General features: G+C 58.0%; 51 protein-coding genes, 2 tRNA genes and 1 pseudogene (2 of these 54 running past the window's edge). 27 read left to right on the top strand and 27 right to left on the bottom strand.

Annotation, left to right across the window (positions count from 1 at the left end; genetic code table 11):
* Positions 1-246 carry the end of a LysR family transcriptional regulator gene (locus ACIOWL_RS12420; protein ID WP_400385395.1) on the top strand. The gene continues 708 nt to the left of window position 1, outside the view, so only the last 246 of its 954 coding nucleotides appear in the window; the start codon falls outside the window, past its left edge; the stop codon is at positions 244-246.
* On the opposite strand, the gene ACIOWL_RS12415 is transcribed toward ACIOWL_RS12420, so the two are convergent.
* From ACIOWL_RS12415 to ACIOWL_RS12405, 3 genes are all read right to left on the bottom strand, one after another.
* A complete protein-coding gene (locus ACIOWL_RS12415) occupies positions 230-865 on the bottom strand; it encodes a pentapeptide repeat-containing protein (RefSeq protein ID WP_400385393.1) in 636 nt (211 codons plus the stop codon). The two genes, ACIOWL_RS12420 and ACIOWL_RS12415, sit on opposite strands and share 17 nt — an antisense overlap.
* Before the next feature lie 57 nt (positions 866-922).
* On the bottom strand, positions 923-1,825 hold the full coding sequence (locus tag ACIOWL_RS12410) for a VOC family protein (RefSeq protein WP_400385390.1): 903 nt from the start codon (positions 1,823-1,825) through the stop codon (positions 923-925).
* Positions 1,826-1,985: 160 nt separating this feature from the next.
* The gene (locus tag ACIOWL_RS12405; RefSeq protein ID WP_400385387.1) at positions 1,986-2,873 is read right to left on the bottom strand and encodes an SDR family NAD(P)-dependent oxidoreductase; all 888 of its coding nucleotides are present in this window, start codon (positions 2,871-2,873) and stop codon (positions 1,986-1,988) included.
* 154 nt (positions 2,874-3,027) lie between these two features.
* On the opposite strand from ACIOWL_RS12405, the gene ACIOWL_RS12400 reads away from it, so the two are divergent.
* The 5 genes from ACIOWL_RS12400 (at position 3,028) to ACIOWL_RS12380 (ending at position 7,135) form a co-directional block, all read left to right on the top strand.
* A complete protein-coding gene (locus tag ACIOWL_RS12400) occupies positions 3,028-3,528 on the top strand; it encodes an Lrp/AsnC family transcriptional regulator (protein WP_400385384.1) in 501 nt (166 codons plus the stop codon).
* 171 nt (positions 3,529-3,699) lie between these two features.
* Entirely contained in the window at positions 3,700-4,782 is a 1,083-nt protein-coding gene (gene hisC / locus ACIOWL_RS12395; protein WP_400385381.1) for a histidinol-phosphate transaminase, read from the top strand.
* The gene (locus ACIOWL_RS12390; protein ID WP_400385378.1) at positions 4,779-6,182 is read left to right on the top strand and encodes an amino acid permease; all 1,404 of its coding nucleotides are present in this window, start codon (positions 4,779-4,781) and stop codon (positions 6,180-6,182) included. Before hisC ends, ACIOWL_RS12390 begins: the two co-directional genes overlap by 4 nt.
* 164 nt (positions 6,183-6,346) lie before the next feature.
* Positions 6,347-6,419 (top strand) — tRNA-Ala (locus tag ACIOWL_RS12385).
* A gap of 218 nt (positions 6,420-6,637) precedes the next feature.
* Positions 6,638-7,135, top strand: coding sequence for an SRPBCC domain-containing protein (locus ACIOWL_RS12380; RefSeq protein WP_400385375.1), 498 nt, complete (start codon positions 6,638-6,640; stop codon positions 7,133-7,135).
* Between the two features lie 815 nt (positions 7,136-7,950).
* Here ACIOWL_RS12380 and ACIOWL_RS12375 read toward each other — a convergent pair.
* The gene (locus ACIOWL_RS12375; RefSeq protein WP_400385372.1) at positions 7,951-9,552 is read right to left on the bottom strand and encodes a helix-turn-helix domain-containing protein; all 1,602 of its coding nucleotides are present in this window, start codon (positions 9,550-9,552) and stop codon (positions 7,951-7,953) included.
* 180 nt (positions 9,553-9,732) lie between these two features.
* On the opposite strand from ACIOWL_RS12375, the gene ACIOWL_RS12370 reads away from it, so the two are divergent.
* Positions 9,733-10,020 carry a hypothetical protein gene (locus tag ACIOWL_RS12370; RefSeq protein ID WP_400385369.1) on the top strand — a complete coding sequence of 96 codons (288 nt, stop codon included), beginning with the start codon at positions 9,733-9,735 and terminating at the stop codon, positions 10,018-10,020.
* Positions 10,021-10,482: 462 nt separating this feature from the next.
* Complete coding sequence (locus ACIOWL_RS12365; protein ID WP_400385367.1) at positions 10,483-11,652, top strand: hypothetical protein; 1,170 nt, start codon at positions 10,483-10,485, stop codon at positions 11,650-11,652.
* A gap of 121 nt (positions 11,653-11,773) precedes the next feature.
* Here ACIOWL_RS12365 and ACIOWL_RS12360 read toward each other — a convergent pair whose 3' ends face one another.
* The gene (locus tag ACIOWL_RS12360; RefSeq protein ID WP_400385365.1) at positions 11,774-12,574 is read right to left on the bottom strand and encodes a hypothetical protein; all 801 of its coding nucleotides are present in this window, start codon (positions 12,572-12,574) and stop codon (positions 11,774-11,776) included.
* A 615-nt stretch (positions 12,575-13,189) separates the two neighbouring features.
* Between ACIOWL_RS12360 and ACIOWL_RS12355 the strand changes: the two genes are divergently transcribed.
* Together ACIOWL_RS12355 and ACIOWL_RS12350 are read left to right on the top strand one after the other, a co-directional pair.
* The gene (locus ACIOWL_RS12355; protein WP_400385363.1) at positions 13,190-13,864 is read left to right on the top strand and encodes a hypothetical protein; all 675 of its coding nucleotides are present in this window, start codon (positions 13,190-13,192) and stop codon (positions 13,862-13,864) included.
* A gap of 189 nt (positions 13,865-14,053) precedes the next feature.
* A complete protein-coding gene (locus ACIOWL_RS12350) occupies positions 14,054-15,433 on the top strand; it encodes a DDE-type integrase/transposase/recombinase (RefSeq protein ID WP_400385360.1) in 1,380 nt (459 codons plus the stop codon).
* A 168-nt stretch (positions 15,434-15,601) separates the two neighbouring features.
* On the opposite strand, the pseudogene ACIOWL_RS12345 reads toward ACIOWL_RS12350, so the two are convergent.
* Positions 15,602-16,903 (bottom strand): annotated as a pseudogene (locus ACIOWL_RS12345) (ISL3 family transposase).
* 422 nt (positions 16,904-17,325) lie between these two features.
* Here ACIOWL_RS12345 and ACIOWL_RS12340 point away from each other — a divergent pair.
* From ACIOWL_RS12340 to ACIOWL_RS12320, 5 genes are all read left to right on the top strand, one after another.
* Complete coding sequence (locus ACIOWL_RS12340) at positions 17,326-18,555, top strand: MBL fold metallo-hydrolase (RefSeq protein WP_400385358.1); 1,230 nt, start codon at positions 17,326-17,328, stop codon at positions 18,553-18,555.
* 146 nt (positions 18,556-18,701) lie between these two features.
* Positions 18,702-19,409, top strand: a complete 708-nt coding sequence (locus tag ACIOWL_RS12335; protein ID WP_400385356.1) for a transposase — start codon at positions 18,702-18,704, stop codon at positions 19,407-19,409.
* A gap of 789 nt (positions 19,410-20,198) precedes the next feature.
* Entirely contained in the window at positions 20,199-20,405 is a 207-nt protein-coding gene (locus ACIOWL_RS12330; RefSeq protein WP_400385354.1) for a helix-turn-helix domain-containing protein, read from the top strand.
* A gap of 1 nt (position 20,406) precedes the next feature.
* Complete coding sequence (locus ACIOWL_RS12325; protein WP_400385352.1) at positions 20,407-20,652, top strand: hypothetical protein; 246 nt, start codon at positions 20,407-20,409, stop codon at positions 20,650-20,652.
* Positions 20,653-20,794: 142 nt separating this feature from the next.
* On the top strand, positions 20,795-21,628 hold the full coding sequence (locus tag ACIOWL_RS12320) for a tyrosine-type recombinase/integrase (protein WP_400385350.1): 834 nt from the start codon (positions 20,795-20,797) through the stop codon (positions 21,626-21,628).
* Between the two features lie 182 nt (positions 21,629-21,810).
* Here ACIOWL_RS12320 and ACIOWL_RS12315 read toward each other — a convergent pair whose 3' ends face one another.
* Positions 21,811-22,812: a nucleotidyl transferase AbiEii/AbiGii toxin family protein gene (locus tag ACIOWL_RS12315; RefSeq protein WP_400385349.1), complete on the bottom strand. Its 1,002-nt coding sequence runs from the start codon at positions 22,810-22,812 to the stop codon at positions 21,811-21,813.
* Between the two features lie 1,178 nt (positions 22,813-23,990).
* Here ACIOWL_RS12315 and ACIOWL_RS12310 point away from each other — a divergent pair.
* Positions 23,991-24,914: a class I SAM-dependent DNA methyltransferase gene (locus ACIOWL_RS12310; RefSeq protein WP_400385346.1), complete on the top strand. Its 924-nt coding sequence runs from the start codon at positions 23,991-23,993 to the stop codon at positions 24,912-24,914.
* 362 nt (positions 24,915-25,276) lie between these two features.
* Here ACIOWL_RS12310 and ACIOWL_RS12305 read toward each other — a convergent pair whose 3' ends face one another.
* Complete coding sequence (locus tag ACIOWL_RS12305) at positions 25,277-25,648, bottom strand: hypothetical protein (protein ID WP_400385344.1); 372 nt, start codon at positions 25,646-25,648, stop codon at positions 25,277-25,279.
* Positions 25,649-26,183: 535 nt separating this feature from the next.
* Positions 26,184-26,804: a hypothetical protein gene (locus tag ACIOWL_RS12300; RefSeq protein ID WP_400385342.1), complete on the bottom strand. Its 621-nt coding sequence runs from the start codon at positions 26,802-26,804 to the stop codon at positions 26,184-26,186.
* Between the two features lie 396 nt (positions 26,805-27,200).
* Between ACIOWL_RS12300 and ACIOWL_RS12295 the strand changes: the two genes are divergently transcribed.
* Positions 27,201-27,809 (top strand): hypothetical protein, encoded by a 609-nt coding sequence (locus tag ACIOWL_RS12295; RefSeq protein WP_400385339.1) that lies wholly within the window; start codon positions 27,201-27,203, stop codon positions 27,807-27,809.
* On the top strand, positions 27,791-28,438 hold the full coding sequence (locus tag ACIOWL_RS12290) for an RES family NAD+ phosphorylase (protein WP_400385337.1): 648 nt from the start codon (positions 27,791-27,793) through the stop codon (positions 28,436-28,438). Before ACIOWL_RS12295 ends, ACIOWL_RS12290 begins: the two co-directional genes overlap by 19 nt.
* 450 nt (positions 28,439-28,888) lie before the next feature.
* Here ACIOWL_RS12290 and ACIOWL_RS12285 read toward each other — a convergent pair whose 3' ends face one another.
* Both ACIOWL_RS12285 and ACIOWL_RS12280 read right to left on the bottom strand, forming a co-directional pair.
* On the bottom strand, positions 28,889-30,412 hold the full coding sequence (locus ACIOWL_RS12285; protein ID WP_400385335.1) for a nicotinate phosphoribosyltransferase: 1,524 nt from the start codon (positions 30,410-30,412) through the stop codon (positions 28,889-28,891).
* A gap of 8 nt (positions 30,413-30,420) precedes the next feature.
* Complete coding sequence (locus ACIOWL_RS12280; RefSeq protein WP_400385333.1) at positions 30,421-31,239, bottom strand: phosphoribosyltransferase family protein; 819 nt, start codon at positions 31,237-31,239, stop codon at positions 30,421-30,423.
* Positions 31,240-31,813: 574 nt separating this feature from the next.
* Here ACIOWL_RS12280 and ACIOWL_RS12275 point away from each other — a divergent pair.
* The 3 genes from ACIOWL_RS12275 to ACIOWL_RS12265 are packed head-to-tail and all read left to right on the top strand — an operon-like array spanning position 31,814 to position 34,094.
* Positions 31,814-32,767, top strand: coding sequence for a magnesium and cobalt transport protein CorA (locus ACIOWL_RS12275; protein WP_400385330.1), 954 nt, complete (start codon positions 31,814-31,816; stop codon positions 32,765-32,767).
* A complete protein-coding gene (locus ACIOWL_RS12270; protein WP_400385327.1) occupies positions 32,767-33,375 on the top strand; it encodes a GyrI-like domain-containing protein in 609 nt (202 codons plus the stop codon). The genes ACIOWL_RS12275 and ACIOWL_RS12270 overlap by 1 nt, the downstream gene beginning before the upstream one ends.
* A gap of 32 nt (positions 33,376-33,407) precedes the next feature.
* On the top strand, positions 33,408-34,094 hold the full coding sequence (locus tag ACIOWL_RS12265; RefSeq protein ID WP_400385325.1) for a DNA alkylation repair protein: 687 nt from the start codon (positions 33,408-33,410) through the stop codon (positions 34,092-34,094).
* A 263-nt stretch (positions 34,095-34,357) separates the two neighbouring features.
* Here ACIOWL_RS12265 and ACIOWL_RS12260 read toward each other — a convergent pair.
* The 11 genes from ACIOWL_RS12260 to ACIOWL_RS12210 form a co-directional block, all read right to left on the bottom strand.
* Positions 34,358-34,430, bottom strand: a tRNA-Ala gene (locus ACIOWL_RS12260).
* 77 nt (positions 34,431-34,507) lie between these two features.
* On the bottom strand, positions 34,508-34,882 hold the full coding sequence (gene rsfS / locus ACIOWL_RS12255) for a ribosome silencing factor (protein WP_400385322.1): 375 nt from the start codon (positions 34,880-34,882) through the stop codon (positions 34,508-34,510).
* A 58-nt stretch (positions 34,883-34,940) separates the two neighbouring features.
* On the bottom strand, positions 34,941-36,539 hold the full coding sequence (locus ACIOWL_RS12250; RefSeq protein ID WP_400385319.1) for a hypothetical protein: 1,599 nt from the start codon (positions 36,537-36,539) through the stop codon (positions 34,941-34,943).
* 77 nt (positions 36,540-36,616) lie between these two features.
* Positions 36,617-37,222: a nicotinate-nucleotide adenylyltransferase gene (nadD, locus tag ACIOWL_RS12245; RefSeq protein ID WP_400385316.1), complete on the bottom strand. Its 606-nt coding sequence runs from the start codon at positions 37,220-37,222 to the stop codon at positions 36,617-36,619.
* Positions 37,223-37,224: 2 nt separating this feature from the next.
* Positions 37,225-37,437, bottom strand: coding sequence for a hypothetical protein (locus ACIOWL_RS12240; protein ID WP_400385313.1), 213 nt, complete (start codon positions 37,435-37,437; stop codon positions 37,225-37,227).
* A gap of 115 nt (positions 37,438-37,552) precedes the next feature.
* A complete protein-coding gene (locus ACIOWL_RS12235; protein ID WP_400385310.1) occupies positions 37,553-38,824 on the bottom strand; it encodes a glutamate-5-semialdehyde dehydrogenase in 1,272 nt (423 codons plus the stop codon).
* A gap of 23 nt (positions 38,825-38,847) precedes the next feature.
* Positions 38,848-39,984 (bottom strand): glutamate 5-kinase, encoded by a 1,137-nt coding sequence (proB, locus tag ACIOWL_RS12230; protein WP_400385307.1) that lies wholly within the window; start codon positions 39,982-39,984, stop codon positions 38,848-38,850.
* The gene (obgE, locus tag ACIOWL_RS12225; protein WP_400385304.1) at positions 39,981-41,564 is read right to left on the bottom strand and encodes a GTPase ObgE; all 1,584 of its coding nucleotides are present in this window, start codon (positions 41,562-41,564) and stop codon (positions 39,981-39,983) included. The genes proB and obgE overlap by 4 nt, the downstream gene beginning before the upstream one ends.
* Positions 41,565-41,689: 125 nt before the next feature.
* Positions 41,690-41,944, bottom strand: a complete 255-nt coding sequence (gene rpmA, locus ACIOWL_RS12220) for a 50S ribosomal protein L27 (protein WP_022875303.1) — start codon at positions 41,942-41,944, stop codon at positions 41,690-41,692.
* 46 nt (positions 41,945-41,990) lie between these two features.
* On the bottom strand, positions 41,991-42,299 hold the full coding sequence (rplU, locus tag ACIOWL_RS12215) for a 50S ribosomal protein L21 (RefSeq protein ID WP_047119274.1): 309 nt from the start codon (positions 42,297-42,299) through the stop codon (positions 41,991-41,993).
* Positions 42,300-42,525: 226 nt separating this feature from the next.
* Positions 42,526-45,498 carry an Rne/Rng family ribonuclease gene (locus tag ACIOWL_RS12210; RefSeq protein ID WP_400385300.1) on the bottom strand — a complete coding sequence of 991 codons (2,973 nt, stop codon included), beginning with the start codon at positions 45,496-45,498 and terminating at the stop codon, positions 42,526-42,528.
* Between the two features lie 494 nt (positions 45,499-45,992).
* Between ACIOWL_RS12210 and ACIOWL_RS12205 the strand changes: the two genes are divergently transcribed.
* The 6 genes from ACIOWL_RS12205 (at position 45,993) to ACIOWL_RS12180 (ending at position 50,374) form a co-directional block, all read left to right on the top strand.
* Positions 45,993-46,616 (top strand): vitamin K epoxide reductase family protein, encoded by a 624-nt coding sequence (locus tag ACIOWL_RS12205; protein ID WP_400385297.1) that lies wholly within the window; start codon positions 45,993-45,995, stop codon positions 46,614-46,616.
* A gap of 11 nt (positions 46,617-46,627) precedes the next feature.
* Positions 46,628-47,023 (top strand): DUF2809 domain-containing protein, encoded by a 396-nt coding sequence (locus tag ACIOWL_RS12200; RefSeq protein ID WP_400385294.1) that lies wholly within the window; start codon positions 46,628-46,630, stop codon positions 47,021-47,023.
* A gap of 142 nt (positions 47,024-47,165) precedes the next feature.
* Complete coding sequence (locus ACIOWL_RS12195) at positions 47,166-47,756, top strand: GNAT family N-acetyltransferase (protein ID WP_400385291.1); 591 nt, start codon at positions 47,166-47,168, stop codon at positions 47,754-47,756.
* Between the two features lie 137 nt (positions 47,757-47,893).
* Positions 47,894-49,228 carry an AI-2E family transporter gene (locus tag ACIOWL_RS12190; protein WP_400385289.1) on the top strand — a complete coding sequence of 445 codons (1,335 nt, stop codon included), beginning with the start codon at positions 47,894-47,896 and terminating at the stop codon, positions 49,226-49,228.
* Positions 49,229-49,359: 131 nt separating this feature from the next.
* Entirely contained in the window at positions 49,360-49,890 is a 531-nt protein-coding gene (locus ACIOWL_RS12185) for a GNAT family N-acetyltransferase (RefSeq protein WP_400385286.1), read from the top strand.
* A gap of 265 nt (positions 49,891-50,155) precedes the next feature.
* Positions 50,156-50,374, top strand: a complete 219-nt coding sequence (locus ACIOWL_RS12180; RefSeq protein ID WP_400385283.1) for a type II toxin-antitoxin system Phd/YefM family antitoxin — start codon at positions 50,156-50,158, stop codon at positions 50,372-50,374.
* A 64-nt stretch (positions 50,375-50,438) separates the two neighbouring features.
* On the opposite strand, the gene ndk is transcribed toward ACIOWL_RS12180, so the two are convergent.
* The 5 genes from ndk to ACIOWL_RS12155 form a co-directional block, all read right to left on the bottom strand.
* Positions 50,439-50,855 carry a nucleoside-diphosphate kinase gene (gene ndk, locus ACIOWL_RS12175; protein WP_400385280.1) on the bottom strand — a complete coding sequence of 139 codons (417 nt, stop codon included), beginning with the start codon at positions 50,853-50,855 and terminating at the stop codon, positions 50,439-50,441.
* A gap of 48 nt (positions 50,856-50,903) precedes the next feature.
* Positions 50,904-51,335 (bottom strand): DUF4233 domain-containing protein, encoded by a 432-nt coding sequence (locus tag ACIOWL_RS12170; RefSeq protein WP_400385278.1) that lies wholly within the window; start codon positions 51,333-51,335, stop codon positions 50,904-50,906.
* Positions 51,335-52,684, bottom strand: a complete 1,350-nt coding sequence (locus ACIOWL_RS12165; RefSeq protein WP_400385276.1) for a bifunctional folylpolyglutamate synthase/dihydrofolate synthase — start codon at positions 52,682-52,684, stop codon at positions 51,335-51,337. The genes ACIOWL_RS12170 and ACIOWL_RS12165 overlap by 1 nt, the downstream gene beginning before the upstream one ends.
* The gene (gene ileS / locus ACIOWL_RS12160) at positions 52,681-55,932 is read right to left on the bottom strand and encodes an isoleucine--tRNA ligase (protein ID WP_400385273.1); all 3,252 of its coding nucleotides are present in this window, start codon (positions 55,930-55,932) and stop codon (positions 52,681-52,683) included. Before ileS ends, ACIOWL_RS12165 begins: the two co-directional genes overlap by 4 nt.
* A gap of 1,366 nt (positions 55,933-57,298) precedes the next feature.
* Positions 57,299-57,671, bottom strand: partial view of a Gfo/Idh/MocA family protein gene (locus ACIOWL_RS12155; protein WP_400385271.1) — the end only. The gene runs 776 nt beyond the window's last position; 373 of the gene's 1,149 nt are visible here — the last part of the coding sequence; the start codon falls outside the window, past its right edge; it ends in the stop codon at positions 57,299-57,301.

Below are 57,671 nucleotides of genomic sequence, written 5' to 3'. Positions count from 1 at the left end.
GGATTGGGCGCCGCCATCGTTCCGGCCACCGCGCTGGTGGGCCGTCCGGAGGTGCAGGCCAAGGAACTTCGCGCCTCACCTGCCAAGGACCCGCGGCAAGTGCAGCCAAGCCTGGAGCGCACCATCGGCCTGGCCCACCGTCGCGATACCCCTCCCGGGGCCGCGGCCAGCGCAATGCACCAGCTGCTGGTGCAAACCGCGGGCCAGCTGGCCCAACGGCACGCACAAATCAGTTTGAGATCTTAAGCCCCACATGCTCGGCCAGCTGCGGCGCCAGGTTAAGCAACTGCAGCTCGGAAATCTGCGCGCCGCGTAATCCGCTCACCCCGTCAACCGAATCGAACTCCAGTCCTTTGAGATCCACCGAGCTGAGCTTGGCTTGGTGAGTTGCCAAAACCTTGGTCCGCGAGTCGGAAAACCGCACCCGCTGCAGGGTTCCCAAATCCAGCTCGTCAAACTGGCAGTTGCGGAACTCCACGTCGCGCAGTGTCGCGCCGCGCAGATTCAGCCAACCGAATTTGCAGTTTTCTATCAGCAGCGAATCCACGCTTGACTCCGCGAGGTCTGCCGAGCCGAAGCGGCTATGCGAAATGCGGACCTCGTCCAGGCGTGCGCCAGCGGCCGCGAACACCGGGGCGGAGATTTGCGTCAATTCGCATTGCAAGAGCCGTGCGTTGCGCACACTGAACCGATCGGCCGCAAACCCGGTGAATTCGCATTGTTCGAAACGCACCTCTTCGGCACCGAAATCCCCGTCAATCCCGGTAAATCGCAGCTGATCCAGGTAGCCTCCGGCATCCAGATCCCCCACAAATCCTTCGGCGAGCTCGGGCAGGACAAAGTGGCGAATTTTGGGTGCGGACATGGCGCTCCTGTCGTGTGGCATGGTGGGGTTCTGCCACCCAACTCTACCGGTTGACCCCTAAAATTCGTCGATGACCAGCTTCTTCATGGCGAGCAGGTTCTCGAATGCATTGGGCCGCAACATCAGTTCAGCCAAATTCGAGGGCACAATCTGCCAGCTCACACCGAACTTATCCGTCAGCCACCCGCACTGCTCGGCTTCCGGCACCGCGCTGAGTACATCCCATACCCGGTCAAGCTCAGCCTGCCCCTCGCACGGCCATTCAAGTGACACCCCAGGGTTGAAGGTGAAGTCCTGGGGAACCCCCGAATCCATGGCCGTCACCCAGTCATCCCCCAGCGCGAAGTCGGCAAACATCACCGAATCCGTCGTGGCCGGGCCGGTTGGCTCGGGGTAGGTGACCAGCATGCCCTCTCGTGCCCCAAAAACCTGGTTGTAGTACTCAATCGCTTCCGCCGCACGGTTTTGCGCCGCACCGCCGAAGAGCAGGCTCGGCATCATGAACGGACGCGGGTCCCCTTCTTGATCGGTGAGGATCAGCTGCCAGGAAACGTTGTATTTGTCTTGCACCCAGCCGTAGCGGGAGCTGTAGGGATACTCTCCCAATTCCATGAGCACCTGGCCGCCAAGCGAAAGTTTTTCCCAGGTCCGATCCAGCTCGGCCCGGGCGGCATCGATGCTTCCTCCGTAGTCCAAGGGATCGAAGTTCAGCATCAGGGAAATTGAAGGGTTTGGGGTGAAATCGGGGCCGGCATTGATCAAGGTGAAACGCTGATCACGCACCCGTACCGTCACGGTCAGCGCCTTGCCTGCGAGCGGCTTTTGGAATTCAAGCAGTCCCTCGGTGGGATATCGTGATTCGACCTCCATCGAGCCGCCGGGCAGGGCTTGAGCATAAAACTCGCCCGCTTCGTCTCCGGTTCCCTGCATCCATAGATTGACGTTGAGCTTTTGCATCATTGATCCTCACCGGTGTGCACTACGACGGTACCGATCTGGCCCTAAGGCTTCAGGGGCTCTCAGGTCGTACGGCCCGTTTTGGATACCGGCCGCGCCACTGATGCTACCCGCTGCGCATCGCGCACGGAATAGTATTCAGGGAATCAGTAGAGCGCTTTTTCTAGTTGTTCTCAGCTCCCTCTCCAGGCAGTCGCCGGGCAGCAGTATTCACCGGCGCATGCCCAGAAAAGTCGTCCATGGAATGGTAGATTCCAAGGACCTTCTCCGCCAGCAGGTCCCAGACCGCGCGCGGCAGCACCCCGCGCAGGGCCTGCCCCAATTTGCTGGTCCACGGCAACAACACCATGGGTGTCGCGCGGAGCATCGCATCCCACGCACGGTCGGCCACCTGCTGTTTTGGGAGCATCGGGGTCAGCAGCATGCGCCGGGCCCCGGCAAACATCCCGGTATCCACGTAGGTTGGGCAGAAGGTGGTCACCGCGAGATCCCGAGCGGCATCCCGTTCAAGTTCGAGGCGCAGCGAATCACTGAAACTTGCAACCGCGGCCTTGGAGGCGGCATACACACTCATGTTCGGATTCGACACAAGCGCGGCGGCCGAGGCGATGGTCAAGATCCGCCCAGGACGTTGCACACCAAGCTGCGGGAGCAACGCATGGGTCAGGTACATCGGTGCCAATGTATTGACGGCCAGTGCGGTACCGATCTGGTTGGTGGTGTGCTCGGCGAAGGGCCTGCCCGTCACCACTCCTGCATTGTTGACCAGAATATCTATCCCGCCGCCGGCCAATGCCAGTGCCGCTCCCTCAGCGATACTTTGCGCATCAACCAGGTCGATAACCTGCGTTTCGATCACCACCTGGGGATTGGCAAGCCGCAGGTGCTGCGCTTTGTGCTCGAGCAACGGAGCATTCACATCCCACAAGATCACCCGTTTGGCCTTTTCCGCGCAGGCGCGAGTGGCAAAAAGCTCGCCCATTCCCTGCGCGGCGCCGGTAATCAATACCGTGAGTCCCGCTACCGATTCCAATGCTCGACGCCGTGGCATAACGTCCCTTCCTTCCAGGCTTGATGTGGATCAGACTATCGTGTGAGATGCCTCTCGGTTACGTGGACCCAGCCGTGCCCCGGCGAAGCACCGGCGCGCGTTAGCCTTGAAGCTGCACACACCGCAAGGCGACCACCGATGAAGCGAGGACCCAATGCGCATCGACCAATTGGATGCAGATCTGATCGAGCTGCTCACCGACTCCCCCATGCTTCCGGTGATGGAGTGCGCCCGGCGCCTGGGTGTCGCCCGCGGCACGGTCAGCAGCCGTTTGGCCAGGCTGCATGAGGCCGGGGTGATCCGCGGAATCGTGCCCCATATTGAGCCGGCTGGTTTCGGATATACCCTGGTGGCGTTCTGTTCGGTAGAGATCATCCAAAAGGTCGGCCATGGCTCGGTGGCAACGGACTTGGAGGAAACCATTCCCGAAATCGTTGACATGTATACGGTGACCGGCAGCTCCGACCTGCAACTTCGGGTGGTGGCAAGGACACCGGAGGATCTGCAGGATATTTTCAACCGAATCAGCGCCGTCCCGGGTGTCGCCCGCACGTCTTCGGCGTTTGCGTTGCACGAACATTTTCAGGGGCGCACCCTGCCGCTGGTGAAAGCCTGCGCTAACGATGCAGCAACAGCTAGGCAAAATGACCAGTAAAATTGGATGCTGACCAACTTTCGCTATACAGGTTGCATAGCGGTGCGCGCAGCGATTGAATCCGAAGATTCACTGCCCCTAAAGTCAGAGCTTGTGAATCGCGACACGCGAGGATATGAGCGGGACCACCCGCGCACTGAGTTTGCACCCATGGTCTTCAGAGAGGAACCCATGACCCTTCACCAGCGCCCTTCATTGCAGGCAGTTCCCGCTTACAAGCAGGGAAAGCCCGCCGCCGCTGGAGCCTCGAAGCTCTCGTCCAATGAATCGCCACACGAGCCACTACCCTCGGTGTTGGATGCGATTCGAGACGGGATCACCAACATCCACCGCTACCCGAGCATTGCAGCCCCACAGGTCACCGAGGCACTGGCCGCATTGCACAACGTGGACCCCGCGCATGTGACACTTGGCGCAGGCTCGGTGGAAGTTGCCGCCCAGCTGATCCACGCGGTCGCGGCAGAAGGGGATGAAGTGATGTACGCCTGGCGTTCATTCGAGGCCTACCCTTCATTGGTGCGCATCGCCGGGGCCACCCCGGTTGAGGTTCCGCTAACCGCTGAGGCTACCCACGATCTGGATGCAATGCTGGACGCGGTGACCGAGAAAACCCGACTGATCTTCATTTGCAATCCCAACAATCCAACGGGCACCGTGGTTCAGGCTCAGGCGTTGGAACGATTTATCGCCGCCGTGCCGCGCGACGTGCTGATTGTCATTGACGAGGCTTACGTGCACTTTGACCGCTCGGAGGTGCGCGCCGATGGAGTTGAGCTGTTTAAGAACAATCCGAATGTTGCGGTGTTGCATACCTTTTCCAAGGCCTACGGCCTAGCGGGCCTGCGCATCGGTTACGCGATCAGCCCGTTGGAGGTCGCACAGAACCTGCGGAAGGTCGCCATCCCGTTTGGAGTGTCGGACCTCGCCCAGCGTGCGGCAGTCGCCTCGCTGCAGGCCGCCGACGAGCTCGAGGTGCGCATCAATGAGGTTGTCGCCCAACGTGAGCGGATGTATGAGGGCCTGGCGGCCGCCGGTTACCCGGTCATCGCTTCCGAGGCGAACTTTGTATGGATTGCCGCCGGGGCGGAAACTTCCAGCATTGAGGCCACGCTGGAGGCTGGCGGGGTAGTCGCCCGCGCCTTCCCCGGTGAAGGGCTGCGTATTTCCTCGGGTTCGGAACATGATGTGGATCGGGTACTGGCCGCACTGAATGCCGCCAACTCGGTGGCCGCGAACCAAGGGGCCAACGCATGAGCGCTGCACTTGAGGATCAGCCGCAGCAACAGCTGCACGCTGGGCTGACCCGCCGCCAGATTTCCATGATGGGACTGGGCGGAGCGATTGGCGCCGGCCTGTTTGTCGGATCCGGCCAAGCGATCTCCATTGCCGGTCCGGCGGTTTTGGTCTCCTACTTGCTGGCTGGCACCGTCATCATTGTGATCATGGCGATGCTCGCTGAAATGGTTGCCGCTAATCCGTCCTCCGGCGCCTTTAGCACCTTTGCCCACAAGGCGATGGGTCGCTCTGCCGGCAGCACCTTGGGCTGGTTGTACTGGATCCAGTTGGTTGTGGTGGTGGCCGCCGAGGCCACCGGGGCGGCGGCCATTGTCTCCGGGTGGTTCCCCAGCGTCCCGCAATGGGGATGGGTGCTGCTCTTTGTGATTGCCCTCTCTGGAGCGAACCTCCTTGGTGTGCGCAACTACGGAAGATTCGAATACTGGTTTGCGGTCATTAAGGTCGCCGCGATCATCGCCTTCCTGGCGCTTGGCGCCTTGGTGCTGGCACACGTGATCCCCACCGATCAGCCGGTTGGCCTAAACAACTTGGCCGCCCACGGAGGCTTTGCCCCCGGTGGAATGGCCGGTATCGCCGCGGCCGTGTTGATTGTGATTTTTTCCTTCGGCGGAACCGAAGTAGTTGCCATTGCCGCTGCAGAATCCGACAATCCGGCGGACAACATCAAACGAGTGGTTCGTTCGGTAATGGCCCGCATCCTGGTGTTCTACCTAGGTTCGATTTTGGTGATCGTTGCGGTTGTTCCTTGGAATGATCCGGCGATCAAGGACGGCCCATTCGCCGCGGTGCTCAGTGTGCTGAACGTTCCGGGCGTGGAAGTTGTGATGAACGCCGTGGTCGTGGTGGCACTCTTGTCGGCCATGAACGCCAATATCTACGGTTCCTCACGCATGTTGTACTCCTTGGGCAAACGCAGGCTCGCCCCGGTAGCGGTCACCCATGTCACCGGCAAGGGTGTGCCTGCAAACGCGGTTCTGAGCTCCGTGGCGTTCTCCTTCCTCGCGGTGGGCCTGAATTGGATTTGGCCGGAGAAAGTCATGCCGATCCTGCTCAACGTGGTCGGTTCGACAATCATTGTGATCTGGTCATTCATCGCGGTCACCCAGTTCATTCTGCGCCGTAGGGCGGATCGAAACGGCGAACACCTGCCCGTGCGCTTGTGGGGTTTCCCATACCTGTCCATTGCGACCATGGTGGTGCTCGCTGGCATCGTGGCAGTGTCCATGACCAACGAAGCTGCCCGTACCCAGCTCCTGCTGACCGCTGGGCTGACCGCAGTGATTTGGATCGTTTCCAAAATCGCGTTGCGAAACGTTCCCGAAGTGGTTGACGTGGACCAGGTTGACGAGGTCGCCTAAGCGCGAGGTACAAAAAACACTATGACTGATGGCTCTGACCCGCACTGCGGGTCAGAGCCATCGGCCTAGACGACCTGGTTCTGACGGAACTCAAAACACGATTTCGTGTTCCCCGGTTTCTGTTCTATGATTATCAAGTTGCCTCATCAGATGGCAATCCTCACGGGGGTATGGCGCAGTTGGTAGCGCGTCTGCATGGCATGCAGAAGGTCAGGGGTTCGAATCCCCTTACCTCCACAATAGTTAATCTCAGGGTGCACAGGCATCCTGAGATTTTTCTTTTCCCGCTTCAGATGCACCGGCTTCCGCTGCAAAATCTCCTCAATTGGCAGACAGTTCGATATCAGCTCGATATCCTTGGCTCAACAGCTAACTGCGTGCTCGGGTTCGGGCCGAGACCACACGGCAACCGCCAGCGGAATCTCCAGTAGCGAACGCTCTCCTAAGGAGTCGGCATGAGCACACCATTTCCCACCGGTCGCTTAGAGAAACATGCGGGCGGATTGGACCTGATCTTGGCACGAACGCTACCGGTTGGAATTCGGGAAGCGTGGGCAGCGATCACCGAGCCAGACCAAACTGCGCGGTGGATCGGAAGATGGGAAGGAAAAGGCGTCCATGGCCAAAGCGTGAAACTGCAGATGGGTTTCGAAGAAGGAAGCGCCTGGTCCAACGTTGCCATTACCGAATGCAGAGCCCCGAAATTCCTTCGGGTTCAAACGGTCGACGATTTCGGTTCGTGGGACTTGTCCGTCGAGTTGTACGCGGGCGCGCAGGCAACTGAGCTGCGGTTCGTGCACCGCGGGATCGCACCAGGCTCAGTTGGAGACATTGGTCCGGGCTGGGAGTACTACCTCGACCAGCTGCTCGCTTCAATCACAGGCGAGCAGTTTCCCGTCTGGGACGACTATTACCCCGCTCAAAAAGAATTTTTCCAAGATCAAGAAAACTAAGTGCCTCGCGCTCCCCATCAGACGGTCAAGGGAATGTCACTTCTCTCACTATCGGACACTGGAAAATCCGTAGCAGGACCGCCCGCAGTTTTGTATTGAATGTGGAGCGGAGTAGTGTTTGTCCGGTAGGGGCTATAGCTCAGTTGGTAGAGCGTTTTGTTCGCAATGAAGAGGTCAGCGGTTCGATTCCGCTATGCTCCAAGTCTTGACCCGAGTTCTCGGGGTTTTTCATTTGGGATCCTTCGGTCTGTACGCAAAAAGTACGCAAGAATGATTTTTTTGCCCTTCAAAATGTCACTCTTCCACACCAAGCCGACTGCTTGCTATGCGGGTGAAACTCCACTCGTGTATACGCGCAGAGTGAGGCATCCCCGGATGCCGCTGCTTGTTGATCAAACAGAACGCGGTGTCCCCAAAGCGAAGCTGGCCCGGGAGTTTGGGATCAGCCGTGAAACGGTCTATGCCTGCCTGCGACGTGGCGTGGTGGCAGGTAGGCATAGAGATTCCGCCAATAGACGTTGCCTTCGAGGGTACGAACCGATGTTCCGCCGTCATTAACCGGCCCCGGGTCGTCATTAAGACACAAGGCAGACACGGCTCCTGTTAAAACTGTTTTCGACCAAGAAATCGTTTGACTAGGAGAACCGTGCCTGCCCTTCCACGATTCCTTATCGATCCGCTCTTCACCGACCTCGGTCGCGCCGTGCTTACCTTCTTGGGCGGCGGCCCGCTATGCGGAGTGATTCAAAGAACGCTACCAGCTTGGCTTCGGTCGCCCCGTCTGGTGGCCAAGCATGATTGACGACGGCGCGAAGCTAATAAACCTCATTCATCATCGCTGACGCATTGGAACGAATGAATCCGCCAGGAGACAGGCGTCGTGCGCCAACCCAGAAGCCGCCGAAGGTATCTGACTGTCGCTCGGCAGCGGTAAGAACCTGCACGATGCTAGTCGCGACGTTCCCATCGGCAGTATCGCCAAAGGCATCACGCCGAGCTCCTTCATCAGAATCCAGCTTATCGATGATTGGCATGGCCCGGTGCTGGTGGTATGCAGCGCAGCTTGGGAAGAATGAGCTGTATGTCTTGTCTTTAGAGTTGGCCAAAGAAACACAACACCAGAGCAGATCGAACTGGCACAACGAGTCAAGCACGGTTTCGTCGAGGATCTCCTTAGAAAGACTCTCTGGCAGATCTGGTCGGTGTGCAGGAGAATTCGCAATGAGGTCCAGAGACATAGCTAGGAGCGCGCCGCCTTGGCTTCGCCCGTTGGAGGTGGCCAGATACCCAGCCCTCGATGCACTCATATGAGCATGACGAATCCATGATTGGTTTGAGTAGATTTCGTCGCCAATCTTTCGGAGGGTAAGTGTGGGTATCGCCGATAGCATTCCAACACGCACGGCCATTGAGCCGACAGCTAAAACGCGTTTAATGATCTCGAGCCATCGGCTGGTCGATTCCTTTGGCCCCTCGGTGCGAGTCGGTATGAGCAGATGCGACTTATAGATCTCGTAAAGGGCGTCGGTCGCCTCGATAACGACTTCAAGGTTTTTCGTTTGAATGCCCTCACAGGCTACGAGTGCAATGCGGTCCACTACGTGAATTTGGGCTTCGTCATCTTGATCAAGTTCTTGATAAGTCGTCTTCATTTTTATCAGGAATCGGCGGATCTGGTTCTGCTGTCCGCTATCCAGTGCGGCTCGGACAGAATCAGTGAAGGTTCCAGAATCCATGTCCAAATCCAACGCGACCGGCTGAGCTGGATGCGAAGAGTTTGTTAGCTGAACAACCCGGTGAACGAGCGCGTCAACATCGGCGCGTGCTTCAGCTTTGGTTCTGGCGAGGAGATTGCTAAGAACTTGGTGCCAGGTCTTGTGGCGCACCGTGACATTGCTTGAGCCTTCTCGGGTGAAGATGGTGCCTTGGGGAAGGTGAACTTTCTGCCTGCCATTCAATGTCAATATGCCGTTCTTCGAAATGATGGCGGGAAGTCCGTCTGCCGGCGGCGCCACGTAGATGACCGCGATGATTGCGGGAGTAGCGTCAATTAACACGGTGTGTACCTGCGACCGGATGTCGACGGAACAATCAACGTAACTGCCCACAGCCTGAGTTAGTTTCGCTGAATCAAACATTTCTTTGGTCGGCGACGTCACGTCGATAGCTGGAGTGCCGTCATCCGTTGCACCGATTACTAGGTACCCGCCTTCAGGCAGATTCATCATGGCTGCGCAATCCTTGACAAAATCCAGGTTCTTGCGAGCGTCACCGAGATCGAGCTCCCGTTTGAAATCTAAGGATTGAAACTCTCCGCCGGCGGCCAGCAGCTCAAATAGCTTTTCCTCATTGATGCGTCCATCGCAAGCGAAGGGTTGCGGCTGTGCCTGAAAATCAGGAGCTTCTTCTTCGGTCATGGAGCAATCCTAGTCGTGAGTGTCGACGATGCGGGGTACGACCCGGCCTAGCGGTGAGCCGGCGAACTGCGCCGGACTCTTAGCGATTGGCAATCTTCACACTGCGCAAGCGGAAGCGCTGCTTGGCCTCGGTGGTCACGCAGTCAATTGCCACAATCCGTATCAAACGAAAGAGTAAACATGATCAACCAGACCAGTATCAAGAACCTCGCATCGATCCATCTGGTCGGGCATGAATCCCACCACGGGGAAACCGTCGAAGCCGCCATCCGCAGCGCTTTCGGCCCCACCGCGTTCTACTATCCGGCGCAGGACCGCAATGACCCATGCGACGGCCAGTTCGTCGTACCCAATGGCAGTGGCATCGATGTCCTTGGCCGTGGACGGGTCGAAGGCCCGCGCGAGCCGAAAGTCAGCCCGGACCAGGAACCCATCACCAGCGCTCATGAACTCGTCAAACTGATCTAGAATTGCGATTTCTTGTACCGACCATCAGAATGCTTCATCGAGCTGTGCTGCCGGTGCCCCGGACGCAACCGCACCAAGGATCTGCTGGATGTTTTTCTTCCCAAGGCTGGCGCTCGTCATACTAAGGTATTTGGCCAGTCAGATGAATTGACTACTCGGAATCGAGGCGAGCGGTTGACGGCCAAGGTCGTCAACGCGCGCTTGGACCCCAAAGATTCCGATCTGGCCCAATTCTTGGAGGTTTGGGTCGCACAGCCCTAACCACCGTCGACGAGCGGCAGTCAATACTCTGAAGGGAATGCCGCTCGTCGATGGGGACGTTGCTCCAGCCTCGTCATTAACCGACCGGCTTACGGGCACTAATTTCTGGGTTGTTTCCCTCGCCTTTCGAATGACGGCTCCTAGTGCCTTTCATGTTGATCGCCATCATTTGCGCCTTAGGAGACCCAATAGACTGTCGGTATGACATCAGAGCGTATAGCCGGATCAGAAGACGCCGCTAAGCGTCTCAGCGCGACGTCGTTGCGCGAGTTTCTAGACCCTATTACTGACACGGACAAGACGCGTCGATATCGGCGATACCGACGGTCAGTTTCCCGCGACGAGATAGCACTTCCCGGATTGGTGCGATACGCGCTAAAGCTAGTCGGGCTGTCTTCGTTCGGTCCTGGTGAGAAGGTGGCGTGGTGGGTTAACTTCCTGTTCCAGGGCCGCCAATGCGAACTTGCGTTTGAGAAGTTTGGCTTACGTTTGTACATCGAAATCGTCGACAACGACGAAGCTGATGTTATTAAAGTGGGTAACAAAATCGTCAAGAAGCTCGGCTCCAGTATGCGGGCCGTCGAGAGCTTAGTCTTGGCGCCGGCTGCCCCCGGGCTCTTCCATGACGGCAAGGCTACTGTAGTCAACCAACACATGAGTCTGCGCCGGTCCTATGAGTATTTTCGTAATCGTGCATCCAGCCCCTTCCTCATCGAAGATGAGGTGAAGCATCTTGAAAATGGTGGAACGACCTTCCAATCAGGGAAACGGTTGATGCAAATGAATTCGTTCCATGACTTGGTTGCTTCAGTCAATGCCTATCTCAGTCTGCTCGAACACATCTTGGTTTTGGCGTTGCCTTTCCAAAGCTTCAACCCGTCCAAGGACTCTCTGGAAAAGTTCATAGGTTCCCGGTGGGGAGACAAGTATGGACAGGTTTTTGATCTGACCCGAAAGGATGATAAGCGCTACTACGACAGGCTAATTGAGGTGGTCGAGCGCTGGCGCAATACCTATTCGCATGGAGGGTTTGAGAAGGGACATGGCTCTTCGGTGTACCTTCACTATGAAGGGATTGGGGCCATCCCCGTGGGGCTGAGCTCCGCAACTGAGCGCGTCGGCATATTCTTTATGCCTGCCACGGATGAAGACATCAACCATGTTTTCAAGCTGTTCGACGAAATCGACGCATGGTTCACTGACGAACGTATGCATTTCGCCATGGAGTGGATCACGTCCGGCCTGCACGTCCGATTTGATCCTGAATTCAGGGCTGAACTCGTCGAAGCAATGGAAAGCCCTGAACGGTTCTCAGAATACGTCGAATACACCGCGTACCTTGACGACCGTACTGCAAACATGGACTACTGAGACTCATGGGGCACGGGGAACCGCAGTTTCGTTGACACAGCCGCCAAGTTGTCTATGTGCCCAGTCCAGGTTGGCTAGAAGGACACACCTCATCGTCAAACATGTTTGGTCCCACGCGTGTTCACATACCTTTACCGTCGCGAACAAGGTCCTTCAAACTCACGTGCCATGTTGATTTATCGTTCAACGTGACACACCCGTCTTCAACGTTCAGCTCAAGGTGCGGCGCGTATGCTTCCAATGCACCATATAGTCTTCGGCTCGCCTCAAGAAGTTCCCAGGCGATGTGAACCTCTCGCTTCCATGGCTCAGGGTCATCTACCGCCGGTGGTTGAAGTTGATTCAGCCCCTTCTCCGCTGGGAATAGGGCGAGAGCTACGGCTACGTCGGGGTCAAGAAAATACGTAGCTGGCTCCAAACCATCCAAAATCACTTGCAGTGCGTTGATTTGCACGGCGAGGAGTTGACGCCTCTCTTGAATAATCGCTGGGGCTTTTTCGTAAATCGAGCGCACACACTTCTCGATACTCGATCGATCCCATGCATCTAGGGTGGAGACTTCCGCCTTCAGTAAATTAGCCACACCGCGATAGTAAGCGAGCGTGTGAGGTCCACTTTGAACCAAAAATTGGAGCGCCAATTGGTGGCGGGGGTAAGCAAGAAGTCTACGTCGTTGCGCTGGAATCTCGATGAGTATCCAATTGAAAAGGACTGCGCCCACTAGAGCATAAGCCAGATTGCGTATGAACTCGCCGATAGCGTGCCCGGAGAAGAAAAATTCCGGCCATTGCTGGCAGACCTCGATTGTCAGCGCAACTGCACCCAGGACGACAATAGTCCGTCCGGGTCTGGCTAAAGCTCGATGCAGCCATAAGCCGTTCTTGCTCGCCGCCAACAACGCTGGAAAGGTGTTAGCCGTCACTCTTCGTCCTGTCATCAAATGTACTAGCATACGGGTCGCTGCACCTACGCGATACCGTACCGAAAGCTGGAACAGTAACGAGCCGCCATCTGGTGATGCTGATGTACTCGATGACTATCGCTTTTTCCACGCTGGAAGCCTTTTGCCCAGTAGAGAAAATGACCAGTGCAGCCACACTGTCCCGCAAAAGGTTCCTCTGCAAAACAGTGTGAACCGAGAATGATTGCGTTTGGGGCTGCGGCAATTAGCGGTGAGAACCACACTCATCAGGAGCGCCGCTCAAACCAATAGTCTGTTGGCAGAAGCGCAGTCTAGGAGAGTCATAATCTAGGGCTTTCGCGGAACTGATCATGCAATCATCCTTTAGCTATGAGGTAACTGTCTACCGCTCAATGGCAGATCCACTGGTGTGTCAATTTGGGTATAACCTTACCGGCTGTCGAAAGTTTCCGGGTGTCCCACTGTAGCGGTGAGTCGGCGTGCGCGCCGGCACTCTTAAAGAATGTGCCAAGAACCCCTGCCTTCTGTGGCTTTGGGTTCTGCGCAAGGAAGTAATTCGAAAAGAACGCCAACACCGAAGTTCTTGCCAAAATACCGTACCGAAGGAGGAACACAATGACTGCAGCAATCAAGAACACCCAGACCGCCGCGATCGAAGAAGCAGCAGCACCGAAGCCCCTCCATTTTCCGCGAGCCAAAGCCGAGGCCGTTGAGGAAAAGAAGAGTGCCAGGATTGCGAATGGCGTGATGGAAAGCAAGAAAGCTGATCTCGTCACAGCCCGAATTTCCCTTTTAAACCTCGAAACGCTCATGAAGAACGTTGACATGAAGGCCGCTGAGCCGCACCTAGTGCTCGAACTCAATGGCCACGATCTTGGCATCAGGGCTCTCAATGTTTTGCTGCTTGGACTGAACACGTTGGCGGCGTGGACCACGGGTACCAGACTCGCGAATCAGGCAGCAAAAACCGGAGTTGATTTCACCATGGAAGAAGCGGCTGCTGCCTACCGCACGGCGTGTGCGGAGTATTCGGCGCTGGCAGCGTCGTCCAATGAGGCGCTGAGCCAGGCTGCCAAGGTGAAGGCAGCCGTCGCCACGGCCCAGCCCCAGAAACGCTCCCGCACTGATCACCAGTGCAGGGGCGTTCTGCTTGCCACAATCAGGCGGCCTTGCCGCGATCTTCTGTGCAGAGGGGTTCATTGGGTGGCGCTGGCCAGAGAAATTGGGATCAGGAGTGAGGCGGTCTACTCCTACTTGAGGCGCGATTCGTCTTCTGTGTTAGCAGGATAGAGGTATGAATTCGGATTCTCTTTCTTTATCCGTGTTTTCTCTCGGGACATCGGTAACGGTTCTACCCGAGGATATCGGTGACACTTCCACGATTAACGTGTAACACTTCACCACCTAATTTAACCCCCTGAACCACACAACCCGCCAACTGGCACAAAGGCCAGCAAACGGGCGGGTGAACTGGTATTCGTGAAAAATGATCCAGTTGACCCGAGAATACGCCTAGCCATCTCCCAATGGCCAGACGACGCCCCGAGAGGAGCCGTAACCTCATTCTGTACCGAACATGACATCAGCCGTAAAACGTTCTATCAAATCCTGAAACAAGCCCGCACCGAAGGCCAAGCCGCCGCGTTGGAACCCCGTTCCCGCCGCCCGAAAACCTCCCCCAACGCCACCAAAGACGAGGTCAAAGACCAAGCCGTGGCCCTGCGCAAAGCCATGGAAGACGCAGGCTGGGACCACGGCCCGATCAGCGTCCACGACCAGATGAAGAAACTGGGCATGCAAGCCCCTTCGACCGCGGTCTTGGCCAAGATCTTCCGGGACCGCGGCTTTGTCACCCCAGCACCTCAAAAACGTCCCAGGTCCTCGTACCGGTCCTTTCGCTACCCGATGCCCAACGCGTGCTGGCAGCTGGACGCCACCGAATACGTCCTTGAAGGCGGCCGCAAGTGCGTGATCTTCCAACTGCTCGACGACCATTCCCGACTGGCAGTGGCTTCCCTCGTTTCCTGGGCGGAGAGCGGCCCGGAAGCAGTGAAAGTGTTCCGCAAAGGTATCGAAGCTCGCGGGATACCCCAACGGCTTTTGACCGACAATGGTGAAGCGCTGAACCCGATTCGACGGGGTGTGATCAGTGAGCTGGTCGCCTACGCGAACAGCCTTGGCATCGCCACCATCACCGGCAAACCGTATAAGCCGACCACGCAGGGGAAGAACGAACGGTTTCATTCCACCTTGTTCAAATGGCTGAAAAAGCAGCCCTTCGCGAAGGACCTCGCCGAGTTGCAGGCCCAGATTGACGTCTTTGACCAGGCTTATAACACGCAGCGTGGTCACCAGTCCTTGGAGGAACGCAGGACACCACAGGAAGCCTGGGACGCCGCTGTGTTGGCCGAACCATTGGAACCAGGTGAATGGGAGAAGCTGAGCACCGCACCCGGCGTGGGTGTTGGGGACGATGTATTGGCGGTAGCCCCCAGCCAGGAACAATCAGTTTCCCCTTTGGAGGCTGGGGCGACGCCAGAGCCGGCCAAGCTTAAGGCAACACTGCGTGCTGATCGGATGGAGCCCTCGGGCAGTGCATTGATGCGTGTGGACAAGAATCGGTGTCTGCGGGTCGCTGGGGTGCAGTTGTATCTGGGCAAGCTGTTGCGCTCCACGATGGTCAAGGTCCTGTGGGATCAGACGGAGCTGATGGTGATCTCGATGGACGGTGAGCTGATCACTCAATACGATTACCCGTTCCCTGAGGGAGTCACGTATTTGAGTTTGAAGCATGCTACGGCGAAGTTCCAGAACCTGCCCGTGAGGGGGGTAAACGCTACCGATGTCTCGATATATTGAGTGTTACCGATGTGGTGATGCAGAACTGTTACCGATGTCTCGATATATTGAGTGTTACCGATGTGGTGATGCAGAACTGTTACCGATGTATCGAGACATCACACTCTTTCTTTATCCGTGTTTTCTTTATCCGCACATATTGTTGCGAGCTTAAGCGGCTCTTCCGGTTTAAGGGTGTAAACGCGACCTAAACCCACCAGCCTCCAACAATGACCGTGCGATATAGTGCGCCAAATTCTTGAACCCCAACGCGATACCACGCAGGTGCTCCAGCCGGCCGTTTAGGGCTTCGGTAGGCCCGTTCGAGCTACCCACATGATCAAAATACGCGAGGATATCCGTCTTCCGGCGCCGCAGTGTCCCACCGAGCTTCTACAGCTCCGGCAGGCCCTTGGGCACGTTCGTCCCAACCTCCTTGATCAGCTGTTCCATCGCCCACCGCCCAACGTCGGGTTTCGGCTGCCGGTAAGCATCCACCATCTTCTGATACACACTCCACACCACATGCACCGGCTCATGGGCCTTAACCTTGAACAGCTTTTCAAGCTTCGCTTTCTGCTTCTCGGTCGCCAAAGACAATCCCGTGGTCAGGGTCCGACGGCACTGATACAACGGGTCGTCCTTGCGTCCCCGCCGGCCGTGGATCTCGCGCTGGACCCGTTGCCTGGTCTGGTCCAGGGCTTCGGAGCCAAGCTTGACCACATGAAACGGGTCGAGAACTTCTACGGCGTGGGGTAGCTCTTCGGCCGCCGCGGTTTTGAAGCCGGTGAACCCATCCATCGCGACCACCCCGATGCCTTGCTTCCATTGTTCGTCTTGTTTGGCCAGCCAGGTTTTGAAAACGGCTTTGGACCGACCTGGCACCATATCCAGCAGTCGTGCAGTGCCGGTACCACCACGCACGGCGGTGAGATCCACGATCACGGTGACGTACTTGTCTCCGGTGCGGGTATGCCGCCACACGTGCTCATCAACGCCGAGCACTTTGACGCCGTTGAATCGGGTGGGGTCGTTGATGAGCAGGCGTTGGCCTTCGGCCAGGACCGCGTCGTTAGCGGTGTTCCAACTGACGCCGAGGCCTTCAGCGATGCGGGAAATGGACAGGTGTTGGCAGACCAGCCCGACCAACGCCCAGCGTAGCCCGGTTTTACTGATTTTCTGGCGCTCCGCTGCCGCTTGGGATAGGTCCTCGCGCCAGACGCGTTGGCAGTGGCCGCACCGGTAGCGGCGGTGTTTGATGACCAAGACGGTTGGGCGCCAGCCGAAGGGTTGGTGGGCGAGCCGGCGAGTGACGGTATCTCGGGGAACGCCCGTTGCACCGCATTTTCGGCACCACGGGTTCGGAGCGGTGACCTGGCAGAGGATCTCGGCTTTCGCTTCGCTCACGTGTTGGCCGGTCGCGGTCAGGCCCAGCTGGTCAAGCCCAGTGAATGTCGTGAGGTCTGGTGCGGTGAAGGTAGAATTGAGCAACGTCGAGGTCTTTCAAGAATGGTGAGTGTGGTAACTTCCATTCTTCTGGAAGGCCTCGACTTTTTCGTGCTCGGCGACATGCCCGGGATTCGGGGTGTTGGTTTGAGATGGTTACACTCTAAATCCGGAAGAGCCGCTTAGCCTTCTGGTTACAGGAGCGGCCTTACTCGTTGCTGTACTCGACCGGAGACAGGTGGGGCGTGAAGAGCCGTGGAGCCAGACCCCCGGTGTCCTGTCTCAAGAGAAACGGCTGCATTCAGATACCATCAAGTAAAATGAATTTTTGCCGGATAAGCCGAACAGGCCTAATTACAATAATCACGAGACAAAAGCGCAGAACTTATATGGTGAAGCTACCACATTAAGTGCGCTCGATGAGAAGGATATGTCGAATTTCTACTAATAGACTAAAGGTTGCAGGTGTGGCACTTACGGCAAATCGAATTCAGTACCGAGTCGGTCATGGTGGATTTCATGCAACTATCGTAAAGCCAACCATTTCCGGCTCATTCGAGCCTCTGGTGTACGTTTATGACGCTGGCGCAAGTCCTGACGTCGATCTCCTTGAACGGGCGATAGACAGTTTTGTGGCGAGGCTTGTAACCGAGAATGTGGTGCGAGTTAACTATGTGATCATCTCTCATATCGACGAAGACCATGTCAATCGCCTTGACTATCTGCTTGAGGCCCTGAAAGTTGCTGGCATAGGTCCAGGCATATTGATGATTCCCTGGCTAAGCGATGCATGCAAACTGCTTGCTCTCGCTCGTACCTCGCGCCGCAACCCCTCAGCTGTCGCCGTGAACCTACTAAAACAACCGTCTCAGGTCGTGCAGTATGCGGCCGGTCTTGGCATCGAAGAGGTTGTGTTCGTGCGCGGCGGGGCGGATGACGGTGGTGGGAACCTTGTGGAGATTGATTCTGCACTGAGCCCAACGGGTACTCCGGTGCATGGGCGTGTCATTCCATCTGGACCAATTCCATTGCCGCGAGGAGTAGTCCCTTGGCAGATGATTGTCTCCCAGCTTAAACCGCCACTCAGCACGCTCAAAAGATTCGAACTAGAAGTTAAAAAACTGACTGGGCTAGATCCGAGTAACCAAACGAATCACGCCACGCTACTGCAGAAGAGCCCTAAGAAGTCGCCGAAAGTGCATCCAAACCGAAAGAATGTGCGCAAAGCAATGCATCGCGCGGCCAAAGCTACCCAGTTGAATAGTGGGAGTGCAACGCTTACAAATTGGTCCACCCTTACTCTCTACAGCTCCTCAAATTCACCATTCATTCGCCATCCCATTCCTCAAGCACCTAACGATTTCGAGATGCTCTGTGAACACGGATGGTTACATACTGGTGACCTTCCCGTGGATTCCCCGAAAGTGTGGAAAAGCTTCAAGAAGGTCTGGAAGCAACAGCTCGGCAAAGTGAGGGTATGCGCATTGACTGCGCCTCATCATGGGTCTAAGAAAACCCACAATATTGCCCTTTATCGTCGGTTCAAACCAAGTGTTGCCCTGTTTAATCTAGGTCTTTCCTCAAGAAGTACTCGCGGGAATCCAAAGTATTCGAAGTGGATTAATCCGAAGCCCGCTTTGATTGCGGTACGTCAGCTCAAGAACATCAAGGTGCGAATTCTAAATAACCGCATTTGAGAGCTCGGCCCGTAGCCGACAGTAAGAACGTGTTGGGATAGTCTGCGATATTTTTCAGGTGATTAAAGCCGGCCGCGGATCCCACATCGAAGTATGAAGGACGACTCGGTTCCGCGGCCCTATCCATCGGACCTGACGGATGCGCAATGGGCCTTGATTGCGCCGGAGGTGACGGTGAAGACCGGCGGCCGTACACGATCCATCCGCGTCGGTGGATCGTGGACGCAATCCTCTATATGGACCGGAGCGGGTGCGCCTGGCGGATGATGCCCCATGACTTCCCGCCGTGGGACACCGTGCACTGGTATTTCCAGCGCGGGAACGCCGACGGCACCACCTACCAGATCCACGACTCGTTGCGCGCCGCCGTGCGGGATGCTGCCGGCCGCGACCCCATGGCCTCGACCGGCATCGTCGATGCACAGTCCTTCAAGGGCGCGGGCACCGTCGGGCCGGGGTCCCGCAGCTACGACGCGGGCAAGAGGGTCAATGGCCGCAAGTGCCACATCGTGGTGAACACCCTTGGCCCGCTGGACGTGGTCATGATCACCGCGGCCAGCGTGCAGGACCCCAACGGCGGACGGTTGGTCCTGGAGAAGGCCCGGATGAAAACGCCCCCTCGTACTGGTCTGGGCCGATGGAGGCTACGCCGGCACGCTTTAGACTTCGTCCGCCGCTTCCTGCACCTCGCCCGGGAAACGTCAGGAAGCCCAAGAGGCAACACACTTTCGAACTGTTGTCGCGCCACTGGGTCGTCGAACGCATCTTGTCCTGGCTGGTGCGCTGCCGCCGCCTGGACTAGGACGACGAACGGCTGCCGGCCCATGCCGAGGCCATGGTCAAGTGGGCCATGATCGGATTCATGGCCAGACGGCTCGAACCAGCGCCCGGCCGCCGTCCCGGGCAGTAGGATCGGCAGACCGGGCACTTTCCCAACACGTTCTGAGAACGGGTTCACCGTCGCAGGGTCATCATCGTAGGTATTTGGAATTTCTATGGATCGTCAGTCGACGTTTGCGACGATGCAGGCTTCGCTGCTCAGGAGTTCCGTCAAGGGTCAAAATACGTCCTTCTGCTCGGACGCAATGACGTCGGAACACAGCTCACCATTTTCTACCGTCTTGCCCACCGGTGGGAGCGTCAAAACAATGGTCCGGTTTCGGAGACTCAAGCAGATCCATTTGCCGCTCGCCAATGGAGCAGCCCTATCTACTGACGGCAGACGCAGCAATACTCGATCCTTGCGCTCTGCTCGGAAACGCAAAATGGCCACTCATAAATCGGGTGGCCATTTTCAATGTGGCCACTAAATGGCCACTGGAACTAGTTTCTGGCCCCTGGTACGGATTCTAAATTCGCTACGTCCCTTTGTTTATAAGGGTTTATGGAGCCTCCTACCGGATACGAACCGGTGGCCCCCTGTAAGCATCTCAATGTGACGCACTGCATTCACAAAGGGTTTATTTGGCCCTGTCGAGGGAACACCCAGAGGCGAAATGCCCCTTGTTTCAAGGGATTCCACTCAAAAATACTCCCCCAATGTCCCCGAAGCATTCTCTGGGCCTTCCGTTCATTTTGGCCACTAAGTGGCCACTGAAAGGGCATCGGTGAGCGCAGCGGAAGCTGCGTGACTCTAAGCAGGTATGGAATCACTACACAGCCCTCAGGGCCTTGAAATCATGACCCGTCGGCAGGCAGCCGAGTCGATCGGCGTCGTCTCGGTCAAAACCCTAGCCAATTGGGCCGCCAGGGGCATCGGCCCCGCCTATACACGCATCGGCGCCCGGACCTATTACCGGGTGACCACGATTGAGTCCTGGGCTGCAGCTGAGCTCCAAAAGATAGCATAGCGTGGCTCGCCAAAAAGCCCCGGCGAGTGAAGCCGGAACCATCAGTGCTCGTGAGCTGCCTTCCGGCACATGGCAGGCTGAGACGCGGTACCGACTTCTGGGCGGCAGCATTGAGCGGATCCGCCGCAATGGTGAAACCAAGGGCAAGGCCATGCGCGCAGTGCGTGATGAAATTGCCCGGATCAAAGAATTGGGCTCCGGGGGGGCGCAGCGAGAGGGGCCAGGTTCTTGCTGCCACCATTCGTGATTGGCTCGCTTCGATCGAAACAGGGGCACCCGAAATTCTGGCCAGCGGTGAAGCCGCCATTGGCACACACAAGGGACTCACCGCTCAAACCTTTGAACAGTACAAGCGATATTCGGAGTTGATCATCACTAACATTGGCGGTGTGGAAACTGCGTCATTGAGCACCGGCCAATGCCAGGCATTCCTTCACAGCCTGGTGGATACTGAAACCGAGCAGGGCTTCTCCACTTCCGGGCTCTCCAAGGTGGCGCTCAGCCTCGTCATGGATTTCGCGGTCCGCATGGGGCTCCGCCGAGAGAATCCCGTGGTATTCATTACGCCGCTCCCCAAAAAGGTCACAACGCCGCAGGCTCCTGGCGCTGATTTGGTCGGCCAGATGCGCCAGTGGATCCGGGCCTACGTGGGCGTGGAAGGACGCAGTGGCCCCAAACCCAACCGCCGTGTGAGTGATGTCTTTGAGCTACTGCTAGCTACAGGCGCGCGCGTAGGCGAGGTCATGGCTGCCCGCTGGGACGATGTTGACCTGGTCGCGGGGACGCTCACAATCAGCGGAACGCTTGTGGAGCGTGGTGCCCTTTACAGGCAGCCATTCCCAAAGACCTCCAAGAGCCACCGTACTCTTTTACTGCCGGTCTGGGCTCATGAGCTGCTGCTTGAGCTCCACAAGCTACGGAACCCGGAAGCCGTTTCCGGAGGAATATTCACCACCAGTTCTGGAAGGTTTGCGTCCATGAGCAACTTCCGCCACGCACTGCGCGGAACGCTGGATTTCTCTGAGGCCACACCTTCAGGGGTCCACCCGCATGCCTTCCGCAAGACCGTGGCGACCCTCCTGGCCGATGGCTTGGGTGAGAACGCGGCTATGCAGCAGCTGGGCCACAGCAGCCCCGAAGTGACCCGCAAGTCGTACAACCAGCGGGCTGACCAAGTGCCCGACTGTCGGCCTGTTCTGGAGTCGTTAGCACTTTGGCAGTGAAACTATACCCAACGAGCAAGCTCATTCGTCAGGACGGTGCCCCCATTGGAATTCATCCAGAACGCGGGGAAGCCTTGATAATCCCTGAAAATCCGACGCTTGTCTTCACATACGCGTTCCGCGCCAATTACCAAACCCCAAATCAGACATCACACAGGAGCAATCGAGGCGGCCGATCATAGCTACACCAGAGTTTGAAGGCTCCTAGCGGACTCGAGGCACTGCTCAATAGTCGGGATCGAATCCTCATAGATGAGTCCACCGGCGGTGGCATAAGAGCTCCTGATGCATTCCATGGCAGGCGAGTCAGCGCTGAAGGCGATACTGGTAGCAAGCCCCTGGGCAGGAGCAGCCGTCGACGAAAAGCCGGCCGCCTCGGAGTGGTTCATAATGTCGGTTACCAGTTCTCGGACTCCTGCGACCCCAAGATCAGCAAGCGACTGTCGAACCTCATGACTTTGGGCGAGACAGTGAATGTCGTAGTAATGCCGCCCACCTTTCCCGAGAATCGTTTCATTCCCAGAGTCGACATAGCGAGTGGCTGCGTCGTGCATGGCTGACATTTTCTCCAGCAGCGTCCTTTCTGGGCCCAACACTTCCACTTGGACCGGGGCAAACTCTGCCCAATCAGAGCTGTCCGCGTTAAGGGCTTCTCTGGCAAACTTTGAAACGATGGACTGTATCGTTACAGTCTTCACCGGCAGTTTTCCGCCGCGAACCCCCATTTCCAGCAAGACGCCCTTGGTGATGTCTCGAGCGTCGTAAGTGGTGAAAGGCGTGTAACGCATGTGTCGCTTCACGCCTTTACTCGACCCTTCGTTCCTTGTCTGTTCTTCGCCAAGGCCAAGGTGTTCGCGGACGTCGGCGCAGATTTTCTTCAACGCATTGTCTTTTGCGCCGACGGAGCAATCTTCGGGGAAGACTACCAAGATATCTACATCTTCGGAGAACCTCTTAATCAGGTCGAAGCCCTTGCTCAGGGAAGTTCCACCCTTAAAGATGACCCTCACCTCACCGACCTGCCCGTCTTTGTCGACGATCGTCCTAGGTTGAACGGTACATCGAAGCACTTCAGTGACCCAGAAATCCTTCTCGACAAAGGCCGGTTCCAGCTTTAAGTGCTCAGCAGCGCTGGAAACCAGAGCTTCCAGCTCGTCAGGATGTTGCCTAAGCAAATCGATCATGCGCTGAGTGTCGATTCGAGACGGGACCAGCGGTTACGAACGGCTGGCGGTTCCCCCGGGATTGCGTCAGTGAGATGATCACGGGCAATAATCCCATCGGCAACCGCGCTCTTCACGGCCCTAACGAGGCTCGACCAGCCAGCTTCGATTAAATTGGTATCCCTCAGAACTTCCAGCAGGCCGATCTCCTCGTAGCTCAAAAGACGTCGGAGGTCATTGGCCCTCTTGCTGAGTTTTATTCCCTTCAGGCTCGTAGCGTCACGGCTGCTAGTAGTCGCCAATTCCGCTCGCGCAGGAACCTGTGTGGTCAGTCCCCAGGCACGTGCTGCCGTAAACCCGGCTGGCCCCGTGCCCTCCAACCCAAGGACTTCCAAAGCGGTAGTCAGCTTGTCAGGAACCGCCATTCCATATCGAGTCTTTGGCCCCTTCCAGTAAAGTCCGCGGGCACAATGCACCAGGTCCCCGTTTTTAACAGCACGGGACAGTGCCGCCCGGGCAGCGTCCGGGGATCCTGGCAAGTCTGCAGGTCTGACGTAGGAGCGTTCGGCTAGATCCAAAATGAATCGGGAAGGGGATAATTCATTAGAGGTCCTCATGTCACAAAATCCTACCGAGTTTGTGACATTCGCACAATACTCAGCCATAGAAGGGTCAGCCAACATGTAACTTCCAAAGTCCGGCGATCCAAAGAAGATGATCCGACTTCTGAAGGCTTGGAAGTACAACAAAAACGTTCCCATATCTGCGTTCTACCTTGAGATGATGGGCGCAAACATGCCGCGGGGAAGCGAATTCATTATCCTATTGGACCTTTGTCTCACCCTCGAAAAGTTGGCGGAATCAGGGATGGCTACGATGAATGACCCAACCAAAATGGGCCCGCGATTCAATACTTGCTCAACCGAGACGTACCGCATAGATGCATTGTCAAAGATGCGCACCGCAGCAGAACACGCTCGAAATGCCTTCTCGGCCCAGTACGCGAGTCAACACGCGGTGGCCATCAGGGAGCTTAAGCTGCTCTTCGGTCTGTAGTAAAGATACTCGCAGCGCAAGAAGCTCTGACCATTGGGGGGTACCCCTATCACAATTAGCGGCTCCCCATTCATCACCCGACCTGCAGAATCTGGACGTGATTAGATTGACCTATGCGCCGGTTCGCCAAAGGTGCCCTGGCATTGACACGAAGAACGGACGAAATTGACGCTCGCACCACTCGACCCGGGACATCTGACGCAGCAACAGCTGGAATCCACGCTGTGGGCCGCAGCAAACGCGCTACGTGGCCCGGTCGACCCGGAGATTTCAAGGCTTATGTCTTCCCCGTCATGTTCTTCAAATGGATCAGCGACAACTGGGGCTTTGAGCACAACCTCGCTGTCCTGGACTACGGAGACAACCTCACGCCCGAGGTTGAAGCAGACCGGCATGCTTTCATCGTCCCCGGAGGCTGCCACTGGGCTGATGTCTTCGAAACCACGCAGCATGCTGGTGCGAAGCTCGATCAGGTGTTGCAGCAGTTGCAGCTTGCCTACCCTGAGTCGTTGGCCAACGTGTTCGGCGACGTGAACTGGGCCAACCAGGACCGGCTCCCACAAACCGCCTTGACCGCGTTGCTCAACTCATTCCATGGCGTGCGACTCGACCCAGACTCGGTTGGCAGCGACATGCTGGGCTCCGCATACGAATACCTGCTGCGCGAATTCGCCGAGGCATCCGGCAAGAAGGCAGGCGAGTTCTTCACCCCGCGCCACGTCGTGCACCTGCTTGTGAAATTGCTAGACCCGAAGCCAGGCGACAGCATCGCTGACCCAGCCTGTGGCTCCGGTGGAATGCTCGTTGAGACCGTCACCGCTATTAAGAAGGCCGGCGGGAACCCGCTGACCTTGAAGTTGCACGGCCAGGAGATCAACCTGACCACCAGCGCGATCGCAAAGATGAACCTCTACCTGCACGGTCTCGAGGACTACCCACCCTTAGCTCCACGCAATCCAGTACGATCATTACCGGTACTGCCGGCCGTGGTGAGACGTCGATGTGAACCAAAGAAATCGCCTGTCATGCCAGCGACAGCGCCGAGGTTCACTCGGTCGCCGGGATGAACCCGGATTTCGTCTTGGGCTTGCAGTGTGTAGACGGCACGCTGTTCGCACCACTGCTCGGTTACGCGGCTGATTGGTACCCCACGAGCTCGAACATCCGCCAGCACCTGGTCGATGGGTGTGCCCGGAAAGTTCGCCGACTCATACAGCCCGACGAAGGTTTACTGCGCAACGGCCTTCCAAGGCCAGGGCTTCAATGGACGCTGTGCCGTAGCGGGATGCGCTGTAGGCCGTGTAACCCAGATGAAGCAGAGCGTGTGTTCTGGGCCCGACGTCGAACGGCTCCCGCTTGATCGATACGCAGAATATGGTTAACGACTGGCGAATCGGGCGCAGCCCTGTTTCACCGAACGTTCATGTGCTCATCCAGCGTAGCCGTCAAGGAAAAACGATGCCGCCTCCGAAACTTCGCGGTAGCGAGATTCACGGATGGCCTTGATGGGTAGATCATAGTTGAGACGGCTGCTGGCGGAAGTGAGCCAGGAGGTAGCGACTGCCGCGGACTCTACTTCGGTGATTTGCAGTGCTTTGGTGAGCATAAAGCGGAGTCGCTCCAGAGTTGGAAACGTTGGCGTGAGCTTCCCGCTCTTCCACTTCCGCACCTGCCCTGGATCTTGGACGCCAGCCGTGGAGGCGACAAGTGACGCCGGGAGGAACTCCAACGCTTTTTCGACGACTTCCTGCGGCGACAGGGAGACGACGCTAATTTCGAATGGTTCCGGGGCGATACTCATGTCCCCGCTCCGTTCTTTTCCGTGTTCCCGGGCTTCCAACATACAAAACAGGACCTTCCTGATCAATGATTACGCCTGTATTTCGTCTTCCTTGATCTCCCTATTCGCCTTCGATTAACTCGTCCAGATCTGAAGTTAGGTGCGTCGCGCTTCGATAGAGCGCTCCAGTGCCAAGGTACCACCATTCGCCATTGCTTTCAGTTCGCACTATTGACGGATACATATGCTGGGGTCTCGCTGAGTATTTAGGCGTCTGCTAGGGCCGCCTACCTGCGGCCAAGGCGCTCCTTGAACGAGTTCATCGTGACCATCCTGTCTGGGCACGACCTAGTAGCGGTCTTGCTGGTGTTTGCCTTCGGATTCAACAATGCTGAATTCCGCGAGGGTGACGCTTGAAACAATCGAAAAACTTGATCGAGGATACGAAGACGTTCAAGCAACATGAAATGCTAAGCATCATGCTCGCGCCTTTAGCATGCTGCTGAGGTTCGACCTAACGGATCTGCACTTTGACTAGATATACCGGATGCTCGAATCAAAAGGCCCAGACCCACCGGGCAGGTGGGCGTCCACGGCCAACGGGAGCGGATTCCTTTTTGGCCAGCCGTTTATCCCCCGCAAGTTTTCGGCCGATATTAGCTACGTCCGGCTCACGTCCAGCGGTCGCGGCCAGCTCCTTGGTTCGTGCGATAACGTCAGCGGTGCTGAACTCCTCCCCCAACAGCGCACGGGTTATCGATGCGTTTACCCATAAGGCATCCAGTACAACGCCTGCGGTGTGGGTGATGATTGCATTGTGGTCAAAGGGAAGCTCTGGGAGGTCGGTCACTTCTGCGATACGAACTCGCTCGTCGACCGGTAACAAATCAAGGATCACTGCTCGGGCGATAGAGAGTGTTGGGCCACGTTCATCGCGTTCGAAGTCGTCAAAAACTCCGGCATCCAGTGTGGGGTGCCCGCGGGTTGCACCGATTTTACTTTGCAATGCACGGTCCACTGCTTCGTCAATTCGTTCGTTGGCGTTCAGCAACACTCCTGGAAGTGCCGCCTGTCCGGCGCAAGGATCCCAGCCTCGGATTCCGAGAACCACATGCAGCACGTCATCATGAACGATAAAGGGAACGGTGTCGATGGAAACCAGTGGCTGATTTGGCATAGTACCCATCTTAGAGATCGCGCCAGTCGGTATCCACTCGCGACTGGGCCAAGAAACTGACCGCTCCCAAACTTGTATTTCAGCGACCAATCGACGAGTGACGATGATCTTCACTCCGGTACAGACAAGGAACGACTAGAATTCATTGTCAATGATTCTCTCCCCCTAGCGCTGCATGCTGTAGCGGTCCGCCATCGTTTTTGAGCGTATCGTGCCAACCGCGTGCCTCAGCAAGAGCATGTGCTCCGACCGCCGTGGCACCCAACAAGATAAATTCTGGTCTACCGCAGCGATAGGCGCCCAATACGCTGAGGCCATTCCGGGATGTTTGAGATACGTCTTCCAACGAAATCGACGAAAATCTAAACTGTAGGTACTGCAGGATCGGAGCGCATCATGCCAACATTCAAAAGTGGAGATCTCACCAATAAGAGCGACAACCTCAACCGCGTGAGCGAGGTATTGCGTCGGGAAGGATTTGACCTAACCGCCAGCGAAGTCGGCGAATTCCTCCTGCTGGCGCAAGAGAAAACCACTCTGGGTCGCTTATCCACCGCCATGGTCCACATGCCAAGTCGTGTGCAGCCCGCGCTGGCGCGAGCGGCACAGGCCACGGAAAACGTCTACAAGTCCATCGAGGATGAGTTTGGTCTGCTAAGCAGCAGTGAGGTTGCCGAGCTTCTGGGTTCCAAATCGAAGAGTTCCTCCGCCAGATCGCTAGCCAACGACATGCGTGGCCGCGGTGAGTTGCTCGCATTCCGCCGGCTCAATAAGTTCGCTTATCCAGGTTTTCAGTTCGATGCAGAGCGAGGGCAAGTCAGGCCACTGGTCAAAAAGCTACTTCAGGTGGCCGATAGTTTGGACTGGGCTCCAGAAGACGTAGTGCTCTGGCTCATGTCACCAACGACGTATTTCGATGATGAGTCGCGCCCCGTAGACCACTTCGATTCTGAACTGGATCTCGTTATCGACGTGGCGCGCCGTGCATGGGCAGTCAGCTGGTGAAACCGATTCCGATTCTCGTTCCTGATCCGGTCTTTCCATTCGATGCGATTGGCCTCAATCTGCCGGCAGGACGGGAACTGTTTCGAGTGCACTCCAGCTCTAGAAATGCTCATGAGTTCAATCCCGGATACGGTGCACCAACCAGGTTCGCCTTTTTCGGAAGTCCACCGGTGCCCGTACTCTATGCCGCCGAAACAGCAGACGCGGCTATTGCCGAAAGCCTTTTGCATGATGTGCCCCTTCAAGGAGGCACATTGGTACCGAAGGTATACCGCAACAAACGCATGTCTAGATTATTTGTACAGCGTGAACTGCATCTGGCGTCTTTCATGGGCAACGGGTTGCGACGCCTAGGACTGGCAGCGGAACAGATCACTTCCACCAGCGCCTTCCATTACGACCGCACCGTGCTATGGGCTTCGGCTGCGTATGCGGCAGGATTTGACGGAATCTTCTACATGAGTCGCCAGTGCAACTCGGATCGTGCATATGTATTCTTCGGCAACAGGGCAAATGACGCATTCCAAGTCGATCAGGCGTGGCACTGGACCTTTGATGACCCGCGCGGTGGACTGCCAGAGCTGATTACGCTGTGCAACGCGCTGAAAGTCGAAGTTCTCGTGAGATAACCGAATCATGCCGCCAAACTATCGGTGGCGGTTGATGCACTTGTACCTCATTGATCCTGGACATGCCCCCGGAACTTCCATGAGCGCAAAGGCTCGACCAAACCGAAACTGCATTGCCCTTTGGCAGCATTTATATGGACATTGGTCGTGTGATGGCCACGTAGACGGTACCGCGTTCGTCCCTCGCTCACTAAACAGGCTGGTGCTGCGGTCTAAGGCCAAAGCCGGCAACGAGTTCAGATAACAATAGGTGCTTGCTTCAAGCCGTTGAGAGTTCATTATCTAACGCTTTACAGGTATAACAAGGGGCACCCACCAAGCAGGATACCCGACCTCAACCTCGCAGTTTGAGCCGGGTATCTTGCACTGATTTGATCCGCGCCCTTAGAACCAGCCTCGCCACGATTCCATCATTAACCATGGATGACCAGCACTCGCGGCCTTGCGCCGCTAACGCAGATTTCCGAGTACTTCCCGAACATCTTGGAATGACTGGATCTTCAAAAACGCCCCGTCTTTCCACACCGGCTCCAGGAGCGACTTGGCCTCGGTCTGAGCGTCGGCTTGTTCGCTGAGATACAGCTCGCCGGCGGTGTCACGCAGGACTGCCAGTCGGCCAGTAGCTGACTTTTTCATGCCGCTATCCGTCACCGGATCTTTCAGCAAGTTGTACTCCTTGCCGTCGATCCGTGCCCACGTCGCCTTGACCGCCGATGAAAAGGTATCCCGGGTGACGTACTGGTAGGTGTATGAACCAACACCGAACACCACATTCGACGCAGCGAATCCGTTGGATTCAAGTCGACCAATAATGTCCTTCGCACGCTCAGGGGTGATTGAGTCTCCGTAGATCAGCCCAACATGCGGATCAAGCACTTTGAGTCCCGCTTGGTTGATGCTCCCGCCGAAAACGTTCCACAGAAGCTGGATAGCACCGAAGTACTCGGGGTTGGTAATGGCTGATGCGCCTTCTTCCAATTCCGCCACACTTTGATTGGTTCGCGTCCCGCAGATGATGTCAGCAGGATCTCCCGAGTCCGGGCGGATCACCAATTTGCCATCGCGAGCCAGGATTTGGTCTTTCAGGGCCGGCAAAATCTCGTTAAGCACGGTCCACAGGTTGAAGGTGTCGCTGACAACCGAAACGATTCCCTTGGGGTGCACCTCCAGGATGCGTTCGAAGGTCGCCTGCTCGGTTTCTTGGGCGATTCCTGCGCACATCACCGAGTGTTCGGTGGCAGGAACAGAGCCGAGAATCTGGCCGTTGTCTCCCGGGTAGTAACGATTCACCCAATCGATGGTGGCCAGCGAGTCCGAACCAGTGAACGAAAGCAGGTGGCCCGCACCAGAGGCTTGCGCAGCCGCAGTACCCGACATGCCGCGGTACGAGAAATCGTGTAGCTGCCTGTTCACGCCGACCTTGTCGCTGCACTGCTTGTCTGCGGCGTCATCCAGAATGCTTCGGTAGTAGTCGGCAATCGTTGCCGAGGTCGACGGGTGCCAGATGGCCGCTGACAAAACGGTTTCAATGTAATTGACCAGCCAGAAGAATTCAGGGCGGGTGTTTTCAACGGTCAGGGTTGGGACACGTAATGGGACGCGGGTTCCCTCGGGCAGCGAACGGAAAATCAATGGCAGGTAGCCAAGCTGGTGCAAGGCACGGATGTGGTCAACGGCAATGCCGTGCTCCGGGCCGAGAATTGAAGCCAGCGTTGTTTCATACTCGGCGATTGCCTCATCTTCATCGGCGGCGAAGAAGGGTGCAAACGCGTCGATGCAGTATGACTGCAAAAAGGCTTGCAAGCCGAAGTGCACTACGTGATCCACGCCCTCGATGCGTGAACCGCGATTGGTGTAGTTGGAGAGAATTCCGGTAGTTCCTGCCGGGTAGAGTGCGCGGTGTCCGAGTTTGTAGGCATCGGTCTCGAACAATGGTGCGGTAACTGCCGGCGTGGTGCGGGTCAGGGTGTTCATGGTGGCTCCTAGTTCGCGAAGATTGAGCTGATGGGGGCGATGTCTGCATTCACTTCTGGATTAGTGTGCCCAGGGTGCGAATCGGTGGTGAGGATTGCTCCGTAGTGGTTCCGGAGTTCCCCGGCGGCTTTGGAGAAGATTCCGTGGCTGACCCAGAGATCCAAACGCTCCGGGCCAAGACCCGTCGCCGCCGCGAGTCCGCGGAAGGTTCCACCGCCGTCACAGATGTCGTCTACGACGAGTAATCGTCCTTCGTTCGGAAGGTCCTCACAAGCGAATCCGGTGAGCTTGCCGGTGGCGAAATCACGGACTTTGGAAGCGCGAATCACTGGAAGTTCCATGGCCCGAGCAGCATCCGTGGCTCGCTGGACCGCGCCGGCGTCCGGCGCAATGATTCCTACATAGCCACGACCCGCGGTGTGCGCGGCAATAGCGGCCGCCGAGGAAACAATTTTTAGGTTGTTAATCAGTGCTGGCATCACCGGTGAGTGGGGGTCAAAGCAGATCACTTCATCAGCTCCCATGGCATTGATGAGATTTGCGTAGACCAAGGCTCCGAATGGTTCACCACGGTCAGCGCGAGCAGCTGGCAGATAAGGAATGTGAGCGGCAACGTGCTCAGCACCTTGGCGCTTCGCATAGTCAATCCACAAGGCGGCTTTCAGGTAATCATTCACATCTGAACCAGAGACCACAACATGGGTGGGCATCTGCTCGCCTGCAGCTGGACCCGGCTTCAGGTGGTGTTCTCCACCTGGGAAGCTGAAGAACTCAACATCCGAGTAGACGCTGAAACCGGCCGAAACTTTTGCGTATACCTTGATCATGGTTCAAGCGTAACACAATAAAAGTCATTTGATGTTTATTGACTTCTTTTGGAGATGGAGGACACATTCCACGTATGGCCACCGTCCGCGCCTCTAGTCTCCGTTGACAGTCCTCATTGGCCACGCAGGCGGCTAAACTTACCTTCTCCCCTAGCTTCAACTTCCCCTCATGGTCCACGTGGCGAAGCTAAAATCGGGAAAGTTGAATCATGGACAAGGCAATTAGCTGCTCCGCTCAGTGAACCGCGTAGACTAACAAAAACAGCTGGAAAAGTATGACCGACCAAGTCAGCTGTCAAGGAATTAGTGGAGTTTCGGTTCGTCCGCGATCACGGGTTCCTCTGTTGGTCTCGAGAGTCCCGGACCTAGCGGCGCCTAGCCTGTGTCGACCATAGGTTGAAGCAGGACTGGCTTACATTGAACCGATGAAAAGAAAGTGGGTCCGCACCCCGTGAATCGAAGCCTTCCTCGTCGTATAGCGAAGCAACGCACTCCACGTCGCGTGCCTGCAATCTTTCGATTCATACAAGATGGAGCGGTTATCGAGGCGCCCGCCGAACCAAGTGCGACTTCAGTGCTTGAATTCGCTGAGTCCGGCGAGAGCCGTGTTGGATTGGGCATCTACCCAGCCCCGAATCTTGAAGACATCCAGCAATTGGCCGAGTCATGGAACCTTCACCCCGTGCTCGTAGAAGACCTCCTCCACGCCGGCCAGCGCCCCAAGCTTGAACGCTACGGAAACGTGACACTCCTGGTAGTACGTTCTGCCCTCTATCTAGATGCTGCCGAAGAGGTAGAGCTGTCAGAGTTTCACGTATTGCTTCGCCCAGGTGCCATCGCCATCCTGTGCCAAGACAATCGCTGGGTCGACGGCACTCCCGGACGAGATTGGGCCGACGGAATTGGTAGTGCACACGACATCCTGGACAAGCAGCTGCTGGCAAACCCTGCCCTACTTCGCCTGGGTGCCGAAGCGATTCTCTATCGCTTACTCGATGAGATTGTTGACGGATACGTACCTACCTTGCAAGGCCTGGGTATCGACAAAGAACAGATCGAGTTGCAGGTATTCAGCGGCGATGCGGCGGTCACCGAACGTATCTACCGGCTGAGCCAGGAAGTGATCGACATGCAGCACGCAACCGCTTCGCTCGGTGAGGTTGTGCGGTCACTTGCATCTGGGTTCTCCAAATACAATGTCCCCGGCGAACTGCAAACCTATCTCCAGGACGTCTCCGACCACCTCACCCGCGCTCACACGCAAACTCAAGAGTACCGAGACGCCCTCTCCCAGATACTCAATGTGAATTCAACATTGGTCGCGCAGCGCCAAAATGAGGACATGAAAAAGATCTCGGGATGGGCCGCAATTCTATTTGCTCCGACGCTCATCGCGGCCGTCTACGGAATGAACTTCGATAACATGCCAGAGCTTCACTGGGCGCTGGGTTATCCGGTAGCAATCGCGGCAATGGTCGCATTCGCCGCAGGGCTCTATGGTGTGTTCAAGTGGAGAAAGTGGTTCTAATGGACAAGATTGATTTCAAAAAGTCAGATGCTTATCGCGCGTCTGCCAGTTTCAAACTCGTAGACATTCAACCCAGTCAGTACCTCATGGTTGATGGACATGGCGATCCCAATTCCGCACCTGCCTACCAAGCCGCATTAGAAACCCTCTATCCTGTGGCTTACAAAATGAAATTTGCCAGCAAACAGGGTGGGCGGGATTACGTGGTGCCGCCACTCGAAGGACTGTGGTGGGCCGAGGAGATGGATTCTTTTACTACTTCACGGGACAAATCCCAATGGGATTGGACCATGATGCTTTTGGTTCCAGAGTGGATAGGCCAGAATGACTTTCAGCAGGCCTTGGATACGGCACAAAAGTCAGGTGCGCTACCCGCCGGGGACAAAATACGATTAGAAAACCTCGCAGAGGGTTCGTGTATTCAAGTTCTGCACGTGGGTTCATATGATGCAGAAGGGCCGGTTTTAGCTCGAATGCATCAATACATCACCGACCAGTCCATGACGCTTGCCGGAAAACATCACGAGATTTACCTTTCCGATCCACGCCGAGTTCAACCAGAGAAGCTACGGACTATTCTGCGCCAACCGGTTGTCCCTACCGTCTAGAAAAGCCACGCGAAAACATCTGGGAGTAAGTCATGAGCGTCGTCCTCACACCACAAAGTAAAGTTGCCGAAGTCCAAGCGGCCCTCGCCGAGCTGGAAGACCCCCGTATGCGAGCGGTCAATGAAAAATACGGCGACGACCTCGGAGTAAACCTCACCAAGCTTCGCGCGCTGGCAAAGGCGCTGAAAAGCAATCAAGAGTTAGCCGCTGAGCTCTGGGCAACTGGTGACACTGCAACGCGCTTGGTAGCTATCTTGATCAGTAAACCACGCCTGTTCACCCTTGAAGAGCTAGAGCGTTGGCTTCGTGAATCTCGCGTTCCAAAGGTGCAGGGCTGGTTCGTGAACTACGTTGTAAAGAAGAACAAGAATCTAGAGGAACTACGACGTGTCCTGATGACCGACAAGGATCCGGTCGTTGCCAGCGCGGGCTGGGAACTGACGGCACATCAGGTCGTCAAGGCGCCGGAAAATCTTGATCTTCCAGTGTTGCTGGATACCGTGGAAGCAGAAATGAAGGAAGCACCCGAGCGGTTGCAATGGGCCATGAACAACACGCTGGCTCAGATCGGCATTGAGCACGAGCCACTTCGCTCGCGCGCACTGCAGATCGGAAACGAGCTGCAAGTTTTGGCTGACTATCCAACCTCCCCTGGATGCACCTCACCGTTTGCGCCAATCTGGATCAACGAAATGGTCAAGCGCAAGGCCGGTTCCTAGTATCAAGTCGGCAAGGCAGAAGACACAGAGACACGAAAGAAAACACAAGAGCCAGGGAATCGCAAAATTAGTAGGCACAAGTAAATGTCCATGTTGGTCTGTATTGTGATCACAGATCAGCTTAGTCGCCCTATTGTCGGCAACGAGAAATAATGCTGCCAGACATACAGAAATCCCCCGACCGTTGGCCGGGGGAATCTGATCAAAATTTGTAAAGCATGTCACGACTCATCTGTAAACGATGTCTCGACTCTTCACATTTGTGGAGGTAAGGGGATTCGAACCCCTGACCTTCTGCATGCCATGCAGACGCGCTACCAACTGCGCCATACCCCCAAAAGGATTGCCACCTGATCAGGCAACTCATTAATCATAAATGAATTTCCGAATCAGATGCAAATCCTTAGTTACCGCTACGACTTGCTGTCGCTGACAGGCAGTTCGATGACCGGGCAATCAGCCCATAGGCGTTCCAGAGCATAGAAGACGCGGTCTTCCTGGTGCTGAACGTGAACAACAACGTCTCCGTAGTCCAGCAGCACCCAGCGCCCCAGGCCGAAGCCTTCACGGCGTACCGGACGCAGGTCGAACTTCTCGATGACCTTAGCCTGGATCTCATCCACGATTGCGTTCACCTGCGGCTCTGAGCCACCTGAAACAATCAGGAAGGCATCGGTGATGCCCAAACGTTCGGCCACGTCAAGTGCGACCATATCCTCGGCAAGTTTATCTCCGGCGGCCAGTGCCGCGGTATGCACGAGGGCAATTGAGTCTGCGTGTGCGCCCATGAAGTTGGGTGTCTCCTTTTGGAAGGGATGGATCAAGGACTTAATTGTCCTATAAAAATTAGTTGGTCAACAACATGATCAGCCCGGCTACCAAAGCCGCACCGCCCACGCTCAGGGCAACGATCATGGCGATGAGCATGTTGTTTGCACGGCGAACACCATGTGTCTGCACGTCAAGCGGCTGCAAGCCCTGAGCATTAACAGCATCAATACGAGGCAGTTCAACCTCGCTCGCCTCAGGCTTTGGCGCCACAGCGGTGGCTGCTGCTTGCTTGGCTACAGCAGGTTCCTTGGCGGCTGGCTTCGGTGCTGGTTTAGCGGCCGGTGCGGGCTTTGCCGCAGGTGCCGGCTTAGCTGGTTCTTTGGCCACCGGCTTCGGCGCCGGCTTTGCAGCTGGCTTTGGTGCCGGTTTTGCGGGCGCGACCGGCTTAGCGGGAGCCTTGGCTGCTGGTTTTGCAGCTGGCTTCGGTGCCGGTTTTGCAACAGGCTTGGCGGCATCCTTCGCCGCAATCTTCCCCTGGGAATCCAGGGACAGCGAGACGCTTTCAGTCTTAGGACCAGAGACACCAGTTTTGGCGATCCGATCTTCAACCTCACGGATGTTGCCCATGGCCCCGGTGAAGGGATCCGAAGCAACCTCTTCCTTGCCCTGCTTGGAGTTCTCAACACGCAGGCGTTCGCGTTCGGCGGCGCGCCGCGAAATAATGGCAGCGCGTGCCGCCATTTCACGCTGATGCGCGAGCACTTCGAGATCTATTTCCGAGTCGTCTTCACCGAGCAGGTTGGGATCTACTGGCGACTTAGGATCGTGTGCACGTCGTGCGGCCAACGCGTCTTCGACGCTCATGACCGTGGTGTCTGGAGAATTCTCCGTACCTGGAGTTTTCGCTGGTTTGGCTACTGGCGCTGGTTTGACCGGTGAGTTTGATTTGTTCTGGTCTGCCAGTGCCTGCAGGCGAAGCTGCCGACGAGTTAATGGTTTCGGCTCATCCGCCGGTTCAACCGTAGGAACGTGGCTTGTTAGAGCTCCAACTTCTTCCTGGAGGCGGCGACGTTCGCGCAAGGCTTCGCGATCTCTGGCTCGCCGCAGCGAGGCGCGCTCCCCCAGCGTTTCCTGCTCATCTGCTGGTGCGTTTAAGGCAGGCTTGGCTGACGCAGCAGTGGATGGTGCCGGTTTTGGCTGAGCAGGCTTATTCGACGTGTTTTTAGCTGGCTCCGTCTTTGCCGTTTCCGGCTTGGCAACCGCTGGCTTTGCAGGTTGGGCTTTGGGCGCCGGCTTTGCCGCTGGTGCTTTGGCAACGGGTTTCGGAGCCGGTTTGGCAGCTTCGGGCTGAGCTGCAGGTGCCACCGGAGGTTTTGGTGAGGCCGGGGCGGCAGTTTTCGGTTTTACGTCCGGAGCAGGTTTAGCAGCCGGTGCGGAAGGTGCTTTAGCTTGAGCATCCGCCTGCTTAACAGGGGCAGCTTTTGACTCTGCAGGCTTCGAGGCAGGCGAAGCCGGCTTGGGTGCCTGTTTGCCGGGGGTGGCGTCAGCTTTGTCATCCGCCTGTTCTTTGGCGGCTTGTTCTGCCTGGCTGTTAGCGAGCTGCGCCTCCATTTCGGCGCGTCGCTTTTCACGCAATGCCCGCCTGCTGGACACTGGCTGCGAGTTATCGCTCATCTGGTGCTACTCCCGACCGCATAGACAAATACCGTCACCTTAACTGATTATGCCGTGTATTACGACCCAATGTGAGGTTACGACTCGGTATAGAGCCCATATTTTGCAATGTACTGCACCACACCGTCCGGTACGAGGTACCAAACCGGCTTATCCTCGGCGACCCTAACACGGCAATCGGTTGAGGAAATGGCAAGTGCAGGAATTTCCAACTGGGAAACGTTCTCACGGCCCAGATCCGCAATGACATACCCGGGACGGCTCACACCGACAAAGTGCGCAAGGTCCCAGACCTGGTCAATGTCGCGCCAGCTCATGATCTGGCTCATGGCATCCGCGCCGGTAATGAAGAACAATTCGGCGTCCGGCCGCTGAGCACGGAGGTCAAGCAAGGTATCGCGGGTGTAGGTGGCGCCCACACGGTCGATATCCACCCGGCTCACGGTGAAGCGCGGGTTGGACGCGGTTGCGATTACCGTCATCAAATACCGGTGCTCGGCGTCGGTGACACTGCGGTCGGCCTTCTGCCAAGGTTCGCCGGTGGGCACAAACACCACTTCGTCCAGGTCGTACTCTGCAGCAACTTCGCTGGCGGCAACCAAGTGGCCGTTGTGGATGGGGTCAAAAGTACCGCCCATCACGCCGAGGCGCAATGGGCGGTTCTTGACTTGTTCGTCCGCCAAGATTAGTGGTGCTCTTTGTGAGTCTTGAACTGGCGGTGCTCATCAAAATCATCAGGCTTGATTTCGTGACGCAGGCCAACGTTGGTGTAGGACACCGTGACCAACAACAGCAGCATAAATGCCACAAAGATGCCGCCACCGATGATCAGGGCCCAGGTATGCGAATCCAAACCAGTGGTGCTTGCGGCTCCGGAAGCCAAAATCAGCGCGTTCAAGATAATTCTCCAGTTGTTTTCCTCGGAGCCCGCCGGTTCCGGCGTGATGCCGGAACGGTGGCCCGAAAGGTCACGGTACGTTCTTCTACATGGTACCGAATATGGCGGTCAGAAACTATTTACGCACGTGCCCATCACCTTGAACGATCCATTTGGTGGTCGTCAATTCGGCCAGGCCCATGGGTCCGCGGGCATGCATCTTCTGTGTCGAGATCCCGACCTCGGCACCCAGCCCCAGCTGTCCACCGTCGGTGAAACGGGTCGAGGCATTAACAATCACCGCCGCTGAATCAATTTCAGCGATAAAACGCTCCGAATTACGCAGCGAGGAGGTGATAATTGCCTCGGTATGGCCGGTGGAGTAGGTACGGATGTGATCCAACGCCTGGTCCATGTCATCCACGACCTTAACCGCAAGATCCAGGTCGAGGTATTCGTTGGCCCAATCGTCCTCCCCCGCGGCAACTGTGGCAATCTTCGGGACCAGCGCGGCTGCACGCTCTTCGGTATGCAGGGTCACCCCAGCGGCGGACAACGCCTGCAGCACTCCGGCGGCGGCTGCGGAATTCTGGTGGACCAGCAGGGTCTCTACGGTGTTGCAGACACTGGGACGCTGGGTTTTGGCGTTCAGCAGGATTTCGGTGGCCATCTCAAGGTCGGCACTCTCATCCAGGTAGATATGCACGTTGCCTTCACCGGTTTCAATCACCGGAACCTTGGCGGTGGTCACCACACGCTGAATCAGTTCACGTCCGCCACGTGGAATGAGCACGTCGATCTTGCCGCGCGCACCCATCATGGCGTCGGCGCCCTCGCGCCCGAATTCATCCACCGAAATCACGAGGTCTCGGGGCAACGACACTGATTCCAGGGCGTCGCGGATAAAACCGACAAGCGCCAAGTTTGAATTCAGCGCCGCCGAACCGCCGCGCAGCAGCACCGCGTTGCCGCTCTTGAGCGACAGGCCGGCAATGTCCACGGTGACGTTGGGTCGGGCTTCATAAATGGTGCCGATAACACCCATGGGAACATTCACCTGGCGCATCCTCAGACCGTTGGGCAGGGTTTCGCCACGGACCACCCGACCCACTGGGTCCGGCAGGCCCGCCAGTTCCTGCAGGGCGGCAATCAGCGAGTCGATCCGCGGGTTGTCCAGTTTCAGGCGGTCGAGCATCGCCGCCGAGGTCCCGTTGGCCTTCCCGGCCTCCAGGTCCTTGGCGTTCGCGGCGATGATCCCTGCACGATTGTTGTTGATGGACGAGGCAATGGCTTTTAGCGCCCGGTCCTTCCAATCGCGGTTGGCGCGGGCCAGCACACGCGAAGCGCGGCGGGCGCGGTCCGCCAGTTTGTGCACGGCAACGTCGGTTTCTGAAACTGTGAGGGTCATGAACCCATTGTAGTTTCCATCCCCTAGATCAATGCCAAGTCATCGACATGTACTACGGGTTTTTCGTAACCTTCGCCGAGGGCGGAAAGCAATTTGGAGGTGGAACGCCCGAACATTGCCGGAAGCTCCAGTGCCGCGTAGTTCACCAGCCCGCGGGCCACCACGGTACCGGAGGCATCACAGATCTCCACCGCATCCCCGGCTTCAAAGTCCCCGGTGGCGGCGGTGATCCCGGCGGCGAGCAGTGATTTTTCACCGCTGCGGATGGCGCGCACGGCCCCCGCGTCAAGCATCAACCGGCCGTGGGCCACCGCCAGGTGCGCCAACCAGACATCACGGGCCGAACGGCGGGTGTTGCGTGCGGCGAACCAGGTTCCCACGTCTTCGCCCGCCAGCGCGCACGCCGCGTTATCCGTGGAGGTGACCAGGGCTGGAATGCCGGCGGAGGCGCTCAGGGTGGCCGCCTGGACCTTGGTGATCATCCCGCCGGTGCCGACCGAGGTGCCGGCGCTGCCCAGGTCAATGGAGCTGATCTCATCCGGGTGACCGACCAGGGCAATCCGGCTGCCGCCCTGGGCAGGGTGCGCGTCGTACACCGAATCCACGTCGGAGAACAGCAGCAATGCGTCGGCCTTGACCAGGTGGGCCACCAGGGAAGCCAAGCGGTCGTTGTCACCGAAACGGATCTCATGGGTGGCCACCGTGTCGTTTTCGTTCACGATGGGAAGCACCCCGAGGTTCAGCAGGCGCACCAGGGCGCGCAGCGCGTTGGTGTAGGTGGTTCGGCGCATCAGGTCATCTGCGGTAAGCAGCACCTGCGCGACGGTAATCCCCTGCTGCGCGAACTGCGCGGTGTACTGTGCCAGCAGCAGTCCCTGGCCCACCGAGGCGGCGGCCTGCTGGGTAGCGAGGTCCTTGGGCCTCTTGGCCAATGCCAGCGGGGCCAGGCCGGCGGCGATGGCGCCGGAGGACACCAGGACCACCTCGGTGCCCGCGGCCACGGTTTTGGCCAAGGTATCCACCAGGAATTCCAGCCGTTCTTGGGAGATCCCGCCTTCAACCGTGGTCAGCGAGCTTGAGCCAACCTTGACGACAAGGCGTTTGGCTTGGGGCAGCTGGGCGCGAGAGGTTACCGCAGAGAGTGTTTTGGTGGTGTTCACTGTTCTTCCTGGGCGCGCTGTTTCGCCTTGCGTTCGGCGGCCTTTGCATGCACCGACTCGGTCCAGATTCCCGCGCGGCGCTCGGCTTCAAGCTCGTCACGGGCCGCGGCCTTGGCTGCCTTGCGGTCCTCGTGCTCGGCGCGCTTTTCCTCACGGGTTTTGCGGTCGCCGCGATCTTCCAGGCGGATGTCCTCACCGCGGCGGCTGCCAAGCAGCTCTGCCCCGGCGGCCATGGTTGGCTCCCAGTCGAAGACCACGGAGTTCTCCTCGGCCCCAATGACCACTGCGTCGCCCGGCTTGGCGCCTGCCTTGAACAGCCCGGTCTCCACCCCGAGCTTGGCCAGGCGGTCTGCCAGGTAACCCACCGCTTCGTCATTGCGGAAGTCGGTCTGCATGATCCAGCGCTCGGGCTTCTCGCCAATCACACGCCACAGCGGTTCAAGGTTCTGCTCTTCGCGGCGGATGAAGAATTCTTGTTTGTTCACCGAGCGTGGACGGATGATCGGAACCTCAACGGGCGGAGCTTCGACGGTGCGTGAGGCGCGGGCCTCTTCAACCAACTTGGCCATGGCAAAGGTGAGCTCGCGCAGGCCCTCGCGGTTCAGTGCGGAGATGTCGAAGACGCGGTAGCCGCGGCTTTCAAGTTCGGGGCGCACAAAATCGGCCATGTCCGCACCGTCGGCCATATCCACCTTGTTCAAGGCCACCAGCTTGGGGCGCTCAACCAGTGGAATGATGGTGCCGTCGGTCCCGGCGAACGTCGAGTCGGCCTCGTAGTTGGCCAGTTCCGCCTCGATGATCTCCAGGTCGGAGATCGGGTCGCGGTCCGATTCCAGCGAAGCGCAATCAAGCACGTGGACAATTGCCGCGCAACGCTCAACGTGGCGCAGGAACTCATGTCCCAGCCCCTTGCCTTCCGAGGCGCCGGGGATCAGGCCAGGCACGTCGGCTACCGTGAAACGGACTTCGCCGGCCTGCACAACACCCAGGTTGGGAACCAGGGTGGTGAACGGGTAATCGGCGATCTTCGGGCGCGCTGCGGAGACTGCGGCGATCAACGAGGACTTGCCGGCCGAGGGGTAGCCCACCAGTGCGATGTCGGCCACGGACTTGAGCTCCATGACCACGTCCTGCTCCTGGCCTGGAATGCCGAGCAGCGCGAAGCCTGGAGCCTTGCGCTTGTCGGAGGAAATCGCGGCGTTGCCAAGGCCGCCCTGGCCGCCTGCCGCGACGAGGAACTCGTCGCCAACGTTAATCAGGTCGGCGAGGATATCCCCGTCACGGGTTTTGATGACGGTACCCGTGGGAACACCCAGGATCAGGTCTTCACCCTGCTTGCCCGGGCGCAGTCCGCCCTTGCCGGGTTCGCCGTTGCCTGCCTTGCGGTGCGGCAGGTGGTGGAAGTCGAGCAGCGTGGTGACCTGCGGGTCAACGCGCAGCAAGATATCGCCGCCGTCTCCCCCGTTGCCGCCGTCCGGGCCGCCCAGTGGCTTGAACTTCTCACGCTTAATGGACACACAACCGTGACCACCGTTGCCTGCGGTGGCATGAAGGGTAACGCGATCAACGAATGCAGCCACGGGGCCATCTACTCCTAGAAAAGGGGTGCGAACTTCTGTCCGCTTAAAAGTCTATCTACGCACGCAAGGGGCGGACCGGAATCGGCCCACCCCTTGTGTACTAAAAATGTTGTTGCTTGCCTAAATTAGGCAGCAGCCACAATGTTCACCACGCGGCGACCACGACGGGTGCCGAACTCGACTGCGCCAGCAGCCAGAGCGAACAGGGTGTCATCCTTGCCGCGGCCTACGCCAGCACCTGGGTGGAAGTGGGTGCCACGCTGGCGAACGATGATTTCGCCTGCCTTGACTTCCTGACCACCGAAGCGCTTTACGCCTAGGTACTGTGCGTTGGAATCGCGACCGTTGCGAGTGGAACTCGCACCTTTCTTATGTGCCATGATTTAGCCTCTTTCGCTACAAAAATTGGATAGTACGAACGCCTAATTAGGCGATCGAGGTGACCTTGACCTTGGTCAGAGCGGCGCGGAAACCCTGGCGCTTCTTGTAACCGGTCTTGTTCTTGTACTTCTGGATAACGATCTTCTGACCGCGAAGGTTTTCAACAACCTCGGCGGTGACCTTGACCTTAGCCAGGTCGGCAGCGGCGGAAGTTACCTTCTCGCCATCTACCAGCAGCAAGGCAGGAAGCTCAATGGAGCTACCTGGGGCAGCCTGAAGACGGTCAACGGTGATCAGGTCTCCAACGGAAACCTTTTCCTGGTGGCCGCCTGCGCGGACAATTGCGTACACCACGTGGGTACTCACTTCTACTCGACGTTTATTGTCTTACCGGCGCAGAGATCAACCCACAAACCCATAAAGGTTCGTTTCGCAGGGATCTCATGCGCTTGTGCCTTGACGCCGAGCGGACCAAAAGTCCGTGATCTTGGCGTTTAGCACCGATCAACTAGATTACGCTAGTCCACACCACTGGGGCAAATACAAACTGCCCCAGTGGGTGAACCGTGACCAAGTTCATCTATTTCAGTTCGCGAACCGGAACTCCGACACCGAACATCACCGGCGCGCCGGTGGGCTCAGCTGGCTTTTCAGCCCGTGAACTGGTGGAATCCATCTGAACTACCGAACCGGTAGCAGCGGATACCTCGACCACTTCAACCGCCGCGTTCGCATCGCCCTGGACCGAGGTGGCCCGGCGGCTGCGCCGTTTTGGTTTGGTGGAACTCTGTGGGGCTGCCTCGCTAGCGGCGGCAACCTGCGGTGCCGGCTGCTCGATAACGGGAGCCTGGGAGGCCGGCAGCGCCAGACCGGTCAAGACCGGCTGCTGCGCGGCGGCCTCGCCCTGCGGGCGGGAGGCCCGGCGTGAGCGGCTGCGAGCGGGCTTGCTGGCAGCCTGCTCTTCAGCGGCTGCCGGCTCGGCTGCCAACTGCGGCTGCTCGTCGGCCAGCGCCTCGCTGCCCTGCTGCTCGTCCTGGGCGCGATTCCGGCCCCGGGAACGCGAACGGCGGCGTGGTTTGCGACCGGCCTCAGACTGATCGCCTGGCACTTCACCTTCGGGCAGCAACGCTTCCAGCGATTCCAAGGTCACCGCAGGGGCCGCTGGCTCAGCCTGGACAGGCTTTGGCATTGGCACCGAGTCCCCCTCGATCTTCACGGCCTGTTCGGCCGGATGATCCAGATGCGAAGCCGCGGCGATGTTCGCCAGAGCGTGACGGGTTGCCTCGGACTTCTCCTCAACAACCTCGGCGGTCTCCTGCTCGGCCGGCTTGTGCTCGTCCTTCTCCGTACCACGGCGACGACGGTTGCGTGCTGGCTTCTCAGCGAACTTCTTGGTGTGGCTTTCACCCTGCGCATTAAATGACTTGCGCATTTCAACCGGCTCTTCGTGGGTGATCACACCGGCACCGTCACAGTGCTCGCACTGTTCGCCGAATACCTCCAGCAATCCGGTGCCCATGCGCTTGCGAGTCATCTGCACCAGACCCAGCGAGGTGACCTCGGCTACCTGGTGTTTGGTGCGGTCACGGCCCAAGCACTCAACCAGGCGGCGCAGCACCAGGTCGCGGTTGGATTCCAGCACCATGTCGATGAAGTCGATGACGATGATTCCGCCGATGTCACGCAGGCGCAACTGGCGGACAACCTCTTCGGCCGCTTCCAAGTTGTTTTTGGTGACGGTCTCTTCCAAGTTGCCGCCGGAACCGGTGAACTTTCCGGTGTTCACGTCGATCACGGTCATGGCTTCGGTGCGGTCGATGACCAGCGAACCGCCGGATGGCAAAAATACCTTCCGGTCCAAGGCCTTGGCGATCTGCTCGTCAACGCGGTAGTTGGCGAAGATGTCTTCTTCCTGCTCCCACTTCTCCAAACGACCCATGAGATCCGGTGCCACATACATGACGTAGGCCTCAATGGTGTCCCAGGCCTGTTCGCCGGAGACAATCAGCTTGGTGAAGTCTTCATTGAAGACGTCACGCACCACCTTGATGGTGAGATCCGGCTCCGAGTACAGCAGTTCCGGTGCCAAGGTTTTGGTGGAGCTTGACTGCTCTTCAATACCTTCCCACTGGGCGCGCAGGCGATTGATGTCATTGGTCAGCTCCTCTTCCGAGGCGCCTTCCGCTGCGGTACGCACAATCACACCGGCGTTCTCCGGCAGGTGGTCTTTCAGGATCTTTTTCAGACGCTGGCGCTCAACATCGGGGAGCTTGCGCGAAATACCGGTCATGGAGCCACCCGGTACGTACACCAGGTAACGACCGGGCAGGGAGACCTGGCTGGTCAGGCGGGCACCCTTGTGGCCCACCGGGTCCTTGGTGACCTGCACCAAAACCGAGTCTCCGGCCTTCAGCGCGTTTTCAATACGGCGCGGCTGGCCTTCAAGACCGGCGACATCCCAGTTGACTTCGCCGGCATACAGCACCGCGTTGCGTCCACGTCCGATGTCCACAAAGGCGGCTTCCATGGAGGGAAGCACGTTCTGCACCTTGCCCAGGTAGACGTTGCCGATCAACGAATCCTGCTGGGTTTTGGATACAAAGTGCTCTGCGAGCACCCCGTCTTCCAGAACACCGATCTGGATCCGGTCCTCGCGCTGGCGCACAATCATCTTGCGCTCAACGGACTCGCGGCGGGCCAAGAACTCGGCCTCGGTGATCACCTGGCGGCGGCGACCGGTCTCCCGGGATTCACGGCGGCGCTGACGCTTGGCTTCCAGACGTGTTGAGCCTCGCACCGAGGTGACCTTGTTGTTCACACTCGACTGGCTCTCCACCCCGGCGCGCGGCGCACGCACACGGGTGATGGTGTTTGGTGGATCGTCCTGCGACCCACCCTCAAGTTCAAGATCGACATCCCCACGGCGGCGACGACGGCGACGGCGCGAGGTGACGTCCTCGTCCTCGGTTGCCTCTTCAGCCTCTTCACGTGGTTCGGTGCGTGGTTTTTTGCTCACGGCCTGTGCCAGCACCGAGTGAGCCGACTCGGGAATCGCAAACGGATTCATGATCATGCTGCTGCCGTGCTCGGCCAAGAGTGCACCGGTACGGTCTTCTGGCTCGGTGTGAGCCTCGGCTTCGATCGCCGCTTGGGCAATTTCCTGCACAGCCTGCAACGAGTCACCGCTCGGCACCGTCTCTACCGATGCGTCAAGCGGCGCCTTCTCAAATGCGGCGTGTTCGACTGGCTGCTGCTCGCTAGGCGTATTCACGGTGTCATCCGCTGCCGCGCCACGAGTATTCTGGGCGCGCCGATCCGCCTGACGGTTGGCGCGTTTTCCGGAATCAGGGGTGGAGACCTGGGTACGGCGGGTGGCCCGCCAGCGATACTGGGTCTCTTCGACCCCGGCGGCAGCGTTGAGTTCTGCCAACGTCATGGCTCGGCGCAGTGGGCGAGCCGGAGTGGTGGAAACCTGGGTACGGCGGGCACGTGTTGAACGATTGCCTCGCTTATTTCCCTGCGCCCCACCCTTTCGTTGATTTGATGCGCTCATTTAGATTCGCGTACTCCTATTAATGTCCCGCTACGGCATCCTCCACAGACGGCGCCTTAGCTGAAACTACATTCATTACGTGTTGCTCGGCCCACTTCAATGAGTCAGCCGGACACAAAAGCTCTATATTTTCCGCAAGTCCTGACATCCTAGGTTCAAGTCATCGAACCCGGCACAAAACTTGCGGCTCAACGAGGCCCTTTCAAACCAGCTGCTTTCCTTTGCAGCCCTTCGATCCGCGGTCTTCCCTCGGGAGGCGCACATAATGGGCACTCAACCGAAGCGATGCATCGCCTGACGATCTGTCGTTTCGAAAGTCTCTTGTTGGGTTGAAAGCAGACTGTGGATCCGCGAACAACCATTCCCATTCTCTCATATTTAGTTCACATCGCGTTCATGGGCACATATCAGTTGCACAGAAAAGCTTCCTAGGATGAAAAACGAATAAGGCGGAGAGATCCGCTTCCCTAGGTACAAATGGATATAGTCAAAGCATGGTCTCATCACTTGAAAATCAACAGACCCCGGGCGTGTTGCCCTGGTGGGCGCGCGATCGCGGGTTCGGCCTGTTTATCATTGTCACCGGCTTTATTGCCTGGCTCGCTGCCGGAACCCTGGTTCTAGAGCGGATCGAACTGTACAAAGACCCTGACTACGTCACCAGCTGTGACGTTAATCCCTGGATTTCCTGTGGCACGGTCATGAAGACCGAACAAGCTGGAATCTTCGGATTCCCCAACCCGTTCTTCGGGATCGTGTGTTTCGCCATCGTGGTCACCATTGGTTTCGCCCTGCTGGCCGGGGCAACTAAGCTGCAGCGCTGGTTCTGGATTTGTTTCCAGGTGGGAATCACCGCGGCCTTCGGTTTGGTCATCTGGTTCTGGACTCAAGCACTGTATGAAATCAACGCCCTATGCCTGTACTGCATGATCGTGTGGACCATGATGATCCCGCTGTTCGTCTTCACCACAGGCAGGAATGTGCTCAACGGGGTGATCCCCGCACCAGCAGGTGTCAAAAAGCTCTTCCGCGAGTGGAGCTGGATCATCACCGCGGTCTTGTGGCTGCTGGTTGCCGCCTCGGTAATCCTGCGATTCCCGAACGCGTTCTTCGGCTAGCAATGGGCAGCGTGTCCACACGCCGTCTCACCTTGGGGATCATCGCAGTTGCGATGGTCCCCCTTGGTTTAAGTGCACGGTACCTAAGCCACGGACTTGCAGCCGACCTTTCAGGCGGCCTGCTCTACGCCGTACTAATCTACATTCTGTTCGCGATTCTTTCGCCCAAGCGTTCGCCGCTCATTCCGGCGGCTCTAGCCGGCCTGTGGTGTTTCGGAATTGAGTTCCTTCAGCTCACCAATCTCCCAGCGCAGATCTCCACCGCCTTCCCCGCAGCGCATCTGATTTTCGGGTCATCTTTCGCCGCGCTGGATCTACTCGCTTACACCGCGGGAATCCTCATGGCACTGTGGATCGATCGACTCCTGCTTAAACGTGCCGGAACACCCGCAAAGCACTCACCATAGTCATCGGCGTGTCTCGCCCCGATACAAGGTCTCCATAATCGCAGCATGTCCTAGCCACAGCGTGTTTTTCAACTGACCCCGGAAGTGGATTTGGCACCTGAACTCACCGGATGCGTTAAGGCCAGCAAGGTAGATTGGGTTCATGGCCAGTGATATATGGAACACAGAAAACGCTCAAGACTACGGAATTAATCTTCTCATTTCTGAGCACATCCGCCTGCGCGAATTGCAAGATGAAGACCTCCCAATCCTGACCGCATGGTGGAACAGCCCGGAGTTCATGGCCCTGCAAGGTTCGCTGGTCCTCCCCCATCCTGGCACCGAAGCAGCCGAGTTATTTAAGGGCCGCAGCCTGAACCGGGGCACCACCGACGGGGTGGGGCTGTGCATCACCCTGCCCGACGATACGTTGATCGGCCACACCGCGCTTCACAATTACAATGCGCCGGCGCGCTCAGCCGAACTGATGATCATGATTGGCGGGTCAAATGTTGGCCAGGGCTATGGCACCATGGCGACCAAGATGATCATAGACTTCGGTTTTCGCGAAATGGGCCTGAATCGAATCGGCCTGAGCGTCTGGGCCTACAACGAACGCGCGCTGCGTACCTTTGCCAGTTCTGGATTCCGCGAAGAGGGACGCGAACGTCAGGCAGGGTTCCATGATGGCCAGTTCCATGATCGCATCATCATGGGTTTGTTAGCCTCCGAATATTTCGGGCCACGCGTGTAGCCTCTCTCTGCTCATCCCAGGGTATTAACAACTCACTACTGAGCTGGGAAAAGATCATACTCACGGTGTTGATCAACCAGTCGTTCAATTCACTAGCCTATTGTTGGAGCTAATACGAACGGCTTAGAGGAGCGAGTATGAGTTTGTTTCGCAAGGCGAAACCCTCCGCCAAGGAGAAGACATCAATATCCAAGGTGGACGCGGCGCTAGGTTTACCCACCGAGAGTGCCCCAGAGTTCAGCGTCAGCGGGTTATGGACGGACCTTCTTGGACGTATGGGTATCCGCAGCGCGCAGATCCTCATCGTCGGAGCGCTAGCATCCTTCATCATCATCGGAATGCTGCGATTGACCACCATCGTCATTCCAACGCTCTTGGCAACCATCATTGCGTGCGCCCTGTGGCCGCTGGTGGTTAAGCTGCGTCGCGTGGTGAACCCGCTTTTGGCTGCGTGGATTGTTTTCCTTGGGTCGCTACTGGTCTTAGGCGGGATCGGCACCGGTTTGGTGTATTCCGTGACCCAGGAATGGTCGACTCTGGTCGATAAGGCGGTGCAAGGTTTCAACCAGCTTAACGATATTGTCCAGAAGTTGTTGGTGGACATCCCGTTCACCATTGACCAGGAGCAAATCGACAAAGCTGTTCAGACCGTCACCGGGTTCCTGACCAGTTCACAGTTCGGCACCGGGGCGCTGAACACGCTCAGCGCCGCCGGAAGCTTCATCACCGGCCTGGTGCTGCTGCTGGTCATCCTGTTCTTCTTCTTGAAGGACGGGGACCGCATTTGGGCTTTCGCCGTGTCCTGGACCCCCAAGCACTACCGCCACAAGTGGATCCTTTCCGGCGACCGGGCATTGCATACCTTCGGCGGATACATCCGCGGTACCGCAACGGTGGCGGCGGTCGACTCCATCGGTATCACCGCCACCCTGCTCATCTTGCAGGTGCCGCTGGCCATTCCACTGGGTGTCATCGTTTTCCTCGGTTCGTTTGTCCCGCTGGTCGGTGCAACCGTCGCCGGCGTGTTGGCAACCCTGGTCGCCCTGGTGACCAACGGGCCGATCGTTGCGCTCATCGTGTTGGCCGCAGTGATCCTGGTGAACCAGCTGGAGGGCAACTTCCTTCAGCCGGTCGTCATGGCCAATGCGCTGAGCCTGCACGCACTGGTGGTGTTGATGGCCTTGACCGCTGGCACCGTGTTGGCTGGCATCATTGGCGCGGTCCTTGCCGTGCCGCTGACGGCCGCCTCCTGGGCGGTCATCAAGGTCTGGACCGGACGAGAAAAAACGGATCCGGCACTTGAAGCGAAACAGGACATCCTCACGGAGGTCGCCCTGGACGAAGAAGAAAGCGCCATTGAACGCCTGGAAGCCAAAGAAAAGGCCGCCAAGGAACATGCGGCGAAGGACAAGCCGGCGACGAACAAGCCAGAGCACCCCGAGGTTGATCAGTCCAAGGAACACACCGAATAGGGCACAGTTTCCTTCAATCTCCGAGTTGCATCCAGGGGCCCAGTTTTCCGCTAGTGCGGGGCTGGGCCCTTGGCCTATGCGCCGCTCTCAGCACAAGTAATCCACGACCAACACAGGAAAGCTGTAGACCAATGCTCACGTTCCCCACATGCACCCTTCCCAGTGGCCAGGTTTTATCCCTGCGCAAGTTCACCGCGGATGACTTTGAGGCGGTACACGCCTACGCCACCGACCCGCTGGTGTATCAATACACGCTGTGGGGGCCTAACAGCCCGGAGCAAACACAAACGTTTATCAACGAGGCCATGGCCGAAGATCCGGCGAACTTGCAACTCGCGGTGGCGTTGGACGGCACCGTCATTGGTGCCGGAGCCGTGTGGGCCACCAATACCGAACACGACTGCGGGGAGTTGGGCTACACCCTCAATCGCGCATACTGGGGTCGGGGTTACGCCACCCTCGTGGCAGGTTTCCTGCGTGATTTAGGATTCGGGACTTTGGGACTGCATCGGATCGAAGCAACCTGTTCTCCGGAAAATCACGGGTCGCGAAGGGTCTTGGAAAAGACGGGCTTCACCTACGAGGGGCGATTGCGCGAACACAAACTGGTCCGTTCGCAACGACGTGACTCGCTTGTATTTTCCCGCCTTGCCACCGACTGAGATTGCGCCTCCAGGCCTGTGAGGCATTCTGAAATCAGCAACGGGCAATGACTAATTGTTCAATCCGTGTCATAAATTGATGCTGAAGATTGTAATGGGTGGTGTTTGTGTGTTTAATGTGACTCATGTGAATTACTTGGAGTGATGCCACGATCTGTTTTCGTTTGATGGCCCCACGGCCATTGGCCACCGTGAACCCCCATTCGCGCAGTGGGCAGCACCCCATCCTCGACGCTATGCGCACATGACCCCAGGAGGAATCTGCATGCTGAATTTCAGCTATGAGGAAGCTCTACAAAATTTCCCGCACCTATTGGACAACGTGGCGACCGATCATCAGGTCATCACGGTTCAGGGTGCAAACCACGAATCGGTGGTCCTCATCGCCAAGGACGACTTCGATTCCCTCAGCGGGAGCCTCCAGGCTCCCTCGCTGGCGGCTTCACCTCCGGGGGCCGATAACAATCTTGATGGCTGGTTGTAAACACCATCCTTAAATACCGAATCCCAGGACCCGTCACGGATCCTGGGATTCGGTATTTAACTGGTTAGTTGCCGAACCAGATGCCGATTTCACGGGCGGCCGACTCAGGCGAGTCAGAGCCATGAACCAAGTTCTGCTGCACCTTCAGGCCCCAGTCGCGTCCCAGGTCGCCACGGATGGTGCCAGGCGCCGCGGTGGTTGGGTCGGTGGTACCGGCCAGCGAACGGAAACCGGTGATCACCGAGTGGCCCTCGGCCACGATGGCAACAACCGGGCCGGAGAGCATGAACTCAACCAGTGGTTCGTAGAACGGCTTGCCCTCATGCTCGGCGTAGTGCTGGGCCAGCAGTTCGCGGGTTGCGTTAACCTGCTTCAGCTCGGCGATGCTGTAGCCCTTGGCTTCGATGCGGGCGATGATCTGGCCGGTCAAACCGCGCTTGACGCCGTCTGGCTTAACCAGGATCAGGGTACGTTCAGTCATGTGACTACCTCTTCGTATCGGTTGATATAACTTCGTGGGTGAACCGGCCTAGGCCTGTTCGGGATGGGCTTTGTCCCAGGCAGCCTGGGCGGCGGCGCGCTTGGCATTGTCGCGGTCCATGCTCTCACCTTTGGACAGCGCGTACCACCAGCACAGCGTAAAGGCGCTGGCCAAGTAGAACATGTCGACCAGGATGAAACCGCAGAGGAAAAACACCAGTTGCAGCGCCCAGCCGATGATGAACCCGATTTTTTTGGTCAGCAGCGCGCAGGTGACAATGCACAACACCGCCATGGCCGCCCCCAGGGTGAGGACCACCGCGGGCTCGCCGCGTTTCAGCCCGAAGGCCGCCAACGTGATAAATACCGCGAGCAATGCCTCGCACACCAGCACCGTGGAGGCGAACATGGTTTTGACCGAGCGTTGCTTTTTCTGCATGCCCGGGCGCCATTCACGCTGGGCGCGGGTGAGCTTAGCCATCAGGCACCGCCCTTAAGCAAGGTCGTGACCTCGCCCACCAGGGTGATCGAGCCGGTCACCAGTACGCCTCCGGACAGGTCGTCTCCGGCCTCGGCCCGTCCAACCGACCATTCGATGGCGTCTTCAAGATCCTCGGTCACGTGGATGTCTTCCTCTGGCCAGCCAGCGGCCAGGGCCATATTGGCCAGTTCACCGGCCGGGATGGCGCGCGGGGACGAGGACTGGGTGATGCACAGGTCCTCAACCAGGTCTCCGTACTCTTCACGCATGGTGTAGAGCATGGCTTCGGCGTCCTTCTCCTGCAAGATGCCAACCATCAACACCAAACGGGAGAATCCGAAGGACTCGCGAATCGCTTCCGCGGAGACGCGGATCCCGTCCGGGTTATGCCCGGCGTCCACCAGGATACTCGGCGCGGTACGCACCAGCTCCAGGCGCCCGGGGCTGGAGGTCGCGGCGAATCCTTCGCGCACCAGCTCTGTGTTCAATTCGCGCTGCCCACCGCCCAGGAAGGCTTCGACGGCGGCCAAGGCGACCTCCGCATTCTGTGCCTGGTGGGCACCGAACAGCGGGAGGAAAATCTCGTCATAGGTCGCGGCCTGGCCCTGGATGCTCAACAACTGGCCGCCCACGGCGACCTGGCGGTCGAGCAATCTGAAGTCGATGGATTCAAAGGCCGTCGGAACCTCAAGCTCGCGGGCGCGGGCCAACAGCACGTCGGCGGCATCCACCGGCTGCACCGCGGAGACCAGGTATCCCCCGGGTTTCAGGATGCCCACCTTCTCCTGGGCGATCAGCTCGGTGGTATCCCCCAGCAGGTCGGTGTGGTCCAAGGAGATCGGGGTGATCACCGAAACATCGCCGTCGGCCACGTTGGTGGCATCGGTGATGCCACCCAGGCCCACCTCCAGCACCACCACGTCCACCGGTGCCTCCGCGAAGATGGCGAAGGCGAGGATGGTCACGGCCTCGAAGTAGGTCAGCCGGGTCTGGCCGCTCTCATCCAGTTCAGCGTCCACGATTTCCAGGAATGGGCTGATCTCATCCCAGACCCGCACAAACGTTTCATCCGGGACCGGTTCGCCGTCCACGCTGATGCGCTCGGTCACGGAGACCAGGTGCGGCGAGGAGTACCGGCCGGTGCGCAGGTCGTGCGCGCGCAGCAAGGACTCGATCATCCGCGCGGTCGAGGTTTTGCCGTTGGTGCCGGTGATGTGGATGACCGGGCAGGACTTCTGCGGCTCACCGAGGATTTCCATGGCACGGAACATCGGATCCATGCGCGGTTCCATCTTGTTTTCCGGCGCGCGGTCCAGCAGTTCGCGGTATACCCGATTCAGCTCGCTCATTTGGCGGCATCCTGCATGACGGCCACGGAGATCTGCTCGGTGTCGGCCTGCGGGTCGATCACCAATTCCAGCTGTGCGCTGAGCGTTTCACCGGCAAGAAGCTCGCGGTTGGCTTCCAGCGCCGCGATGGTCGCCGCCGGGGCGGTGATCACGGTGCGGATGCGGTCCGAGACCTGCAGGTCGGCGTCCTTGCGGGCGGACTGGATGGAACGCACCATGTCGCGTGCGGTGCCCTCGGCGGCCAGCTGCTCGGTGACCTCGGTGTCCAGCACCAGGAACCCGCCGTCGATGACCGCCGCGGCGATCTCTGCGGCTTCGTCGACCACGGTATCCAGGGTGTACTCCCCCTCGGCCAGCTCCAGGCCGCCGGCGGTGACCACACCGTTGGACACGGACCAGTCCCCGGACTTGGCGCCCTTGATTGCCTGCTGCACGTTCTTGCCCAGGCGCGGGCCGGCCGCGCGGGCGTTGACCACCAGCTGCTGGCTGATGCCGTAGTTGGCGGCGTCCACTCCGGCGGCGTCGATCAAGGTGACGTTTTTGAGGTTCAGTTCGTCCTTGATGATCGACTCGTAGGTTCCGGAGAGCCGGGCCGCGTCGGTGAGCACAACCTTCAGTTCGGCCAGGGGCAGGCGCACCCGAAGGTTTTTCGCCTTGCGCAGCGAGGAGCCAACCGAGCAGATCTTCCGGGTGGTTTCCATGGCTTCCAGCGCCGAGGCATCGGCGGGGAACTCGTCGGCATTCGGCCAATCGGTCAGGTGCACCGAACGCTGCCCGGTCAAGCCGCGGTAGATTTCTTCGCTGGCCAGCGGCAGCAGCGAGGCGGTGACCTTCACCAGGGTCAGCAGTGCGGTGTACAGGGTGTCGAAGGCTTGCGTGTCTTCGTCGAAGAAACGCTGGCGGGAACGGCGTACATACCAGTTGGTGAAGGTATCCATGTAGCGGCGGGTGGCTTCGGTCGCGTCGGAGACCTCATAGGTATCCAGCGCCTCGGTGACCTCGCGCACCAGCTGCCCGGTGGCGGCCAGCATGTACTGATCCAGCGGATCGGTGGAGCTGGTGGAGAACTTGGCCTCGTAGCCGGCGCCCTTGTTCGCGGCGTTGGTGTAGAGGTTGAAGAAGTGCCACACGTTCCACAGCGGGAGCAGGACCTGGCGCACACCTTCACGGATTCCCTGTTCGGTGACGATCAGGTTGCCGCCGCGCAGGATCGGGCTGGCCATCAGGAACCAGCGCATGGCATCCGAGCCGTCGCGGTCAAGGACCTCGGTGACGTCCGGGTAGTTGCGCAGGGACTTGGACATCTTCTGCCCGTCCGACCCCAGCACGATGCCGTGGGAGATCACGTTGGTGAACGCCGGGCGGTCGAAGATCGCGGTGGACAGGATGTGCAGCATGTAGAACCAGCCGCGGGTCTGGCCGATGTACTCCACGATGAAGTCCGCCGGGTTGTGCCCGTTTTCGAACCATTCCCGGTTCTCAAACGGGTAGTGCACCTGGGCGAATGGCATGGAGCCGGAGTCGAACCAGACATCCAGCACGTCTTCCACGCGGTGCAGCGTGCCGCCGGCCTCGCAGCCCTCGTGGGCCTTTGTCAGTTCGTCGATGAACGGGCGGTGCAGATCCGGCTGGCCCTCGTGGTTCACCGGCAGGCGTCCAAAGAAGTTTTTCAGCTCGTCCAGGGAACCGAATACTTCGCGGTGGGTGCATTCGACGCCGTCGCATTCCCAGACCGGGATGGGTGAGCCCCAGAAGCGGTTGCGGGAGATCGACCAGTCGCGGGCGTTTTCCAGCCACTTGCCGAACTGGCCGTGCTTGACGTTGCCCGGGATCCAGTTGATCTCTTCGTTCAGTTCAAGCATGCGGTCCTTGAACGCGGTCACCTCGACATACCAGGAGGAGATGGCCCGGTAGATCAGCGGGGTGCGGCAACGCCAGCAATGCGGGTAGGAGTGCTCGTAGGAGGCCTGCTTGACCAGGCGGCCGTCGGCCTTCAGGACGTTGGTGATGGTTTTATTCGCGTCGAATACCTGCACACCGACGATCTCGTGCAGCGGGCCGTTCGCGAAGACCGGCAGGAACTTGGCGCTCTCGTCAACCGAGAGGATCACCGGGATCCCGTGTTCCTCGCAGACCTTCTGGTCATCCTCGCCGTAGGCCGGGGCCTGGTGCACGATGCCGGTACCGTCACCGGTGGTGACGTAGTCGGCGGTTACGATCTGCCAGGCGTTGCCGGTACCGTACTTTTCGGTGTCGGTGTAGGTGTCCCACAACGGCTCGTAGCGTACCCCGGCCAGCTGGGAGCCGGTGTAGCTGGCGCTGATGGCGGCCGCGGCTTGTTTGGCATCCTTGTAGCCAAGGTCCTTGGCGTAGGAACCGAGCAGGTCCTTGGCCAGCAGGAATGGGCCAGCCGCGGCAGAGGCCTTGACTCCGCCTTCGCCGGCGGGAACCACAACGTACTCGACGTCTGGGTGCACGGCCAGAGCCGAGTTAGTCGGCAAGGTCCACGGGGTGGTCGTCCAGGCCAGGGCCTGCACACCGGCGAGCTCGGCCGAGACCGGGTTCTGGCCGGCAACGATGGTGAATCCAACGGTGACGGTCTGGTCCTGACGGTCCTTGTAGACGTCGTCGTCCATGCGCAGCTCGTGGTTGGACAGCGGGGTTTCGTCTTTCCAGCAGTATGGGAGAACTCGGAACCCCTGATAGGTCAGGCCCTTGTCGCTAAGCTGCTTGAAAGCCCAGATGACCGATTCCATGTATTCGACGTTCAGGGTTTTGTAGTCGTTTTCGAAATCGACCCAGCGCGCCTGGCGGTTGACGTAGGTTTTCCACTCGTCGGCGTACTTCATCACCGAGGTGCGGCAGGCATCGTTGAACTTGTCGATGCCCATGTCGACGATCTGCTTTTTGTCCGTCATTCCCAGCTGCTTCATGGCTTCCAGCTCGGCTGGCAGGCCGTGGGTGTCCCAACCGAAACGGCGCTCGACACGCTTCCCGCGCTGGGTCTGGTAACGGGCCACAAGGTCCTTGACGTAACCGGTCAGCAGGTGGCCGTAGTGCGGCAGGCCGTTGGCGAAGGGAGGGCCATCATAAAAAACGAATTCTTCGCCCTCACGCTGGTCGATGGAGGCCTGGAAGGTGTCGTCTTTTTTCCAGTAGTCAAGTACGCGCTTCTCAATTTCTGGGAAACGCGGCGAAGCCGGGGTCGAACCGGTTGGGTCAGTAGTGACCTTCGGGTAGAAGCTCATCGCTTAGGCCGTCCTTCAAGCGTAGGGTCGATAAATCCTTGCCTACGAGGACGACGTATACGCCGCGGTACCACCCCGCTTATCCCCCATCCCGCGCTAATGCGCAGGCGAGAAATCGCTTCTCTTCAGCTGTGACGGGCTGGACCCGTTCGGTTCTACTAAAGCACCGGCGGCCTAACCACCAATGCTCGTTCTTCCGAAGACTCCCCGGTGATGGCCGGTTCAATGTCATGGTGCTTAAATTCTACCGCGTTAAACGTGTGCTGGAAATTCTGCCCGGCAGGTGTGCTTGGTGACACAAAATTCAGCGCCAGAACTGATACCACCGTCGTTTACTCGCGTTATTAATGGCACCGTCGTGAGAATCGTGTGAATCATACTTCTCGTGAATACTCTCCCGGATGCGTTGAGCAATTTCCCGTTCGGCCGGCGTGATGGGGTCTGCTTCGCCCCGCGCGATTCGCGCTGCGAGAGAGTCCCTTTTTGCTTCGGTCATAACCGCTCACCACCTTTATCTTCATTATTCACAGCGGATTCGTCCTTGTCCATGTGCTTTAGGTCCGCCAATTCTGCATCATGGTAAGCATCAATGACGGCCGCAATGAGTTGGAAGTCGGTCTCCGTGCTATCACGCTCAAGGTGTGCCAAAGCTCTCAGTCCCACAAGTCTTTCAGTTGCGTCATTTGATCTAACCGTCTCTATGGCCCACTCGGTCCGATCCCACCATTCTTGATGCGCTGCATTGTGTCGTGAGGTTGAGGCAGCTCGTCGTGCGGCCAGGTAGGCGATCAATGCTCCTATTACAGCGAACAGTCCAGCGGTTGGAGGCCCGGTTAAGAAATCCGACCAGAAACTGGATAACCGCAAAAGCGATACAAATCCGTGGGTAGGCGCTAAGTCCAATCCTCCACCAACGTCCCGGCCACCGGAGCTCCAGACCGCAAAAGGTTCAAGAAGACGAACCCCCCGCAATTCCGCTGCCAAGGCAGTCAGCTTGGAACGCCGTGGTACTTGAATACACAAAATACAGCATGCAGTAAAGATATAAATGCCTGGACGGATATCGGATGAGCTGAACACGTATTGGTGAAAAGTTTGAGATGAAGTCGAATTCGGACGGTACCTCTGACGCCAGAGTGACCGAGCAGTGTGCGGCGGCCAAAGAAACGACCGAGCCTTAGGTCAGTTTCGCGCCGCGTAAGGGTCCGCGCGACCGGTGCTCTTCACCATTCGAGCCATCCACCAGCCGGGGTCTTGACCCTGGCTGGTGGATGGCTCGTGTTGGAGGGGTGTCCCCCAGACAAGACACGGTTGGCCGGCATTGATTTCAGATACTCGTCGTGTTCGGGAGACCTGCGGATTCGATTTAGGTCGCGTGAGTGAGCTGAACTCTGCTCCCACGGTTTTTATTGCTTTCCTCGATGGCATTCAGCACCTGTTGAACGGCGAGCCCATCATCAAAGGAAGGCGAAGCTGCTTCGCCGGAGGTAATTGAATTCAGGAAATCACGAATTTCGTGTGTGAAGGTGTCCGCCCAGCCCAACACATGGCCGGTGGGCCACCACCCTTCAAGATAGGGGTGCTGCGGTTCGGTCACCATCACGGTTTTGAAGCCTTGTTCGGTCTCGGCTGCACTTACCTCGCACAGTTGAAGGTGGTTCATCGATTCCAGGTCAAAGGTGAGTGATCCGCGGGAACCGTAGACTTCAATGCGCAACGAGTTCTTTTTCCCGGTGGCC

The organism is Glutamicibacter sp. NPDC087344 (genome assembly GCF_044744225.1).
Lineage (GTDB): Bacteria > Actinomycetota > Actinomycetes > Actinomycetales > Micrococcaceae > Glutamicibacter.
The sequence above is the reverse complement of the archived record's forward strand: the minus strand, read 5'-3'. Positions and strand labels throughout refer to the sequence as shown.

What these genes read in the sequence shown, in the direction of transcription:
- ACIOWL_RS12415 (WP_400385393.1), bottom strand. Translation starts at nt 865, where the DNA reads ATGTCCGCACCCAAAATTCGCCACTTTGTCCTGCCCGAGCTCGCCGAA.
- ACIOWL_RS12410 (WP_400385390.1), bottom strand. Translation starts at nt 1,825, where the DNA reads ATGATGCAAAAGCTCAACGTCAATCTATGGATGCAGGGAACCGGAGAC.
- ACIOWL_RS12405 (WP_400385387.1), bottom strand. Translation starts at nt 2,873, where the DNA reads ATGCCACGGCGTCGAGCATTGGAATCGGTAGCGGGACTCACGGTATTG.
- ACIOWL_RS12400 (WP_400385384.1), top strand. Translation starts at nt 3,028, where the DNA reads ATGCGCATCGACCAATTGGATGCAGATCTGATCGAGCTGCTCACCGAC.
- hisC (WP_400385381.1), top strand. Translation starts at nt 3,700, where the DNA reads ATGACCCTTCACCAGCGCCCTTCATTGCAGGCAGTTCCCGCTTACAAG.
- ACIOWL_RS12390 (WP_400385378.1), top strand. Translation starts at nt 4,779, where the DNA reads ATGAGCGCTGCACTTGAGGATCAGCCGCAGCAACAGCTGCACGCTGGG.
- ACIOWL_RS12380 (WP_400385375.1), top strand. Translation starts at nt 6,638, where the DNA reads ATGAGCACACCATTTCCCACCGGTCGCTTAGAGAAACATGCGGGCGGA.
- ACIOWL_RS12375 (WP_400385372.1), bottom strand. Translation starts at nt 9,552, where the DNA reads ATGACCGAAGAAGAAGCTCCTGATTTTCAGGCACAGCCGCAACCCTTC.
- ACIOWL_RS12370 (WP_400385369.1), top strand. Translation starts at nt 9,733, where the DNA reads ATGATCAACCAGACCAGTATCAAGAACCTCGCATCGATCCATCTGGTC.
- ACIOWL_RS12365 (WP_400385367.1), top strand. Translation starts at nt 10,483, where the DNA reads ATGACATCAGAGCGTATAGCCGGATCAGAAGACGCCGCTAAGCGTCTC.
- ACIOWL_RS12355 (WP_400385363.1), top strand. Translation starts at nt 13,190, where the DNA reads ATGACTGCAGCAATCAAGAACACCCAGACCGCCGCGATCGAAGAAGCA.
- ACIOWL_RS12335 (WP_400385356.1), top strand. Translation starts at nt 18,702, where the DNA reads ATGGGCCTTGATTGCGCCGGAGGTGACGGTGAAGACCGGCGGCCGTAC.
- ACIOWL_RS12330 (WP_400385354.1), top strand. Translation starts at nt 20,199, where the DNA reads ATGGAATCACTACACAGCCCTCAGGGCCTTGAAATCATGACCCGTCGG.
- ACIOWL_RS12315 (WP_400385349.1), bottom strand. Translation starts at nt 22,812, where the DNA reads ATGATCGATTTGCTTAGGCAACATCCTGACGAGCTGGAAGCTCTGGTT.
- ACIOWL_RS12305 (WP_400385344.1), bottom strand. Translation starts at nt 25,648, where the DNA reads ATGAGTATCGCCCCGGAACCATTCGAAATTAGCGTCGTCTCCCTGTCG.
- ACIOWL_RS12300 (WP_400385342.1), bottom strand. Translation starts at nt 26,804, where the DNA reads ATGCCAAATCAGCCACTGGTTTCCATCGACACCGTTCCCTTTATCGTT.
- ACIOWL_RS12295 (WP_400385339.1), top strand. Translation starts at nt 27,201, where the DNA reads ATGCCAACATTCAAAAGTGGAGATCTCACCAATAAGAGCGACAACCTC.
- ACIOWL_RS12290 (WP_400385337.1), top strand. Translation starts at nt 27,791, where the DNA reads ATGGGCAGTCAGCTGGTGAAACCGATTCCGATTCTCGTTCCTGATCCG.
- ACIOWL_RS12285 (WP_400385335.1), bottom strand. Translation starts at nt 30,412, where the DNA reads ATGAACACCCTGACCCGCACCACGCCGGCAGTTACCGCACCATTGTTC.
- ACIOWL_RS12280 (WP_400385333.1), bottom strand. Translation starts at nt 31,239, where the DNA reads ATGATCAAGGTATACGCAAAAGTTTCGGCCGGTTTCAGCGTCTACTCG.
- ACIOWL_RS12270 (WP_400385327.1), top strand. Translation starts at nt 32,767, where the DNA reads ATGGACAAGATTGATTTCAAAAAGTCAGATGCTTATCGCGCGTCTGCC.
- ACIOWL_RS12265 (WP_400385325.1), top strand. Translation starts at nt 33,408, where the DNA reads ATGAGCGTCGTCCTCACACCACAAAGTAAAGTTGCCGAAGTCCAAGCG.
- rsfS (WP_400385322.1), bottom strand. Translation starts at nt 34,882, where the DNA reads ATGGGCGCACACGCAGACTCAATTGCCCTCGTGCATACCGCGGCACTG.
- ACIOWL_RS12250 (WP_400385319.1), bottom strand. Translation starts at nt 36,539, where the DNA reads ATGAGCGATAACTCGCAGCCAGTGTCCAGCAGGCGGGCATTGCGTGAA.
- ACIOWL_RS12235 (WP_400385310.1), bottom strand. Translation starts at nt 38,824, where the DNA reads ATGACCCTCACAGTTTCAGAAACCGACGTTGCCGTGCACAAACTGGCG.
- rpmA (WP_022875303.1), bottom strand. Translation starts at nt 41,944, where the DNA reads ATGGCACATAAGAAAGGTGCGAGTTCCACTCGCAACGGTCGCGATTCC.
- ACIOWL_RS12210 (WP_400385300.1), bottom strand. Translation starts at nt 45,498, where the DNA reads ATGAGCGCATCAAATCAACGAAAGGGTGGGGCGCAGGGAAATAAGCGA.
- ACIOWL_RS12205 (WP_400385297.1), top strand. Translation starts at nt 45,993, where the DNA reads ATGGTCTCATCACTTGAAAATCAACAGACCCCGGGCGTGTTGCCCTGG.
- ACIOWL_RS12195 (WP_400385291.1), top strand. Translation starts at nt 47,166, where the DNA reads ATGGCCAGTGATATATGGAACACAGAAAACGCTCAAGACTACGGAATT.
- ACIOWL_RS12190 (WP_400385289.1), top strand. Translation starts at nt 47,894, where the DNA reads ATGAGTTTGTTTCGCAAGGCGAAACCCTCCGCCAAGGAGAAGACATCA.
- ACIOWL_RS12185 (WP_400385286.1), top strand. Translation starts at nt 49,360, where the DNA reads ATGCTCACGTTCCCCACATGCACCCTTCCCAGTGGCCAGGTTTTATCC.
- ACIOWL_RS12180 (WP_400385283.1), top strand. Translation starts at nt 50,156, where the DNA reads ATGCTGAATTTCAGCTATGAGGAAGCTCTACAAAATTTCCCGCACCTA.
- ndk (WP_400385280.1), bottom strand. Translation starts at nt 50,855, where the DNA reads ATGACTGAACGTACCCTGATCCTGGTTAAGCCAGACGGCGTCAAGCGC.
- ACIOWL_RS12170 (WP_400385278.1), bottom strand. Translation starts at nt 51,335, where the DNA reads ATGGCTAAGCTCACCCGCGCCCAGCGTGAATGGCGCCCGGGCATGCAG.
- ACIOWL_RS12165 (WP_400385276.1), bottom strand. Translation starts at nt 52,684, where the DNA reads ATGAGCGAGCTGAATCGGGTATACCGCGAACTGCTGGACCGCGCGCCG.
- ileS (WP_400385273.1), bottom strand. Translation starts at nt 55,932, where the DNA reads ATGAGCTTCTACCCGAAGGTCACTACTGACCCAACCGGTTCGACCCCG.